Below are 57671 nucleotides of genomic sequence, written 5' to 3' on the forward strand. Positions count from 1 at the left end.
GTTCCGTGTCAGTGGTGGCGCATTATAGGGAGTTATTTCTGCCTGACAAGAGGAAATTTAAAATAATTTTCTGAGTGTCTCTTTTTTCATCAATGGCGTGCTTAACGTGCCATAAAATAAGCAAATTGCCGTTATTGCAACTGCAATCACACTTCCAGGTGGCATACTAATAACCAAACGAAAGAGAAAGGAAGAACATTCATGCCTTTAAGCGCACAACAATTAGCCGCACAGAAAAATCTATCCTATGTTCTGGCTGAAAAGCTGGCGCAGCGGATATTAAAGGGTGACTACGCCCCTGGTACGATTCTTCCCGGCGAAATAGAACTGGGCGAGCAGTACGGCGTAAGTCGAACGGCAGTTCGCGAAGCGGTGAAAACGTTGACGGCTAAAGGTATGGTGCTACCCCGTCCGCGCATTGGTACGCGGGTGATGCCGCAGGGAAACTGGAACTTTCTGGATCAAGAGCTGCTGACCTGGTGGATGACGGAAGAAAATTTTCATCAGGTGGTGGATCATTTTCTGGTGATGCGTATTAGCCTGGAGCCGCAAGCCTGCCTGCTGGCGGCGACTCTTGGCACACCGGAGCAGAAAGCGCGGCTTAATGCCTTAATGGAAGAGATGGTCGCGCTGAAAAAGCATTTTAAGCGTGAACGATGGATTGAAGTGGATATGGCGTGGCACGAGCATATCTACGAAATGAGCGCCAATCCCTTTCTAATCTCTTTTGCGACGCTATTTCATTCGGTTTATCACACTTACTTTACCTCAATCACCTATAACGAGGTGGTAAAGCTGGATTTGCACCAGGCCATTGTTGATGCCATCGCTGATGGCGACGGCGAACGCGCTTTCCAGGCCTGCCAGGCGTTGTTAATAGCGCCTAATGAGAGACCAGATAATTAACAGGATATTGAATGACCAGCAAAAAAGCGCGCAGTATGGCTGGCCTGCCGTGGATCGCGGCGATGGCCTTCTTTATGCAGGCGCTAGACGCCACCATTTTGAATACCGCTTTACCGGCTATTGCGCATAGTCTTAACCGTTCACCACTCGCCATGCAGTCCGCTATTATCAGTTATACCCTGACAGTAGCTATGTTAATTCCGGTAAGCGGCTGGTTGGCTGACCGCTTCGGTACGCGTCGCGTCTTTATGGTTGCCGTAAGTCTGTTTACGTTAGGCTCGCTGGCCTGCGCGCTCTCCAGTTCACTATCTGAATTGGTTATTTTTCGCGTCGTACAAGGCGTCGGCGGAGCGATGATGATGCCAGTGGCGCGGCTGGCGTTATTGCGAGCCTATCCGCGTAGTGAGCTGCTGCCCGTTCTTAACTTTGTCACTATGCCGGGCCTGGTAGGTCCGATTCTGGGGCCGGTATTAGGCGGCGTACTGGTGACCTGGGCAAGCTGGCACTGGATCTTCCTGATTAATATTCCCATTGGTGTTGCAGGCATTCTGTATGCCCGCAAATATATGCCCAACTTCACCACGCCGCGTCGTAAGTTTGACATGACCGGCTTCTTTCTTTTTGGGTTAAGTCTGGTTTTATTTTCCAGCGGAATGGAACTGTTTGGCGAAAAGATTGTGGCGACATGGATCGCATCCGCCATTATTTTTTGCAGTATCGTTCTACTATTGGCCTATATCCGCCACGCCCGCCGTCATCCGACACCGTTAATATCACTATCGCTGTTTAAGACACGCACATTTTCCGTCGGTATTGCCGGCAACCTCGCCACGCGTCTGGGGACAGGCTGCGTACCTTTTTTGATGCCGTTAATGCTACAGGTTGGTTTTGGCTACCCGGCTCTGATCGCCGGCTGCATGATGGCGCCGACAGCTTTGGGTTCTATTATCGCGAAATCGACCGTAACGCAGGTTTTACGACGTTTGGGATACCGGAAGACTCTGGTCGGCATTACGGTATTTATCGGTCTGATGATTGCCCAGTTTTCGTTTCAATCTCCCGCCATGCCGATCTGGATGCTCGTGCTGCCGCTATTCATTCTTGGAATGGCGATGTCCACTCAATTTACGGCAATGAATACGATTACTCTTGCGGATCTGACAGACGATAACGCCAGCAGCGGCAACAGCGTTCTGGCAGTTACGCAGCAATTGTCTATCAGTTTAGGCGTGGCGATCAGCGCGGCGGTGTTACGTATTTATGAAGGTTTTGCGGGCACCAGTACCGTAGAACAGTTCCACTATACCTTTATCACGATGGGGGCGATCACTATCATGTCCGCGCTGATGTTTATGCTGCTAAGAGCCAAAGACGGCAACAATCTGATTAAAGAACGGCATAAATCTAAACCGACCCACGCACCGTCAAAACCGGAGTAAGCTGAAGTCGCTGTTGTTGCAAGGCGGGCTGCGCCATCCGATGAATCAACACATCAATAGCCAGCTCGCCCAATTCATCTTTCGGCTGATGGATAGTCGTCAGCGGCGGCGTCATATAGCGCGCCAGCTCAATGTCATCATAGCCAATGACTGCCATATCCTGCGGAATACGAAGCCCCGCCTGATATAGCGCCTGATAGGCACCGACAGCCATCGCATCGTTTCCGGTAAAAACCGCTTGCGGTCGCTGTTGATGGGCGAGTAACGCCTGCATGGCGTCAAAGCCGCCGCCAAATTCAAAATCGCCGGTGATCTCATAGCCTTGTGGAATAGCCAGCCCTGCGCGTTTCATCGCCGCCCGATACCCTTCCAGCCGTAAACGCGCTGGCGTTTTGTCCAGCGGGCCGGTAATACAGGCTATTCGGGTAAATCCTTTATCGATAAGGTATTGGGTAGCAAGATCGCCGCCTAACAACGAATTATCCTGAATGAGATCGCTATCGCCCTCACCATCAAACGGCGACCAGTCCATCATGACGGTAGGAATAGACGGATAACGCTCCATGATTTCACGAGAAGGCTGATGCGTTTCGGTACACAGCAGCAGTAAACCGTCTACCCGTTTTTGCATCAGCGTCTCCAGGTTGCGGTTCATCCGTTGCTCGTCGCCTTCGGTATTGCACAGCACCAGACTATAGCCGCGCTCAAAACAGCTTCGCTCAACGCCGCGCACCAGTTCGGAATAAAAAGGGTTGGTACTGGCGGTAATTAGCATACCAATCGTGCGGGTCTGGTTTAACTTGAGGCTTCGCGCCAGCGCGGAAGGCGCATAGTTAAGTGATTTAATCGCCGCTTCAACTTTTTCGGTTATCGTCTCACTCACAAAGCGATCTTTGTTAATAACGTGAGAGACCGTCGATGTAGAGACTCCCGCCAGGCGGGCAACATCTTTCATAGTAGCCAAGCGTTACCCCTGCTGATGTAAAAACGCTTCTATCTCTTCGCGCCACGGAACGGAAGGTTGCGCGCCTTTACGCGTTACGGCAATCGCGGCGGCGGCATGGGCAAAGCGAATCGCTTCCGGCAACGGCGTCTCCTCCAGTATCGCGGTGATAAAGGCGCCGTTAAACGTATCTCCGGCGGCAATGGTATCGACAGCCTCAACGCTAAATCCAGGAACGCGGCGGCCCTCGCCGTCTACGCTGGCCCAGACGCCACGGCTTCCTAAGGTAATTAATACGGTTCGAATGCCTTTATCATGCAAAACCTGCGCAGCTTTCGCGGCATCGTCGTCATTTTCCACACGCACGCCCGTCAGCTTTTCAGCTTCCGTTTCATTTGGCGTGATGATGTCCACCAGCGCCAGCAGTTCATCCGGTAGCTCACGGGCAGGCGCCGGGTTCAGCGCAACAGTAGTATGATGTTGATGGGCGATTTTCGCCGCCGCCAGTACGCTGTCCAGCGGCGATTCCAGCTGCATCAGTAAAGCATCCGCCTGCGCGATACGTTCACGTTGCGCATCAACCAACGCCGGCGATAACGCGGCATTCGCTCCGGCATGAATACCGATGACGTTCTCGCCTTCGCCATTAACGAAAATCAGCGCCACCCCGGTAGACTCGCCTTTAATGACGCTAACTGGCGTGATATCAATACGATCGCTGACTAATTGTTTACGAATACTGTCGCCAATATCGTCATCGCCCGTGCAGGCGATAAACGCAATATTTGCCCCGCTACGTCCCGCAGCAACCGCCTGATTCGCGCCTTTCCCGCCAAACGCGACCTGATAATGGCTACCGGTTACCGTTTCACCCGGGGTAGGGAAGGACTCAAGATTAAGGATATGATCGGCATTAATGCTGCCAAGGACGATGAGATTACCTGCGGTTTTCATATTCGGGGTTCCACGTCAAAGTGCGCCACCGGTTAGGGTGGCGCGTGCCCTGCTTTTCTTTTTTTACGTTCACCTCAGCGGAGGCTCGCGTATTTCTGTCGCCATCAGGCCATAGTTGACCCGTGTCGTTTATTACTGCTTGATGACCAGTTTCAGGTCAACCGGATATTTGGCCTGAACTTTTTCGCCTTTCAGCACCTTATCCGCCACTTCAACGCCTTTGGCGCCGATTTGATCCGGTAACTGAGCGATAGTCGCTGCCAGTTTGCCATCTTTTACAGCCTTTTCGCCATCCGGCGTACCGTCAAATCCAACCACCATCACATCTGCTTTACCGGCAGTTTGCAGCGCGCGCAGTGCGCCCAGCGCCATTTCATCGTTCTGGGCGAAGACAGCCTGAACATCCGGATGCGCGGTCAGCAGGTTCTGCATGACGTTCAGACCCTTAGTACGGTCGAAATCGGCAGGCTGGCTGGCCAGGACATTAAATTTGTGGGCGGCTACCGCCTGCTGGAAACCTTCGCCACGCTCACGCGCCGCAGATGTTCCGGCAATGCCTTGCAACTCAATCACTTTGGCGCCTTCGCCAGCTTTTTTCGCGATATAGTCGCCAGCGATCTTACCGCCCAGCACGTTATCAGACGCGATATGGCTGACGACATCGCCTTTGGTTGCCTGGCGGTCAAGCGTGATAACCGGAATCTTCGCCTGGTTCGCCATCTTCACCGCGTTACCCACCGCATCGGAATCAGTCGGGTTGATCAGCAAAATTTTGGTCCCGCGAACGGTTAAATCCTGCACGTTCGCCAGCTCTTTGGCAGGGTTGTTCTGGGAGTCCAGCACCACCAGGTTATAACCCAGTTTATCCGCCTCTTTTTGCGCCCCGTCTTTTAACGACACGAAGAAGGGATTATTGAGGGTAGAGATCACCAGCGCAATGGTGTCTTTCGCCATTGCATTCGCGCTCACGGTGGCGCTCAGCGCAACAGCAGATACCAGGGTAGCCAGTTTTTTCATGTTCATATTTCAGATGTCCTGTAGTCGTTGTTACTGCTTTTTGTTGTCTACCAGTACCGCCAGCAAAATCACCACCGCTTTGACGATCATCTGGTAATAGGAGGAAACACCTAACAAATTCAAACCATTATTAAGGAAGCCGAGAATCAATGCGCCGATCAATGTCCCAACAATGCGCCCTTTACCACCTGCAAGGCTGGTGCCGCCCAGCACCACGGCGGCAATAGCATCCAGCTCATAGCCGGTACCCGCCGTCGGCTGCGCGGAAGAGAGGCGCGCCACTTCAATGATGCCCGCCAGCGACGCTGTCAGGCCGCAAAGTGAATAGACAATAATTTTCACTTTGCTCACGCTAATGCCAGACAGACGCGTCGCCGCTTCGTTACCGCCCAGCGCGTAGATATAGCGTCCCAGACGGGTGTGATGCAGCATATACCAGGCGGCGATAAAGACGATAGCCATGATCCAGACCGGCGTAGGAACGCCCAGCGGACGGCCAATACCGAACCAGCCAAACAGATCGGCGTTATCGGTAAAGCCGGTGTTGACCGGGCTACCGTCGGTGTAAACCATCGTTACACCGCGCAGTAGCAGCATCATCACCAGCGTAGCGATAAACGCCTGTACGCGGCCTTTCGCGACGATAACGCCAGTGACGGCGCCAATCGCAGCGCCCAGCGCCAGCGCGGCGGCAACCGCGACCAGCGCATTCACTTCAACGCCGACGATTGAAGCGGCAACCGCGCCGGTGAGCGCCAGCAGGGAACCGACGGACAGATCGATCCCCGATGTCAGAATCACCAACGTCATCCCCACCGCCATAATGGCGTTGACGGAGGTCTGTTGAAGAATATTGAACAGATTATTAACGGTAAAAAAGTTGGGGCTCAACGTCGAAACAATCGCGATCAACACCAGCAGGGCAATGAGCGACTTCTGCTCAAGAAGCCACGCTTTAGTGAAATAACGGCGACCAGAAACAGCCTGGGTTGTCATCTTTTTTACTCCTGATTCACGCGATTAAGCTTGCCCACTGCGGCAGCCATTAACACTTCCTGGGTGGCCTGCTCGCGAGTAAATTCACCGCTGAGATGCCCTTCATGCATGACGATGATGCGATCGCTCATGCCTAATACTTCTGGCATCTCAGATGAGACCAGAATGATGCTCAGGCCGTCGGCCTTAAACTGGTTGATAAGCTGGTAAATCTCTTTCTTGGCGCCGACGTCCACGCCGCGGGTCGGCTCGTCGAGAATGAGCACTTTCGGGCGCGTCATCAACCCGCGGGCAATCGCCACTTTTTGCTGATTACCACCGGAAAGCAGGCCTATCGCCTGTTCCATTGATGGCGTCTTGACGTTGAACAGACGGATAAAATCCCCCACCGCCTGCTGCTCATCTTTGTGTTTCAGGCTTCCGCCAGCGCGGCTGAAATAGTCCAGCGCCGTCAGCGACATATTCTCTTTAACTGACATGCCGAGCACCAGTCCATCGCGCTTACGGTCTTCAGAGATATAAACGATGCCATTGGCCAGTCCGTCCTGCGGAGAACGCGTCACCACTTCGTGTCCATCAAGCGTCACGTAACCGCTGGTTCGCGGCATCGCGCCGTACAATACTTTCATCAGCTCGGTGCGACCGGCGCCCATCAGGCCGGAAATGCCAAGAATCTCGCCTTTTCGCAGCACAAAAGAGACATCATTCACGCCCGGTCCGCACAGATTATCGACCTTGAGGCGAATCTCACCCGGCGCGTTATCCAGATGCGGGTACTGATCTTCCAGCTTACGTCCCACCATCATTTCGATAAGAGAATCTTCGGTCAACGTGGCCACTTCACGCTCGGCGATAAATTGCCCATCGCGGAAGACCGTCACGTCATCGCAAATTTCGAAAATCTCTTTCATACGGTGAGAGATATAGACAATGCCGCGCCCCTGCGATTTTAATTCGCGGATAACGCGGAACAGAGAGTCGGTTTCAGTGTCGGTCAGCGCATCGGTCGGTTCATCCATAATGATGACTTTGGATTCGAAGCTCAGCACTTTGGCGATTTCCACCATTTGCTGATCGCCGATAGAGAGTTCGCCCACCAGCTTATCGCTCTTAAAGCGCAGATTGAGTTTGGCTAAGAGGTGGTCGGCTTCGGCATACATCTTTTTCCAGTCGATTTTGCCAAAGCGATTCACAAACTCACGGCCCAGGAAGATGTTTTCCGCAATGGTCAACTGCGGGATCAGGTTCAGTTCCTGGTGAATAATGCCGATCCCGGCTTCCTGAGACGATTTAGGCCCATTAAAGGTGGTCTCTTTACCCAGCCATAACAACGATCCCGCATCTCGCGTATAGATGCCGGTTAATACTTTCATCATGGTGGATTTTCCGGCGCCGTTTTCCCCCACCAGCGCCATAACGCGGCCAGGATAAACGTTTAACGCGGCGCCGGAGAGAGCCTTCACGCCGGGGAACGCTTTATCGATCCCTTTGAGTTGCAGTAATGCGTCCATAGCGGCCTCAGAAAGTGACGCCAGCGCAAAGAATGACGTTCGCATACGGGGAACACTCCCCGCTGCGAATCACCGCCTGACTGTCTGCAGTCAATTTTTTGAATTGTTCATGTGTCGTATAACTAATTTTTATGGTGTTTCCCTGGTGTTGCTGCAGTTGCTCAAGGTGAGTGAGCAACGTTTCGTGGAGCTGCGGATTCTGTTGTTTGATTTCCGTTGCAAGAATAGCCGCCTCAACCTGCATTTCCCGAGTCACGACATCCACCACCTGCATAAAAGAAGGTACGCCCTGGGTTAGTGCCATATCGATACGCGCGGTGCTATTCGGGATGGGTAAACCCGCATCACAGACCACCAGAGTATCAGTATGCCCCAGACGGGAAATGACCGACGAGATTTCAGAGTTGAGTACGGTGCCTTTCTTCATTTTTCTGCTCCACTAGCGAAACGTTTCGCTGGCCGCAGTGTAACCCTGGATGTGTTCATAAAACCATCATGACGTAACAGAATTGTGATCGCCGTCGAAACGTTTCGCTAGCGGAAATCAGGTGAAGATAATCGCCCAATGGCGATTATCGTGTGGGAATCTACGGATTGGCCAAGCCGGGCAAGCCAACGCGGCCCCCGGCATGGTGATGGGAGGTTAAATCTCGACCTGAGTTCCTAACTCAATCACGCGGTTAGGCGGGATCTCGAACTGATCCGGCGCGCGCAGGGCGTTGCGTTGCAGCAACAAATACAGCTTGCCGCGCAGACGCAAATACCACGGGCGTTTGCCGACAATCAACGACTCGTGCGACATAAAGAACGACGTTTCCATCATCCGACAGCTAAGCCCTTCCAGACCGCAGCGGTGGAACACCTCTTCAACGTTTGGCGTTTCGCGCCAGCCGTAGCTGGCCACCACGCGCCAGAATGTCGGAGACAACTGCTCAATCTGCACCCGGCGAACGTTATGCACATAAGGCGCATCTTCCGTACGCAACGTCAGTAAGATTACGCGCTCATGCAACACTTTGTTGTGCTTCAGGTTATGCAATAAAGCAAAAGGGATCACACTGAGCGCGCGCGACATGTATACGGCAGTACCCGGCACCCGAACCGGCGGTGACTTCTCCAGTGAAGCAATCATCGCTTCCAGCGAATTACCGTGTTCATGCATACGACGCAACAGGCGGAAACGCTCGCTCTTCCAGGTGGTCATGATCGTGAACATGATCAGGCCCAGGCTCAGCGGCAGCCAACCACCGGACAACAATTTGTCGAGGTTAGCCGAGAACAGCGGGATATCCACGCACAGGAACGCGATGAGGATCAGCGCGACAAAATATTTGTTCCAGTGCCAGTTCTTACGCGCCACGGTCGTAGAAAGAATAGACGTCAGCACCATCGTGCCGGTCACGGCGATACCATAGGCCGCCGCCAGGTTGCTGGAGTGCTCAAAGCTAACAATAACAACCACGACCGCGAAATAAAGCAGCCAGTTAACGAAAGGGATATAGATCTGACCGGACTCCATCTCGGAGGTATGGATAATGCGCATTGGCGACAAATAGCCAAGACGCACGGCCTGACGCGTCAGCGAAAAGACGCCGGAAATGACCGCCTGGGAGGCGATCACCGTCGCCAGCGCGGCCAGAATCAGCAGCGGAATTAACGCCCAGTCCGGCGCCAACAGGAAGAAGGGATTTTTAATCGCTTCCGGATGCTTTAGTAGCAATGCGCCCTGACCAAAGTAGTTCAGTACTAACGACGGCAGTACCACGGTAAACCACGCCAGGCGAATCGGGAACTTACCGAAGTGTCCCATATCGGCGTACAACGCCTCTACGCCGGTAATCGACAGCACCACCGCGCCCAACGCAATAAATGATACGGTTTTATATTCAAGGAAAAAACGTACCGCCCAGACAGGATTCAGCGCATGTAACACTTCGGGATTGGCGATAATACTGCGCAGGCCAAGTACCGCCAGGATTAAAAACCAGGTCAGCATGATCGGCGCAAAGAGTTTCCCTACCATTCCCGTACCGTGCTTCTGAATCATAAACAACAGAGTCAGCACAATAATGGAGAGCGGGACAATCCAGGTATCCAGCTGCGGCGCGACAATCTCCAGGCCTTCAATCGCCGACATCACCGAAATCGCCGGCGTAATCACCACTTCGCCATAGAAGAAGCTGCCGCCTATCAGTCCCATGATAACTAACATGGATGTGGTGCGCGCCGAGGTATTACGCCCGGCAAGCGACATCAGCGTCAAAATTCCACCTTCACCCGCGTTATCGGCGCGCATCACGAAGGTGAGATATTTGATGGAAACCACAAAGATGAGTAGCCAGAAGATCAGCGACAGAAAACCAAACACGGCATCTCGTTCAACGCCAAAACCAAACTGACCGGACAAACATTCACGAAGCGTATAAAGCGGGCTGGTACCAATATCACCGTAGACAACCCCAATAGCTGCGAGGGTAATCGCAGGCAACGATTGCTTATTATCAGTGCTCATAGACTCATCTTTCGTTTATACACGTCACCCTTCACGCTACCTCCTTGTCGGCTGCATTCGCTTACCCCAGTCACACGTTGAATGTTAGTGCCAGGGGATTCACTCCTTTGCCGCCTTGATGTAGTTTGAATGAATGAGTGTATAGATATGAAATGTGTGCTTAGTCCCTTGGCCCACAAAAAAGCGCACAGTATGCACGATTAATCATAAAATCGTACCCCTAAATGAAGCCAGATTAACCTGGCTCAAAGAAAAATAAACAGCGCATCAGACGATTATAGCCCCGGTGGTGAAACGTCTATACTCGCAATTAGCATGATCCATTTGTCGAAAGGACGCCTCTTTATTATGGCTCACCCACATTTATTAGCGGAAAGAATTTCCCGTCTGAGCAGCGCCCTTGAGAAGGGGCTGTATGAACGTAGTCACGCCATACGCCTGTGCCTACTGGCGGCGTTAAGCGGTGAAAGCGTCTTTTTGTTGGGCCCGCCCGGTATCGCCAAGAGTCTGATTGCCCGCCGCCTGAAGTTTGCTTTCCAGCGCGCCCGCGCTTTTGAATATCTGATGACACGCTTTTCCACGCCGGAAGAGGTGTTTGGCCCGCTCTCTATTCAGGCGCTGAAAGATGAAGGTCGCTATGAACGCTTAACGACCGGCTATCTTCCCGAAGCCGAAATCGTTTTTCTGGATGAAATCTGGAAAGCCGGGCCCGCTATCCTGAACACATTGCTGACCGCCATTAACGAACGCCATTTCCGCAACGGCGCATTTGAGGAAAAAATTCCGATGCGGCTGCTGGTGGCGGCCTCCAACGAACTGCCCGAAGCGGACAGCAGCCTGGAAGCCTTGTACGACCGAATGTTGATTCGCCTGTGGCTGGATAAAGTTCAGGATAAAGCCAATTTCCGCTCCATGCTGATTAGTCAGCAGGATGAGAGTGATAACCCGGTCCCCGCCTCGTTACAGGTTAGCGACGAAGAATATCAACAGTGGCAAAAAGATATCGGCGCGATTTCACTGCCTGATCCGGTCTTTGAGCTGATATTTACTCTGCGCCAACAGCTGGATAATTTGCCGAATGCGCCTTATGTCTCCGACCGTCGCTGGAAGAAAGCCATCCGCCTGTTACAGGCCAGCGCCTTCTTTAGCGGACGCGACGCGGTTGCGCCGATTGACCTTATCCTGCTAAAAGATTGCTTGTGGTATGACGCGCAGAGTCTGAATCTCATGCAACAGCAACTGGAAATATTGATGACCGGACACGCCTGGCAGCAGCAGGCCATGCTGACTCGCCTCGGCGGTATTGTCCAGCGCCGCCTCCAGTTGCAGCAACAGCAAAGCGATAAAACCGCCTTCACCGTCATTAAAGAAGGCGGTATGTTCAGCCGCCGCCCGCATTACACTTTACCGCCGGAAGCCAGTGCGTCAACGTTGACGTTATTGCTACAAAAACCGCTAAAACTGCATGATATGGAAGTGATCCATATTACCTTTGACCGCAGCGCGCTGGAACTTTGGCTGACCAAAGGCGGCGAGATCCGCGGCAAACTGAACGGGATCGGCTTTGCCCAAACGTTGAATATGGAAGTCGATAACGCTCAACATCTGGTGGTGCGCGACATCAGTCTACAAGGTACCCGTCTGGCGTTACCGGGAGCGGCTGAAGACAGTATGCCTGCGGAGATCAAACAGCAGCTGGAAACGTTAGAAAACGACTGGCGCCAGCAGCATACCCGCTTCAGCGAGCAGCAACATTGCCTGTTTATTCACAGCGACTGGTTAGGGCGCATTGAGGCCAGCCTGCAGGATGTAGGAGAACAGATCCGCCAGGCGCAACAATGCTGACGCTGGATACGCTAAATACCATGCTGGCCGTCAGCGAAGAGGGAATGGTCGAAGAGATGATCCTCGCGCTACTGGCTTCCCCACAGCTGGTCATTTTCTTTGAAAAGTTTCCGCGTTTAAAAAACGCCGTGACCGCCGATCTCCCGCGCTGGCGGGAAGCGCTACGCAGCCGTCTTAAAGACGCACGCGTTCCGCCGGAACTCATGGAAGAGGTCATGTGTTATCAGCAAAGCCAACTTCTCTCTACCCCACAGTTCATCGTGCAACTGCCGCAAATACTGGCGTTGCTTCATCGCCTGCATTCACCGTATGCCGCGCAGGCGAAGCAGTTGACGGAGAGCAACAGTACCTTTACCCCTGCGCTACACACGCTTTTTTTGCAACGCTGGCGGTTAAGTCTGGTGGTGCAGGCCACCACGTTAAACCAGCAACTACTGGAAGAAGAGCGCGAGCAGTTGCTGAGTGACGTTCAGGAACGGATGACGTTGAGCGGGCAACTGGAACCGACGCTGGCGGAAAATGATAATGCCGCAGGCCGCCTGTGGGATATGAGCGCGGGACAGCTTAAACGTGGTGATTATCAACTGATCGTAAAATACGGCGAATTTCTCGCCGCCCAGCCGGAACTAATGCAACTGGCGGAACAACTGGGACGTTCGCGGGAAGCCAAATCAGTACCGAAAAAAGACGCGCCGATGGAAACCTTTCGTACACTGGTACGCGAACCCGCAACGGTGCCGGAGCAGGTTGACGGTATACAGCAAGGCGATGATATTCTGCGCCTGTTGCCGCCAGAGCTGGCGACGCTCGGCATCACCGAGCTGGAATATGAATTTTACCGCCGGTTAGTGGAAAAACAGCTCCTCACCTATCGCCTGCATGGCGAAGCGTGGCGTGAGAAAGTGACCGAACGGCCGGTAGTACACCAGGATGTCGACGAGCAGCCGCGCGGACCGTTTATTGTCTGCGTCGATACTTCAGGCTCGATGGGAGGATTTAACGAGCAGTGCGCAAAAGCGTTCTGCCTGGCGTTGATGCGCGTTGCGCTGGCGGATAACCGCCGCTGCTTTATTATGCTGTTTTCCACTGACGTTGTGCGTTATGAACTCTCCGGCCCGGAAGGTATTGAGCAGGCCATCCGCTTTTTAAGTCAACGTTTTCGCGGCGGCACGGATATCGCCAGCTGTTTTCGCGCCATTATTGAAAGAATGCAGGGACGGGAATGGTTTGATGCCGATGCGGTGGTCATTTCGGATTTTATCGCCCAGCGCTTGCCGGATGACGTGGTGAGCAAAGTGGGAGAGTTGCAGCGTCTTCATCAGCATCGATTCCATGCGGTGGCGATGTCGGCGCACGGCAAACCCGGCATCATGCGCATTTTCGATCATATCTGGCGCTTTGACACCGGGATGCGAAGCCGCCTGCTGAGACGCTGGCGGCGCTAACGGCTTATAAAATAGCAGGAATGCTTTCGCGAACCTGCGCGGGCCATACGCCGCACTGCACCTGACCAATATGCGGCAATTGCAGCAGCAACATCGTCAGACGCGACTGCCCAATCCCGCCGCCGATGGTCTGCGGCATTTCGCCGCGCAGCAGCGCCTGATGCCACTCCAGTTGCAGACGATCTTCATCACCGGTCAACGCCAGCTGGCGCATCAGCGTATCGGCATCTACGCGGATACCCATAGAGGAAAGCTCAAACGCATCTTCCAGCACCGGGTTCCACACCAGGATATCGCCGTTCAGACCGGCGTAGCCCAGCTCAGATGCGGAGCTCCAGTCATCATAATCCGGCGCACGTACATCATGGCGGTGGCCATCGCTCAGTTTACCGCCGATCCCCACCAGGAAAACGGCGCCAAGTTCTTTGGCGATCGCGCGTTCGCGCCCTTTCGCATCCAGATCCGGATAGCGAGACAACAGCTCCTGACTGTGAACAAAATGGATCTGATCCGGCAGGAACGGTGCCAGACCAAACTGTTTATGCACTTCCGCTTCCGTCGCCTTAATTCCTGCCCATATAGCCTCTACTGTGCTTTTCAGGGTGGAAAATTGGCGCTCGCCATCGCCCATGACACGCTCCCAGTCCCACTGATCCACATAGACCGAGTGGAGCGGAGAGAGTCGGTCTTCATCGGGGCGAAGGGCTTTCATGTGCGTGTACAGCCCTTCGCCCGCGCTGAAGTCATGCTGCCCCAGGGTTTGACGTTTCCACTTCGCCAGTGAATGCACCACTTCGAACTGGGCGTCAGGCAATGCTTTCACTTTTACCTGCACCGCTTTTTCACAGCCGGACAAATTATCCTGCGTACCATCTCCTACGCGACTCAGGATCGGCGCCTGGACCTCAATTAGACCCAGACGCTCCTCCAGCTGGCGAGAGAAATGTGATTTCACGAAGCTAATTTGACGTTGTTTGGCAATGTAAGCGGTTTTCATTTTTTTACTCCTGCGTCCTGTTGCCTATGATTAAGCAACAAAATGAGAGCACTATTCAATAATCAACAGATAAAAAGCCAACTTCGATTTTGATTCGTTAAAAATAATGGCTAAAATAGAGATAATCATTAATCTGCATAAGAAAAAGCGATGGAAAATTATCAGATCGACAATCTGGACCGCGGCATACTTGACGCCTTAATGGAAAATGCCCGCACTGCCTACGCCGAACTGGCCAAACAATTTGGCGTTAGCCCTGGAACCATTCACGTTCGCGTCGAGAAAATGAAGCAGGCCGGGATTATTACTGGCGCACGGATTGACGTCAGCCCCAAACAGCTGGGCTACGATGTGGGCTGCTTTATTGGCATCATTCTCAAAAGCGCCAAAGACTATCCCTCCGCACTGGCCCGGCTGGAAAGCCTGGATGAAGTGACGGAAGCGTATTACACCACCGGTCACTACAGCATCTTTATAAAAGTGATGTGCAAATCAATCGACGCGCTTCAGCACGTACTTATCAACAAGATCCAAACAATTGATGAAATTCAGTCCACTGAGACACTGATCGTCTTGCAGAACCCGATCATGCGCACCATCAAGCCATGATCGGCTTTTTTAATCCCACATTTTTCCACAGGTAGATCCCAGCTCGTTCACAGAGTACAATGCAGCCTCTTTACCTGAGCGAGCGATCAATGGCAGACATTACTCTTATCAGCGGCAGCACCCTGGGCGGCGCCGAATACGTCGCGGAACATCTGGCGGAAAAGCTGGAAACTGCCGGTTTTTCAACCGAAACGGTGCACGGTCCGTTATTAGAGGATCTGTCAACTTCCGGGATCTGGCTGATAATCAGCTCAACGCACGGCGCCGGAGACATTCCGGACAACCTGACCCCTTTCTATGAAGACCTTCAGACGCAGAAACCCGATCTTTCCGCGGTACGTTTCGGCGCAATTGGCATTGGCAGTCGAGAATACGACACGTTTTGCGGCGCGATTGAGAAAATAGAAGCGGAACTGAAAGGCGCTGGCGCAAAACAGGTTGGGGAAACACTGAAGATCAACATCCTTGAACATGAGATTCCGGAAGATCCAGCGGAGATTTGGCTCGGATCCTGGATTAATTTACTCAAATAAGTGTAAAGATCGTGCGATCCATTGTGGATAAATCTGGTGGAAAGCTTGGATCAACCGGTAGTTATCCAAAGAATAACCGTTGTTCACTTTTTGAGTTGTGTATAAGTACCCGTTTTGATCCCAGCTTATACGGGCCACGATCACCGTTCATTCACAGCTAGTGATCCTTACCAACGCATTGATCTTTATTACAGGATCCGGGTTATCCACAGCCTGGAGCGATCCTAATAAGAGATCACAATAGAACAGATCTCTAAATAAAAAGATCTTCTTTTTAATAGCCCGGATCCCGGGGCTTTCTCCATCGGCTAAAGTTGAGTAGAATCCACCGCCCGGGCTTCAATCCATTTTCACACCGCGTTATGCGAGGCAATTACCATGTTTTATCAGGATCCTTTTGACGTCATTATTATTGGCGGGGGTCATGCAGGCACTGAGGCCGCGATGGCCGCAGCGCGTATGGGTCAACAGACTCTGCTTTTGACACACAATATTGACACGTTGGGACAGATGAGCTGCAACCCGGCGATCGGCGGTATTGGAAAGGGACATCTGGTAAAAGAGGTGGATGCGCTCGGCGGTCTGATGGCGAAAGCGATCGATCAGGCAGGTATTCAGTTTAGGATACTAAACGCCAGCAAAGGTCCGGCCGTTCGCGCTACCCGGGCTCAGGCGGATCGAGTCTTATATCGCCAGGCGGTGCGTACCGCGCTGGAGAATCAGCCGAATCTGATGATCTTCCAGCAAGCTGTTGAAGATCTGATTGTCGAAAACGATCGCGTTGTCGGCGCTGTGACCCAAATGGGGCTCAAATTCCGCGCGAAAGCGGTGGTGCTGACCGTCGGGACCTTCCTGGACGGCAAAATTCATATTGGTCTGGATAACTACAGCGGCGGTCGTGCTGGCGATCCGCCATCCATCCCGCTGTCTCGCCGTCTGCGTGAGCTTCCGCTACGCGTCAGTCGCCTGAAAACCGGCACACCGCCGCGTATTGATGCGCGTACTATCGATTTTAGCGTGTTGGCTCAACAGCATGGCGATAACCCGATGCCGGTTTTCTCGTTTATGGGGAATGCTTCTCAGCATCCGCAACAGGTGCCGTGTTACATCACGCATACCAATGAGAAAACCCATGACGTGATTCGTAATAACCTCGATCGTAGCCCAATGTACGCTGGCGTGATCGAAGGGATCGGCCCACGCTACTGTCCTTCGATCGAAGACAAGGTGATGCGTTTTGCCGATCGTAACCAGCATCAGATCTTCCTTGAGCCGGAAGGACTGACCTCTAACGAGATTTACCCTAACGGTATCTCCACCAGCCTGCCGTTTGACGTGCAGATGCAGATTGTCCGTTCCATGCAGGGCATGGAGAACGCGAAGATCGTTCGCCCTGGTTACGCGATTGAGTACGATTTCTTCGACCCGCGCGATCTGAAACCGACACTGGAAAGTAAATTTATTCACGGCCTGTTCTTTGCTGGTCAAATCAACGGTACTACCGGCTATGAAGAGGCTGCGGCGCAGGGCTTGCTCGCTGGTCTGAATGCCGCGCGTCTTTCCGCCGACAAAGAGGGCTGGGCGCCTGCGCGTTCTCAGGCTTATCTCGGCGTGCTGGTGGACGATCTCTGTACGCTGGGCACCAAAGAGCCGTATCGCATGTTTACCTCCCGCGCCGAATATCGCCTGATGCTGCGTGAGGACAACGCCGATCTGCGTCTGACTGAAATGGGCCGCGAGCTGGGTCTGGTGGATGATGAACGCTGGGCGCGCTTCAACGAGAAGCTGGAAAATATCGAACGAGAACGTCAGCGGCTGAAATCGACATGGGTAACGCCGTCTGCGGAATCCGCCGATGAAGTGAATGCGCATTTGACCACGCCTCTCTCCCGTGAGGCCAGCGGCGAAGATCTGTTGCGTCGTCCGGAAATGACCTACGCGCAGCTCACTTCGCTTGCCGCATTCGCACCTGCGCTTGAAGATGAGCAAGCCGCTGAGCAGGTGGAAATCCAGGTCAAATACGAAGGCTATATCGCTCGCCAGCAGGATGAGATTGAAAAACAACTACGTAACGAGAATACGTTGCTGCCTGCCACGCTGGATTATCGTCAGGTTTCCGGTCTGTCGAACGAAGTTATCGCCAAGCTGAACGATCATAAACCGGCGTCTATCGGCCAGGCATCGCGTATCTCCGGTGTTACGCCAGCGGCAATCTCCATTCTGCTGGTATGGCTGAAAAAACAAGGTATGCTGCGTCGTAGCGCTTGATAACACTAATTTGGCGGGGGCGCTTCGCTTGCCCGCCCTACAAATTTGTAGGCCCGATAAGCGAAAGCGCATCGGGCATTTGATTATTAACAGGTAATGACCGTGCTCAACAAACTCTCTCGTCTGCTGGCTGATGCCGGTATTTCTCTTACCGATCACCAGAAAACGCTGCTGGTCGCCTACGTTGATATGCTGCACAAATGGAACAAAGCATACAACCTGACGTCAGTGCGGGATCCCAACGAAATGTTGGTACGCCATATTCTCGACAGCATAGTCGTTGCGCCGTATCTTCAGGGACAGCGTTTTATCGATGTAGGAACAGGACCGGGGCTGCCGGGCATCCCGCTGGCTATTGTTCTCCCTGACGCGCATTTCACCTTACTCGACAGCCTGGGCAAGCGGGTACGTTTTCTGCGTCAGGTCCAGCACGAACTGAAACTGGAAAACATCACGCCGGTTCAAAGCCGCGTTGAAGCCTATCCCTCCGAACCGCCGTTTGATGGCGTTATCAGCCGCGCTTTCGCATCGTTGAATGATATGGTGAGCTGGTGTCACCATCTGCCGGGAGAGAAAGGGCGTTTTTATGCCTTAAAAGGGCAATTGCCAGGGGATGAAATTGCCTCACTACCTAACAATTTTAGCGTCGAATCTGTTGAAAAATTACGCGTTCCGCAACTGGAAGGCGAGCGGCATCTGGTGATTATTAAGTCAAACAAAGTTTAATTTTTATCAAAAAAAATAGAAAAAAAACGACGCGGCTTGTGTTAAAAATCGACAGGTATAACGCATTTCAGCGTTGTTACATTTAACTCTGGATTTACGGTTTCGTTTCAACATGACAACGTCGCTTCTTTTGTTAAAACAGAGAGTAATCAACTTTGTAAATATCAGTCTGCTAAAAATCGAATCGAAAAATCACTTTTGCTTGTTAAATTTTTATTATAAATGTCAATGGGGCGTTTTTAAGGTGTAAGCTGGTATTTTTAAAACAGTACTTGGTTTTACGCTTAAATATCAAAAAGATGAAAAGGCATGAATTGACACGTAAATGAATTGCGTAAGCATGAATATGTTTAATGTGTGATCTGGTGCACGCTTTATCGCCAGTGTTTTCGTGCTATTTGCAGTTTTGTACGATCGTTCACACTTTGGCTAAAAGTTAAAAATGCGGGCCAGAGAAAAATATTTAAACATTTATTCACCTTTTGGCTACTTATTGTTTGAAATCACGGGTGCGCACCGTATAATTTGACCGCTTTTTGATGCTTGACTCTAAGTCTTAAAGAACGTTTTATACGACACGCGGCATACCTCGAAGTGAGCAGGAGTAAAAACGTGATGTCTGTGTCGCTCGTGAGTCGAAACGTTGCTCGTAAGCTTCTGTTCATTCAGTTTCTGGCGGTAATAGCAAGTGGATTGCTGTTTTGCCTCAAAGACCCCTTCTGGGGCATCTCCGCAGTATGTGGGGGATTGGCAGTGGCACTGCCTAATATGTTGTTTATGATATTTGCCTGGCGTCACCAGGCGCATACACCTGCTAAGGGCCGCGTGTCCTGGACTTTCGCCTTCGGTGAAGCCTTCAAGGTGTTAGCGATGCTGGTTTTACTGGTGGTGGCGTTGGCGGTTTTAAAGGCGGTGTTTTTGCCGCTGATCGTTACGTGGGTTTTGGTGCTGGTGGTTCAGATACTGGCGCCGGCTGTAATTAACAACAAAGGGTAAAAGGCATCATGGCTTCAGAAAATATGACGCCGCAGGAATACATAGGACACCATCTGAATAACCTTCAGCTGGACCTGCGTACTTTCTCGCTGGTGGATCCGCAGAACCCCCCAGCCACCTTCTGGACGCTCAATATTGACTCCATGTTCTTCTCGGTGGTGCTGGGTCTGTTGTTTCTGGTGATGTTCCGTAGCGTTGCTAAAAAAGCGACCAGCGGCGTGCCAGGCAAGTTTCAGACCGCGATTGAGCTGATAGTCGGCTTTGTGCATGGCAGCGTCAAAGACATGTACCATGGCAAAAGCAAGCTGATTGCGCCGCTGGCCCTGACGATTTTCGTCTGGGTATTCCTTATGAACCTGATGGACTTACTGCCTATCGACCTGCTGCCGTATATCGCTGAGCATTGGCTGGGTCTGCCGGCAACGCGCGTGGTGCCGTCTGCTGACGTCAACATCACCCTATCGATGGCGCTGGGCGTATTCATCCTTATTCTGTTCTACAGCATCAAAATGAAAGGCATCGGCGGCTTCGCTAAAGAGTTGACGCTGCAGCCGTTCAATCACTGGGCGTTCATTCCTGTCAACTTAATCCTTGAAGGGGTAAGTCTGCTGTCCAAACCGGTTTCTCTCGGTCTGCGACTGTTCGGCAACATGTATGCCGGTGAGCTGATTTTCATTCTGATTGCTGGTCTGTTGCCGTGGTGGTCACAGTGGATTCTGAATGTGCCGTGGGCCATTTTCCACATCCTGATTATTACGCTGCAAGCCTTCATTTTCATGGTTCTGACGATTGTCTATCTGTCGATGGCGTCCGAAGAGCATTAATTTACCAACACTACTACGTTTTAACTGAAACAAACTGGAGACTGTCATGGAAAACCTGAATATGGATCTGCTGTACATGGCTGCCGCTGTGATGATGGGTCTGGCGGCAATCGGTGCTGCGATCGGTATCGGCATCCTCGGGGGTAAATTCCTGGAAGGCGCGGCGCGTCAACCTGATCTGATTCCTCTGCTGCGTACTCAGTTCTTTATCGTTATGGGTCTGGTGGATGCTATCCCGATGATCGCTGTAGGTCTGGGTCTGTACGTGATGTTCGCTGTCGCGTAGTAAGCGTTGCTTGAATTAAGAGCAATATCAGAAGGTTAACTAGATAGAGGCATTGTGCTGTGAATCTTAACGCAACAATCCTCGGCCAGGCCATCGCGTTTATTCTCTTTGTCTGGTTCTGCATGAAGTACGTATGGCCGCCGTTAATGGCAGCCATCGAGAAACGTCAGAAAGAAATTGCTGACGGTCTCGCTTCTGCTGAACGAGCACATAAGGATCTTGACCTTGCAAAGGCCAGCGCGACCGACCAGCTGAAAAAAGCGAAAGCGGAAGCTCAGGTAATCATCGAGCAGGCAAACAAACGCCGCGCTCAGATCCTGGACGAAGCCAAAACTGAAGCAGAGCAGGAACGTACTAAAATCGTGGCGCAGGCGCAGGCGGAAATTGAAGCCGAGCGTAAACGTGCCCGTGAAGAGCTGCGTAAGCAAGTTGCTATCCTGGCTGTTGCTGGCGCCGAGAAGATCATCGAACGTTCCGTGGATGAAGCTGCTAACAGCGACATCGTGGATAAACTTGTCGCTGAACTGTAAGGAGGGAGGGGCTGATGTCTGAATTTGTTACGGTAGCTCGCCCCTACGCCAAAGCAGCTTTTGACTTTGCCGTTGAACACCAAAGTGTAGAGCGCTGGCAGGATATGCTGGCGTTTGCCGCCGAGGTAACCAAGAACGAACAAATGGCAGAGCTTCTCTCTGGCGCGCTGGCGCCGGAAACGCTCGCTGAGTCGTTTATCGCAGTCTGCGGTGAGCAGTTAGACGAAAACGGTCAGAACCTGATTCGGGTGATGGCTGAAAATAATCGTCTGAACGCGCTCCCGGATGTTCTGGAGCAGTTTATTCATCTGCGTGCCGCCAGTGAAGCTACCTCCGAGGTAGAAGTTACGTCGGCAACCGCATTGAGTGAAGAGCAGCTTTCGAAAATCAGCGCCGCGATGGAAAAACGTCTGTCACGCAAAGTGAAGCTGAATTGCAAAATCGATAAGTCTGTAATGGCAGGCGTTATCATCCGGGCGGGTGATATGGTCATTGATGGCAGCGTACGCGGCCGTCTTGAGCGCCTTGCAGACGTCTTGCAGTCTTAAGGGGACTGGAGCATGCAACTGAATTCCACCGAAATCAGCGAACTGATCAAGCAGCGCATTGCTCAGTTCAATGTGGTGAGCGAAGCTCACAACGAAGGTACTATTGTTTCTGTCAGTGACGGTGTTATCCGCATTCACGGCCTGGCCGATTGTATGCAGGGTGAAATGATCTCCCTGCCGGGTAACCGTTACGCTATCGCACTGAACCTGGAGCGCGACTCCGTGGGTGCGGTAGTCATGGGTCCATACGCTGACCTTGCCGAAGGCATGAAGGTTAAATGTACGGGTCGTATCCTGGAAGTTCCGGTTGGCCGCGGCCTGCTGGGACGTGTGGTAAACACCCTGGGTGCGCCAATCGACGGTAAAGGTCCGGTTGATAATGACGGCTTCTCTGCCGTTGAAGCGATTGCGCCGGGCGTTATCGATCGTCAGTCTGTCGATCAGCCGGTGCAGACCGGTTATAAAGCCGTTGACTCCATGATCCCAATCGGTCGTGGTCAGCGTGAACTGATCATCGGCGACCGTCAGACCGGTAAAACCGCGCTGGCTATCGACGCCATCATCAACCAGCGCGACTCCGGCATCAAATGTATCTATGTCGCTATCGGCCAGAAAGCGTCCACCATCTCTAACGTGGTGCGCAAACTGGAAGAACACGGCGCGCTGGCTAACACCATTGTTGTGGTGGCGACCGCGTCCGAATCCGCTGCGCTGCAATATCTGGCGCCGTATGCCGGTTGCGCAATGGGCGAATACTTCCGCGACCGCGGCGAAGATGCGCTGATCATTTACGATGACCTGTCTAAACAGGCTGTTGCTTACCGTCAGATCTCCCTGCTGCTCCGTCGTCCGCCAGGACGTGAAGCATTCCCGGGCGACGTATTCTACCTCCACTCTCGTCTGCTGGAGCGTGCTGCGCGTGTTAACGCCGACTACGTCGAAGCCTTCACCAAAGGTGAAGTGAAAGGGAAAACCGGCTCTCTGACCGCGCTGCCGATTATCGAAACGCAGGCAGGTGACGTTTCCGCGTTCGTTCCGACCAACGTAATTTCGATTACCGATGGTCAGATCTTCCTGGAATCTAACCTGTTTAACGCCGGTATTCGTCCTGCGGTTAACCCGGGTATCTCGGTATCCCGTGTAGGTGGCGCAGCCCAGACCAAGATCATGAAAAAACTGTCCGGTGGTATTCGTACCGCGCTGGCGCAGTATCGTGAACTGGCGGCGTTCTCTCAGTTTGCATCCGACCTTGACGATGCCACCCGTAAACAGCTTGACCACGGTCAGAAAGTGACCGAACTGCTGAAACAGAAACAGTATGCGCCGATGTCCGTCGCGCAGCAGTCTCTGGTTCTGTTCGCAGCAGAACGTGGTTATCTGGCGGATGTCGAACTGGCGAAAATCGGTAGCTTCGAAGCCGCACTGCTGGCTTACGTCGACCGTGATCACGCTCCGCTGATGCAAGAGATCAACCAGTCCGGTGGCTATAACGACGAAATCGAAGGCAAGCTGAAAGGCATCCTCGATTCCTTCAAAGCAACCCAGTCCTGGTAACGTCTGGCGGCTTGCCTTAGGGCAGGCCGTAAGGCATTGAGGAGAAGCTCATGGCCGGCGCAAAAGAGATACGTAGTAAGATCGCAAGCGTCCAGAACACGCAAAAGATCACTAAAGCGATGGAGATGGTCGCCGCTTCCAAAATGCGTAAATCGCAGGATCGCATGGCGGCCAGCCGTCCTTATGCAGAGACCATGCGCAAAGTGATTGGTCACCTTGCGAACGGTAATCTGGAATATAAGCACCCCTACCTGGAAGAGCGCGACGTTAAACGCGTGGGCTACCTGGTAGTGTCGACCGACCGTGGTTTGTGCGGTGGCTTGAACATTAACCTGTTCAAAAAGCTGCTGGCGGATATGAAGGCATGGTCTGATAAAGGCGTTCAGTGCGAACTCGCAATGATCGGCTCTAAGGGCGTGTCATTCTTTAATTCCGTAGGCGGCAACGTTGTCGCTCAGGTGACAGGTATGGGGGATAACCCTTCTCTGTCCGAACTGATCGGTCCGGTTAAAGTGATGTTGCAGGCCTACGACGAAGGCCGTCTGGACAAGCTTTACATTGTCAGCAACAAATTTATTAACACCATGTCTCAGGTGCCGACGATCACTCAACTGCTGCCGCTGCCGGCGTCAGAAGATGATGATCTGAAGCGTAAAGCCTGGGATTACCTGTATGAACCAGACCCGAAAGCGCTGCTGGATACTCTCCTGCGTCGTTATGTGGAGTCTCAGGTTTATCAGGGCGTGGTAGAAAACCTGGCCAGCGAGCAGGCCGCACGAATGGTGGCGATGAAAGCCGCAACCGATAATGGCGGCAGCCTGATTAAAGAGCTGCAGTTGGTATACAACAAAGCTCGTCAGGCCAGCATTACTCAGGAACTCACCGAGATCGTCTCGGGGGCCGCCGCGGTTTAACCAGGTTATTTCGTAGAGGATTTAAGATGGCTACTGGAAAGATTGTCCAGGTAATCGGCGCCGTGGTCGACGTCGAGTTCCCTCAGGATGCCGTACCACGCGTGTACGATGCTCTTGAGGTGCAGAATGGTAATGAGAAGCTGGTGCTGGAAGTTCAGCAGCAGCTTGGCGGCGGTATTGTGCGTACCATCGCGATGGGGTCTTCTGACGGTCTGCGTCGCGGTCTGGATGTAAAAGATCTCGAACACCCGATCGAAGTCCCGGTAGGTAAAGCCACGCTGGGTCGTATCATGAACGTCCTGGGCGAACCGGTCGACATGAAAGGCGAGATCGGCGAAGAAGAACGTTGGGCGATTCACCGCGCAGCGCCTTCCTACGAAGAGTTGTCAAACTCTCAGGAACTGCTGGAAACCGGTATCAAAGTTATCGACCTGATGTGTCCGTTCGCGAAGGGCGGTAAAGTCGGTCTGTTCGGTGGTGCGGGTGTAGGTAAAACCGTAAACATGATGGAGCTTATCCGTAACATCGCGATCGAGCACTCCGGTTACTCTGTGTTTGCGGGCGTAGGTGAACGTACTCGTGAGGGTAACGACTTCTACCACGAAATGACCGACTCCAACGTTATCGATAAAGTATCCCTGGTGTATGGCCAGATGAACGAGCCGCCGGGAAACCGTCTGCGCGTTGCACTGACCGGCCTGACCATGGCGGAGAAATTCCGTGACGAAGGTCGTGACGTACTGCTGTTCGTCGATAACATCTATCGTTACACCCTGGCCGGTACGGAAGTATCCGCACTGCTGGGCCGTATGCCTTCCGCAGTAGGTTATCAGCCGACTCTGGCGGAAGAGATGGGCGTTCTGCAGGAACGTATCACCTCCACCAAAACCGGTTCTATCACCTCCGTACAGGCGGTATACGTACCGGCGGATGACTTGACTGACCCGTCTCCAGCCACCACCTTTGCGCACTTAGATGCAACCGTGGTACTGAGCCGTCAGATCGCATCCCTGGGTATCTACCCGGCCGTTGACCCGCTGGACTCCACCAGCCGTCAGCTGGATCCGCTGGTTGTTGGTCAGGAACACTACGACACCGCGCGTGGCGTTCAGTCCATCCTGCAGCGTTATCAGGAACTGAAAGACATCATCGCCATCCTCGGTATGGATGAACTGTCTGAAGAAGATAAACTGGTGGTAGCACGCGCGCGTAAAATTCAGCGCTTCCTGTCCCAGCCGTTCTTCGTGGCGGAAGTATTTACCGGTTCTCCGGGCAAATACGTTTCCCTGAAAGACACCATCCGTGGCTTTAAAGGCATCATGGAAGGCGAATACGATCACCTGCCGGAGCAGGCGTTCTACATGGTCGGTTCCATCGACGAAGCCGTGGAAAAAGCCAAAAAACTTTAACGCCTTAATCGGAGGGTGATATGGCAATGACTTACCACCTGGATGTCGTCAGCGCGGAGCAACAAATGTTCTCCGGTCTGGTCGAGAAAATCCAGGTTACGGGTAGCGAAGGCGAACTGGGGATTTACCCGGGGCACGCGCCGCTGCTCACCGCCATTAAGCCTGGTATGATTCGCATCGTTAAGCAGCACGGTCATGAAGAGTTTATCTATCTGTCCGGCGGCATTCTGGAAGTGCAGCCTGGCAGCGTGACCGTTCTGGCGGATACCGCGATTCGCGGTCAGGATCTCGACGAAGCGCGAGCCCTGGAAGCGAAGCGTAAAGCCGAAGAGCACATTAAGAGCTCGCACGGTGACGTGGATTACGCTCAGGCGTCTGCGGAACTGGCCAAAGCGATCGCTAAACTGCGCGTTATCGAGTTGACCAAAAAAGCGATGTAACACCGGCTTGAAAGCATAAAACCAGTCTGATTGCGGACTGGTTTTTTTTTATCCTCTCAATTTTTATTCGATAAACTAGCAACGACAAAAACAAGCGGCTGAAGGCGACGCGTTTTCAGCGACAGCGCTGTTTTCATTAAATCCTTCTTTCTGTCATTGGCATCTGCACATTGTGCGAAGAAGGAAGGAATGGATGCGTTTTTATTGCATAAAATGAGGGATTATTACTATGTCATTTCAGCCATCCTTTGCGGGTCCACAACCCGACTCAAGGATTGATCGTACTACCTTTATTCGTCGCGCTTATCTTCATCTCGCCGTCGCCATCGTCGGTTTTATCGTATTGAGCGCGGCGTGGAGTTTTATAGGGGTCGGGGAGTATGCGCTTGATGTGCTGCTGGCTGGTGGAAGATATAGCTGGTTGGTTGTTCTCGGCGCTTTTATGCTGGTGGGAATGCTGGCGACCCGTCTGGCGGATAATGCGGGGACTAATCAAACGCAACTTATCGGGCTGGGGATTTATGTGTTGGCAGAATCCCTGATTTTTGCCCCCCTGTTAACGGTGGCGGCGTATATTAACCCGTCGAGCATTGGCGCGGCGGCAATAACGACCCTGTTGCTGGTTGGCGGTCTGACGTTTACCGCTTTTTCCATAAAAAAAGACTTTTCTTTTCTGCGCTCGTTTCTGACTATGGCTGGGTTCATTGCTTTTGGCGCGATTATTGCCAGCGTCATCTGCGGCTTCTCGCTGGGCGTCTGGTTTTCTGCGCTAATGGTACTGCTGTGCGCCGGGTTTATACTTTACGATACTTCTAACATTATTCACCATTACCCTACCGATCGCCCTGCTGGCGCGGCATTACATCTGTTTGCTTCTATCGCGACCATGTTCTGGTATATTTTGCGGATTTTTATGTCGCGTAATTAAGTAAAAAATACGCACAACGGAAAACCAGCGGCCTCTGTCGCTGGTTTTTGCTTTTCTGACTCCCCTGCGCTTTATTACGTTATCTTCTTTATTTATGGAGTAAAAAAACAGCAAAAACATCGGACTACGTTGCCAATACGCGGGTATTTTTACTTTTCAGGAGACAAGAGGCGCGGTAATGAACGAAAATGATTCATTAGCAGGCGGGGATTTTATCCCGGTGAGCGTTTTATCCTTCTTCCATTTTACGATGAAAAAAATGTAGTATTTTCAACGTGAAACAGTATAAATTCGTTCTCAAATTACAGTCAGGACGCGTATGTTAAATAGTGCTATGAGCGTAGTGATCCTTGCCGCAGGTAAAGGCACGCGCATGTATTCCGATATTCCTAAAGTGCTGCACACGCTGGCGGGTAAATCCATGGTGCAGCATGTCATTGATGCAGCTACTAAATTAGGGGCCGCACAGGTTCATCTGGTCTATGGCCACGGTGGCGAGTTGTTAAAACAGACCCTGAAAGATGACAAGCTGAACTGGGTGCTTCAGGCGGAACAGTTGGGAACAGGTCACGCAATGCAGCAGGCCGCGCCCTTCTTTAGCGACGATGAAGATATTTTAATGCTTTACGGCGACGTGCCGCTGATTTCGGTTGAAACCTTACAGCGCCTGCGCGATGCCAAACCGCAGGGTGGTATTGGGTTATTAACCGTGAAGCTGGACGATCCGAGCGGCTATGGCCGTATTACGCGTGAAAACGGTAAAGTGACCGGCATCGTTGAACATAAAGACGCCACTGATGAACAGCGTCAGATCCAGGAAATTAATACCGGTATTCTGATCGCCAACGGCGCGGACCTGAAACGCTGGTTGTCTAAGCTGACTAACAATAATGCGCAGGGTGAATATTACATCACAGATATCATTGCGCTGGCTTATCAGGAAGGACGGGAAATCGCCGCGGTGCATCCGGCTCGCATCAGCGAAACGGACGGCGTGAATAACCGTCTACAGCTTTCTCGTCTGGAGCGTATTTATCAGGCCGAACAGGCGGAGAAACTGCTGTTATCCGGCGTTATGTTGCGCGATCCGGCTCGTTTTGATCTGCGCGGTAATCTGGCTCACGGGCGTGATGTGGAAATTGACGCTAACGTTATCATCGAAGGTAACGTGACGCTCGGTCACCGCGTGAAGATCGGCGCGGGGTGCATTATTAAAAACAGCGTTATTGGCGATGACTGCGAAATTAGCCCATACAGCGTGGTGGAAGATGCGCATCTGGAAGCGGCCTGCACCATCGGTCCGTTTGCTCGCCTGCGTCCCGGCGCGGAGCTGTTAGCGGGCGCTCATGTCGGCAATTTCGTTGAAATGAAAAAAGCGCGTCTGGGTAAAGGTTCTAAAGCCGGTCATCTGACCTATCTGGGCGATGCGGAAATTGGCGACAACGTGAATATCGGCGCGGGGACCATCACCTGTAACTATGATGGCGCGAACAAATTCAAAACGGTTATTGGCGACGATGTGTTTGTCGGCTCCGATACCCAACTGGTGGCGCCGGTTACTGTTGGTAAAGGGGCTACCATCGCCGCAGGGACTACCGTCACTCGTAATGTAGCCGACAATGAACTGGTATTAAGCCGCGTGCCGCAGGTACATAAGCAAGGCTGGCAGCGTCCGGTGAAGAAAAAGTGATTTTGTAAGCCGGATAAGCGTCAGCGCCATCCGGCAGACCGGAGATGAGAGGATAAAATAATCCTCCGCTCCATGAGCAGTACTTATAAAAATAACCCCACTCTCTACAAGGCTCGGGGCGCCCGCAACGACGGGCATACAGGTCAGCGACAACGCATGGCGTAATGCCATAATCAGGAAATAAAACTATGTGTGGAATTGTTGGCGCTATCGCGCAGCGTGATGTAGCTGAAATCCTTCTCGAAGGTTTACGTCGTTTGGAATACCGCGGATATGACTCTGCCGGTCTGGCCGTTGTTGATGCAGAAGGTCATATGACCCGCCTGCGTCGCCTCGGTAAAGTCCAGATGCTGGCTCAGGCAGCGGAAGAACATCCTCTGCATGGCGGCACAGGTATTGCTCACACTCGCTGGGCGACGCACGGTGAACCTTCAGAAGCTAACGCGCATCCGCATGTTTCTGAACACATTGTGGTGGTGCATAACGGCATCATCGAAAACCATGAACCGCTGCGTGAAGCGTTAAAAGCGCGTGGCTATACCTTCGTTTCTGAAACCGACACCGAAGTGATTGCACACCTGGTAAACTGGGAACTGAAACAGGGGGGTACTCTGCGTGAGGCTGTTCTACGTGCTATCCCGCAACTGCGTGGTGCGTACGGTACAGTGATCATGGATACCCGTCACCCGGATACCCTACTGGCGGCACGTTCTGGTAGCCCGCTGGTGATTGGCCTGGGTATGGGCGAAAACTTTATCGCTTCTGACCAGCTGGCGCTGTTGCCAGTGACTCGTCGCTTTATCTTCCTTGAAGAGGGCGATATCGCTGAAATCACTCGCCGTTCGGTAAATATCTTCGATAACACCGGCGCGGAAGTAAAACGTCAGGATATCGAATCTAATCTGCAATATGACGCGGGCGATAAAGGTATTTACCGCCACTACATGCAGAAAGAAATCTACGAACAGCCGAACGCGATCAAAAACACCCTTACCGGGCGCATCAGCCACGGTGAGGTGGATTTAAGCGAGCTGGGACCGAACGCCGACGAACTGCTGTCGAAGGTTGAGCATATTCAGATCCTCGCCTGCGGTACGTCTTACAACTCCGGTATGGTTTCCCGTTACTGGTTTGAATCGCTGGCAGGTATTCCGTGCGACGTTGAAATCGCCTCTGAATTCCGCTATCGCAAATCTGCCGTGCGCCGTAACAGCCTGATGATTACCCTGTCACAGTCTGGCGAAACGGCAGATACCCTGGCTGGCCTGCGTCTGTCGAAAGAGCTGGGATATTTGGGCTCTCTGGCCATTTGTAACGTGCCGGGATCTTCGCTGGTGCGTGAATCCGATCTGGCGCTGATGACCAACGCGGGTACGGAAATTGGCGTAGCATCTACCAAAGCCTTTACCACCCAGTTAACCGTGTTGTTGATGCTGGTGGCTAAACTGGCGCGTCTGAAAGGTCTGGATGCGTCCATTGAGCATGATATCGTTCATGGCCTACAGGCGCTGCCGAGCCGTATTGAGCAGATGCTATCGCAGGACAAACGTATAGAAGCCCTGGCGGAAGATTTCTCTGACAAACACCATGCGCTGTTCCTGGGGCGTGGCGATCAATATCCGATTGCGCTCGAAGGCGCGCTGAAGCTGAAAGAGATCTCTTACATTCACGCGGAAGCTTACGCGGCAGGCGAGCTGAAACACGGGCCGTTGGCGCTGATTGACGCCGATATGCCGGTGATTGTGGTGGCGCCGAACAACGAACTGCTGGAGAAACTGAAATCCAATATCGAAGAAGTTCGCGCGCGTGGCGGTCAGTTGTACGTCTTCGCCGACCAGGATGCGGGTTTTGTGAGCAGTGACAACATGCACATCATCGAGATGCCGCATGTGGAAGAGGTCATTGCGCCTATCTTCTACACCGTTCCGCTGCAACTGCTGGCGTATCACGTGGCGCTGATTAAAGGCACCGACGTTGACCAGCCGCGTAACCTGGCGAAATCAGTGACGGTAGAGTAAGTCAAATGTAGTACCAGGCAGAAGGCCGTCGATAGACGGCCTTTTTTTGTGCGCCGTGACAGGTGCTGTTCTTTCTCTATGGTGGCTGAAGAGCGACTAAGAGGTGCTACGCCTGCCTGCGCTACGGGCACCCGGTCACATTCTCTTCTTTAAGGCCCGGGCTCAATCCAGGTGGATCGGAAATCAAACCACCCCAGGTTATTCAGGTGGATCCCCCTGGCCCGGTCGGGGCCTTTGAGTCGCATCCAGTGGTGAAAAAGCGGTTGTAGCCAGCCTGAACGGGTGGTTTCCCTGACCAGTTGTTCCGCGCTGATGGTTTCGGCATGCCACTGGGTTTCCCATTGGGCCAGCAGCGCATCATCCCCACCGCTGATGGCGTGGCGCAGTAAAGGGGAGCCCAGTAGCCATGTACCGACGTTCCACTCTTCGGGAATGGGGAAATTGACCGTCCCCAGCCAGAGATCCACATTGGCTTTGCCATTCGCCCAGTCATCATAATTCAGCTCAACGCCCTCAAGTAAAATGCCCTGCTGGCGCATGATCTCTTGCATGATATCCAGGAGCATTGGAAATTCAGGGTGCTGATCGTGATAGGCCAGACGCAGTTTTGCGTAGGGCGACGACGAGATAAAAGGTGAACAGGCCGGGCCCGCCTCAATAGTATGAAACCAGGAGGACAGCAGGCTGCCGCCCGGTACCCAGAAGGGGCGAATTGCCTCACTCAGATGCTGGAGTATGGCGTAAGGGCTGAGTGTTTCCCGTAGCCAGCGGCGATGTTCGGCGGTATGCCAGTGCGGGGAGCGGCTGTCGCATAATAAAAAATATCCTCCACGCTCAAGAAACATCTCGCGCAGGTTGTCAGAAGGTTTGCCTGATACCTGGCTAAGCCGTCCGGAAACGTAATCCTCATCGCTCAGGCTGGAGCTGAGCCAGGCTGCCGTGTCGTTATCCGACAGCGATTCCGCCAGGTTGTCTGTCTCCGTTAAATTCGGCCAGATAAAGACCTCCACTTCATCCAGCAGCCCGCGCAGACCGAAATAGTGGTCAAAGGCCTTCATTTGCAGATGAAAGCCATTGTTTTCCACCACCTCATAAGGGCCAGTCCCCACGGGATGTGCCGGGAAATCAGCGCGTTGTGTATGGTCAGGCGGTAGGATCATGGCATCAATATGGCTGAGCAGCAGCGGCAGTCGGTTATCCGGGTGCGCCAGCGTAATTTCAAGACTCAGCGGCCCGGTGGCCTGAATAGTCTGCAAGTGCGAGAACAACGGCAGCTTAGCGCTGCGGGTCAGTGAAGCGATAACCGCGTCGATCGTCAGCTCCTGACCATCATGCCAGAGGACGGCGGGGCGCAGATAAAAACGCCAGCGCAGTGGATCAATCTGCCGCCAGTGGTGGGCAAGATCGGCTTCGACTTCACCTTTTTCCTCATTTATGCGTGTCAGGCCGCTAAAAATCTGCCTGACCAGATGCTGTTCAGAGCGGCGCAACGGCGTGCCGGGGCACAGCGACGGCATTGTCCGGTAATAGGGGATGCACAGCCGCTGATAGTCTGCCCGCACGCTATAGCCCAGTTTTGAGCGCAGCAGTTGCGCCACCTGGTGCTTATTTTTACCCAGCAGTTGAATGGCCTGATCAACATGACCAGACTCCAGTAACTGCTCCGCCTTTTCGCTTAACAGCTGTTCTGGTTTATAGCGCAGGTGAAGCCGGGCGCGATGCCCACGTCCGGCCTGTGATTGCCAGATGAGCCACTTTGCCTCCTGCATCTGAAGCAACAGATTACGCATATGCCGCCGGGTGCAGAACAACACATCCGCCAGCTCCTGTAGCGTCACGCTAACGGGCTTGTCGCCATAGTGCTGGAGTAGCTTTAAGTATTTTTGTTCAGTGTGCCGGGTTGCCATAAAAGGTGAAATTTCCCGAACGGGAATGAGCAATTTTTAATATCCCCTTTTTAGCCGATGATTTTCTCTATCGCAACTTCTATGAGGATTCATCATGACAAAGCGCATTAATAAAGACACTCAGGTCTGCATGTCCCTGGCGGCACGCCCAAGTAACTTCGGTACACGCTTTCACAACTATCTGTACGAAGCGCTGGATCTCAATTATCTCTACAAAGCCTTTTCGCCGACCGATCTTACGCAGGCCATTAGCGGCGTGCGCGGTCTGGGGATCCGTGGGTGCGCGATCTCTATGCCGTTTAAAGAAGCCTGCATTCCGCTGGTGGATGAACTGGATGCTTCTGCTCAGGCCATTCACTCAGTTAATACCATTGTGAATACCAATGGCCATCTGAAGGCGTACAACACCGATTACATTGCAATAGCTCGCTTGCTGGCGAATTACAAGGTCTCTCCCGACCTGGTATTTGCTTTGCGTGGCAGCGGTGGTATGGCAAAGGCGGTGGCCTGCGCGCTGAAGGATGCGGGGTTTACCCGTGGTTATATTGTCGCGATTGATGAAGCGTCAGGTAAACAACTGGCCGAACTCTATGGCTATGAATGGCGCCCGGATACCGACGGTATTGAAGCCGATTTGTTAATTAACGCCACGCCTATCGGAATGGCTGGCGGTAATGATGCCGACAAACTCTCTTATTCCGAACAGGAAGTGGATAAGGCGAGCGTTATCTTTGATGTGGTGGCGCTACCGCCCGTCACGCCGCTGATCCGCTACGCCCGTGAACGCGGTAAAACCGTGATTACCGGTTCCGAAGTGTTTGCTATTCAGGCCGTGGAGCAATTTGTCCTTTATACCGGGATTCGCCCGGATGACGCGCTGTTCCAGAAAGCAGCGGCCTGGTCACGCCTGTAACATTTTTTCCCGCTTTTTCTTTAAATTAAAAGAACAGGGTACCCTACTATGACTAAAAAAATTGTTGCTGTGACGGCCTGTCCGACGGGCGTCGCCCATATCTTTATGGCTGCCGAAGCGCTGGAAATTGAAGCCCGCAAGCGTGGTGACTGGATCAAGGTTGAAACTCGCGGTTCCGTCGGGGCGAAGAACACGCTGACCGCGGAAGAGATAGCGCAAGCGGATGTGGTGATTATCGCGGCGGATATTGAGCTGGATCTGTCAGGCTTTGTTGGCAAAAGACTCTATCGCACCAGTACCGGCGCGGCGCTAAAAAAGAGTGCGCAGGAAATGGATAATGCTTTCAATAGCGCCGAGGTCTATCAGGGGAGTGCCGGGCGCTCTTCTTCAGCTGGTAAAACAGAGCTACCCGGCGTTTATAAGCATTTAATGACCGGCGTATCCCATATGCTTCCTTTGGTGGTGGCGGGAGGGTTATGTATCGCGCTCTCTTTTGTCTTCGGTATCCAGGCCTTCAATGAGCCGGGCACGCTGGCGGCTGCGTTATTTCAAATCGGTGGTAAGGCGGCCTTTGCGCTGATGGTGCCGGTACTGGCTGGGTTTATTGCCTTCTCAATTGCCGATCGTCCGGGTCTGGCCCCGGGGCTTATTGGCGGGATGTTGGCCAGCCTGTGCGGTGCTGGTTTCCTGGGAGGGATTGTGGCCGGTTTTCTGGCCGGTTACAGCGTACGGTTTCTGGCGCAAAATATTAAGCTGCCAGCGTCAATGGAAGCGCTTAAGCCTGTGCTGGTTCTGCCGCTACTGTCTACGCTGATTACCGGCCTAATCATGATTTACGTGGTGGGTGGCCCCGTTTCTGCGGTGATGGAAGGGCTGACGACGTTCCTGGGGAATATGACCTCTACGAATGCTATCTTGCTGGGAATGTTGCTGGGCGCAATGCAAGGTTTTGACCTTGGTGGGCCGGTGAATAAAGCTGCGTATACCTTCGGCGTCGGTTTACTGGCTTCTCATTCTTATATGCCAATGGCGGCCATTATGGCGGCAGGGATGGTACCGGCATTAGGAATGGGCGTCGCAACCTGGGCGGCCAGAGCGAAATTCAATGCCGCTGAGCATGAAGCGGGTAATGCATCTTTTATCCTGGGGCTGTGCTTTATCTCTGAAGGGGCGATTCCCTTCGCCGCGCGTGACCCGATGCGCGTCATCCCTTCCACGATGGTCGGTGGCGCAATCGCCGGGGGACTGTCCATGTATTTCGGTTGTACACTGATGGCGCCACACGGCGGCCTCTTTGTCCTGGCGATCCCGCATGCGGTGGAACATGTGATGCAGTACCTGCTCTCGATTGCCCTGGGCACGATTGTCTGCGGCCTGATGTACGCGCTGTTGAAACCGTCTGTGGTTGCGCAAACAGTTTAATTCATCTCCCCCTGCAGGCTGGTCTGGTGTCTCCCCGGGCCAGCTTTTTTATTTCCATTGTCATCAAACCGTCATAATCAAGACATATAACTGTCATCAATTTGTCCTATTTTGCTCATCGTAGCAACTCAAACAACGATTTACCGAAACCGTGCAGGAGACATTATGAAAGTTATGCGTACCACTGTCGCAACTGTTGTCGCCGCGACCTTATCGATGAGCGCGTTCTCTGCCTTTGCAGCAGCAAGCCTGACAGGTGCCGGTGCAACGTTTCCTGCGCCGGTGTATGCCAAATGGGCGGATACCTACCAGAAAGAAACCGGTAACAAAGTCAATTACCAGGGGATAGGCTCTTCCGGCGGCGTGAAACAAATCACCGCGAATACCGTTGATTTCGGCGCTTCCGATGCGCCGCTGTCTGACGAAAAACTGAATCAGGAAGGCCTGTTCCAGTTCCCGACGGTGATCGGCGGCGTGGTGCTGGCGGTGAATATTCCAGGCCTCAAATCCGGCGAACTGGTGCTGGATGGTAAAACGCTGGGTGACATCTACCTCGGTAAAATCAAGAAGTGGGATGATGAAGCCATCACCAAACTGAACCCAGGCGTGAAGCTGCCTTCTCAGAACATCGCTGTGGTGCGTCGCGCTGACGGTTCCGGTACTTCCTTCGTGTTCACCAGTTACCTGGCGAAAGTCAACGACGAGTGGAAATCGAAAGTGGGCGCGGGTTCTACCGTGAACTGGCCAACCGGCCTGGGCGGTAAAGGTAACGACGGCATCGCGGCATTTGTACAGCGTCTGCCAGGCGCTATCGGCTACGTTGAGTATGCGTATGCCAAGCAGAACAACCTGGCCTACACCAAACTGGTTTCTGCCGACGGCAAACCGGTAAGCCCGACGGAAGAGAGCTTCTCTAATGCGGCGAAAGGCGCAGACTGGAGCAAAACCTTCGCGCAGGATCTGACCAACCAGAAAGGTGACGATGTGTGGCCAATCACCTCCACCACGTTTATCCTGGTCCACAAAGCGCAGAAGAAACCTGAGCAGGGTGCTGAAGTGCTGAAGTTCTTCGACTGGGCCTACAAAAATGGCGCTAAGCAGGCGAATGATCTGGACTACGCCAGCCTGCCGGATAACGTTGTTGAGCAGGTTCGTACCGCCTGGAAGACCAGTATAAAAGACAGCAACGGTAAGGCGCTGTATTAATTAACGAATTGGCGGATGGCGCTACGCTTATCCGCCCTACGGTTTCGACCGCAGGCCCACGTTGTAGGCCGGATAAGCGTAGCGCCATCCGGCAGGGGCAACGTCGTAAAACGCGTTTAATGGAAAGAGTAATTTATGGCTGCAACCAAGCCTGCTTTTAACCCGCCGGGTAAAAAAGGCGACATGATTTTCAGCGCGCTGGTAAAACTGGCTGCGCTGATTGTGCTATTGATGTTGGGCGGTATTATCGTCTCATTGATCATCTCCTCCTGGCCAAGTATCCAGAAATTTGGTTTCTCATTTCTTTGGACTAAGGAATGGGACGCGCCAAACGATATCTACGGCGCACTGGTGCCTATTTACGGCACGCTGGTGACCTCCTTTATCGCACTGCTGATCGCCGTTCCGGTCAGTTTCGGCATTGCCCTGTTTTTAACCGAGCTGGCGCCAGGCTGGCTAAAGCGTCCGCTCGGCATCGCCATTGAGCTGCTGGCGGCAATTCCCAGTATCGTGTACGGCATGTGGGGGCTGTTTATCTTCGCGCCGCTGTTTGCGACGTACTTCCAGGAGCCGGTCGGCAATATTCTTTCCAACATTCCGTTTGTCGGCGCGCTGTTCTCCGGCCCGGCATTTGGTATCGGCATTCTGGCGGCGGGCGTCATCCTCGCCATCATGATCATCCCCTACATTGCGGCGGTTATGCGCGACGTCTTCGAGCAAACGCCGGTAATGATGAAAGAGTCCGCTTACGGTATCGGCTGCACTACCTGGGAAGTTATCTGGCGCATCGTGCTACCGTTCACCAAAAATGGCGTGATCGGCGGCATTATGCTGGGGCTGGGCCGTGCTCTGGGTGAAACGATGGCGGTCACTTTTATCATCGGCAATACCTACCAGCTCGACAGCGCGTCGCTGTATATGCCGGGCAACAGCATCACTTCCGCGCTGGCGAACGAATTCGCTGAGGCGGAATCGGGTCTGCACGTGGCAGCGTTGATGGAACTGGGGCTGATCCTGTTTGTGATCACCTTTATCGTCCTGGCGGCGTCTAAGTTCATGATTATGCGTCTGGCGAAGAACGAGGGAGCACGTTAATGGCTACGCTTGATATGCAGAACACCGCGCAGCTCGCGGAATCCCGTCGCAAGATGCAGGCGCGTCGCCGCATGAAGAACCGTATCGCACTAACGCTCTCAATGGCGACGATGGCATTTGGCCTGTTCTGGCTGATCTGGATTTTGATGTCCACCATCACGCGTGGTATCGACGGGATGTCGCTGGCGCTGTTTACCGAAATGACGCCGCCGCCGAACACGGCGGGCGGCGGGCTGGCGAACGCCCTGGCGGGGAGTGGATTGTTGATTCTCTGGGCTACCGTATTGGGTACGCCGCTGGGGATTATGGCCGGGATCTATCTGGCGGAATATGGCCGTAAATCCTGGCTGGCGGAAATCATTCGCTTTATTAACGACATTCTGCTTTCCGCGCCGTCAATTGTTGTGGGGCTGTTTGTTTACACCATCGTGGTGGCGCAGATGCAGCACTTCTCCGGTTGGGCAGGGGTGATTGCGCTGGCGCTGTTGCAGGTACCGATCGTTATCCGTACCACTGAAAACATGCTCAAATTGGTGCCGGATAGCCTGCGTGAAGCCGCTTATGCGCTGGGTACGCCGAAGTGGAAGATGATTTCCGCGATTACGCTGAAAGCCTCTATCTCCGGCATTATGACCGGTATTCTGCTGGCAATTGCCCGTATCGCCGGGGAAACGGCGCCATTGTTGTTTACCGCGCTCTCGAACCAGTTCTGGAGCACCGACATGATGCAGCCTATCGCCAACCTGCCGGTGACCATCTTTAAATTCGCGATGAGCCCGTTTGCCGAATGGCAACAATTAGCCTGGGCGGGTGTGCTGATTATTACCCTGTGCGTACTGCTGCTGAATATTCTGGCGCGTGTTGTTTTCGCGAAGAAAAAACACGGTTAAAGACATTGTAGGCCTGATAAGCGTAGCGCCATCAGGCATTATTTTACGGCGTGGCGGATGCGGCGCTGGATGAGGAAAAGAGTGAAATGAGTATGGTTGAAACTGCCCCGAGTAAGATTCAGGTTCGTGATTTGAACTTCTACTACGGCAAATTCCATGCCCTGAAGAACATTAATCTGGATATCGCGAAGAATCAGGTAACGGCATTTATCGGGCCATCCGGCTGCGGTAAATCAACGCTACTGCGTACCTTCAATAAAATGTATTCGCTTTATCCGGAGCAGCGCGCGGAAGGTGAAATTCTGCTGGATGGCGACAATATTCTCACCAACACCCAGGATATCGCGCTACTGCGCGCAAAAGTGGGTATGGTATTCCAGAAGCCGACGCCGTTCCCGATGTCCATCTATGACAATATCGCCTTTGGCGTGCGTCTGTTTGAGAAGCTGTCTCGCGCCGATATGGACGAGCGCGTGCAGTGGGCGTTGACCAAAGCCGCATTATGGAACGAAACCAAAGATAAATTGCACCAGAGCGGGTACTCTCTCTCCGGTGGTCAGCAGCAGCGCCTGTGCATTGCGCGCGGTATCGCCATTCGCCCGGAAGTGCTGCTGTTGGATGAGCCATGCTCAGCTCTGGACCCGATCTCTACCGGGCGTATTGAAGAGCTGATCACCGAGCTGAAACAGGATTACACCGTGGTGATCGTGACCCACAACATGCAGCAGGCGGCACGTTGCTCCGATCATACGGCGTTTATGTACCTGGGCGAGTTGATTGAGTTCAGCAACACGGACGATCTGTTCACCAAGCCCGCGAAGAAACAAACAGAAGACTATATCACCGGTCGTTACGGTTAATTCAGGAGTGCGTAATGGACAGTCTGAACCTTAATAAACATATTTCCGGCCAGTTCAACGCCGAACTGGAAAGCATCCGCACTCAGGTAATGACCATGGGCGGCATGGTGGAGCAACAGCTTTCTGACGCTATCACCGCCATGCACAACCAGGACAGCGAGCTGGCGAAGCGCGTGGTAGAAGGCGATCATCAGGTTAATATGATGGAAGTCGCCATCGATGAAGCCTGCGTGCGTATTATCGCCAAGCGCCAGCCGACGGCGAGCGATCTGCGTCTGGTAATGGCGATTATCAAAACCATCGCCGAACTGGAGCGCATTGGCGACGTGGCGGATAAAATCTGCCGTACCGCGCTGGAGAAATTCTCCCAGCAGCACCAGCCGCTGCTGGTCAGTCTGGAGTCACTGGGCCGCCACACCGTGCAGATGCTGCACGACGTGCTGGATGCGTTCGCGCGCATGGATCTCGACGAAGCGGTGCGTATCTACCGTGAAGACAAGAAAGTTGACCAGGAGTACGAAGGCATCGTGCGTCAGCTGATGACCTACATGATGGAAGACTCGCGCACGATTCCCAGCGTGCTGACCGCGTTATTCTGCGCGCGCTCTATCGAGCGTATCGGTGACCGTTGCCAGAATATCTGCGAATACATCTTCTACTTCGTGAAGGGGCAAGACTTCCGTCACGTCGGCGGCGATGAGCTGGATAAGCTGCTGGCGGGGAAAGATCCGAAAGAGTAAATCTCATTCTTTTGCCCGGTGGCGCTGCGCTTACCGGGCCTACAGGTACAGATGCTGTAGGCCGGATAAGCGTTAGCGCCATCCGGCATTTCAGTTAACGCGTAATCTCCCACCCGCGCGCTTTCCACAATCCCGGCAACTGCGCCAAATCGGTAAACGTCGTCACGTTAGGGTGATCGATCGGCTTGTTATGCGGATCGGCGCAGAAATAAAACACTTCCATTCCCGCTGCAATTCCTGACTGCGCGCCCGCGCTGGAATCATCCACCAGAATACACCTCTCAACATTGACCTTCATGGCGTTCGCCGCATGGAGCATCAGCGCCGGATCGGGCTTCCAGCGTTGAATATCGTAACCGCTAAACAGCAAATCGGGAAAATAATGCAACATGCCCAGTTTACCCAGCGAATGCTGCATCTTACTGACCGGTCCGTTGGATACCACGCACATGGGCGTCTTAATGCTCTCCAGCAGGGTATTTGCGCCCGCGATCGCTTCCAGTTCGGTATCGAACAGGCGCGCCACTTCCGCGCGATACACCGGCTCCAGCTCCGCCTTTGCCAGCGCAACGCCATGCTCTTTACTGATGGTATCGATAATTTCGTAGAGCTTTACGCCTTTAAAGCGTCTGAATACTTCCGTGAGCTCAAGCGTAATGCCGAACTGCCGGAACATAGTGACATAGGCGCGCGAGCAAATTACTTCACTGTCGACCAGCGTGCCGTCACAGTCAAAAAACACCGCTTCGATTTGGGACATGTCATTTCCATTTTAACAAGTTTAACGTTTACGTAATGCTGAATGAGGGGACGCAATCGTTGCCGTACTAACAAATTGAGTGAAAAAAATTACCACACAACTGCGCCAGGTGTCGCATTTTGGTATAGGATAACGGCGAATTTTCCCTCCTTTCTCCGGAAATTGATAATGAGTCAACAACACACCACCCAGGCTTCTGGTCAGGGTATGCTGGAACGCGTGTTTAAACTGCGCGAACATGGCACGACGGCACGAACCGAAGTGATCGCCGGTTTTACCACTTTCCTGACGATGGTTTATATCGTTTTTGTTAACCCGCAAATTCTGGGCGTAGCTGGCATGGACACCAGCGCCGTCTTTGTGACCACCTGTCTGATTGCGGCCTTTGGCAGTATTCTGATGGGTCTGTTCGCTAACCTGCCGGTGGCGCTGGCGCCCGCGATGGGGCTGAATGCGTTCTTTGCCTTCGTGGTTGTGCAGGCAATGGGACTGCCGTGGCAGGTAGGCATGGGCGCCATTTTCTGGGGCGCTGTTGGTCTTTTATTGCTGACTATCTTCCGCGTGCGTTACTGGATGATCGCCAACATTCCGGTCAGCCTGCGCGTGGGCATCACCAGCGGCATCGGCCTGTTTATCGGCATGATGGGGCTGAAAAACGCCGGCGTGATCGTCGCTAACCCGGAAACGCTGGTCAGCATCGGCAACCTGACCTCGCACAGCGTGCTGCTGGGGGTTCTCGGATTCTTTATTATTGCGATTCTCGCTTCGCGCAACATTCATGCGGCGGTGCTGGTGTCCATCATCGTCACGACGATGCTTGGCTGGATGATGGGCGATGTGCACTACAACGGCATTGTCTCCGCGCCGCCAAGCGTCACCAGCGTGGTAGGGCATGTCGATTTGGCAGGCTCGTTCAATCTTGGCCTGGCGGGGGTTATTTTCTCCTTCATGTTGGTAAACCTGTTTGACTCCTCCGGTACGCTGATTGGCGTGACCGATAAAGCCGGCCTGGCGGATGCGAAAGGCAAATTCCCGCGCATGAAGCAGGCGCTGTTTGTTGATAGTATCTCTTCCGTCACTGGCGCATTTGTCGGAACGTCTTCTGTGACCGCTTATATTGAATCCTCTTCTGGCGTTTCGGTGGGCGGTCGCACCGGTTTGACGGCAGTGGTGGTCGGTATTTTGTTCCTGCTGGTTATCTTCCTGTCGCCGCTGGCGGGCATGGTGCCGCCTTACGCGGCGGCGGGCGCGCTGATTTATGTCGGCGTGCTGATGACCTCCAGCCTGGCGCGGGTAAACTGGCAGGATTTAACCGAATCGGTCCCGGCGTTTATTACGGCGGTAATGATGCCGTTTAGCTTCTCGATCACCGAAGGTATCGCGCTGGGCTTTATCTCTTACTGCGTGATGAAAATCGGTACCGGTCGCCTGCGCGACCTTAGCCCGTGCGTAGTGATTGTCGCGCTGTTATTCGTGCTGAAGATTGTGTTTATTGACGCACACTGATGAAATGAACCCTCGCCCCATCGGGGTGAGGGTTTTTAACGAGCTTACGCTTTAACGCGCTGAATAAACTCACCAAATGCGGTCAGCTGACCGGTCAAATGATCTAACGTTCCCTGATCCACCACTTCTCCAGTCTGCGGGTCGACTTTATTCTGAATCACGCCGCCCATAAACTCCGGTTTATTCATCACCATCGCATCAAGGAACACCAGAATCTGGCGCAGATGATACTGGCAGCGCGCGCCGCCAATCGCCCCCATTGAACTGGTCTGGATAAGAACGGGCTTACCCGCCAGCGGCTGCTCAGGCAGACGGGATAGCCAGTCGATGGCATTCTTCAGGCCGCCGGGAACGGAATAGTTATATTCCGGCGTCACAATGACGACGCCGTCGGCGTTGCGAATCTGCTCAGCCAGCGCCTCTACGCTGGCTGGAAATCCCTCTTCCTGCTGGATATCGGCGTCATACAGCGGAATATCCCCGATCGAAGGCAGCGGCGATACCGTCATTCCTGCCGGCGCGACTTTAGGCAGCGTACGCGCCACCATCCCGTTAAAGGAACCTTTGCGTAAACTTCCCAGCAATGTAACCACATTCAGCGTTTCAGACATACGTGCCCCTTTTTTCATTATGAACGATTAAGCGTATACGATTTGGCGGCGGGGAGTTGGGCGAATCGCATCAGACGCCCGGTTGGTTCATTGGCACGCGTCTGGATATCGGGCAGGCTTTTCCAGCCCAGTTTGCCATCGAACTCCCACACTTTTAATTTTTCTATCGCTGGCGTAACGGTTACGGACCATACCAGCACATCTTCCGCATCGCACACGGCTTCAAGCTGCGTGACATGCGCGCACTTCAGGCGTCCGGCAACGGGTAAAAGTTGCAGCTCCCGCGGATCGTCATTCATGACATCGCCGGTGAGTTTTAACACGCTCTGGCGCAATGTAATGAGTTGCGCTCGCGCTTCGTTGGGATCGTTTTGATTGGCTACCCATAAGTTTTCATTACGGGAGAAAGGGTGGCGTTCGAGCGAATGTGAATGGTGAAAGCCGCGGGAGGTGCGCTGTAATTCCATATCCAGCCCGCACTCTCCTTCGGTGGTCAACGCCACGCCAACCATATTTCCGGCATAGGAGATAGAAAAGCCTGGCAGATTTTTGTCACGAAACGCGGGTTTACCTTTCGCCTGAATAATGATTTCCGGCAGCTCGCTAATTCCGTACAGCATAAACATCAGTTCGGCAAGAAGGCCTCTGGAGGCGAGAAAACGCGTTCGTCGGTGAGCAGGCAGGTTTCTGGCTTCAATATGGCAAGACGAAGAGAGACGAATTGAAACCAACTGTCCCTCCGTAAGTATCCCTCTGGCAAAGTGAGTCGCCATTTTTCGCTCCGTGATTAATGGGCCGTGATAATGACGAGAGTAACATTAACGTAAATTATGGACAGGTTTTACGCGCTAAAAATTCAATTTCAGAAGGTTCTTTAATCAGACGGTGACATTTCTGGTAAGAGGAAGGTTAATTTATCAACGCAGGTGGTCAGATAAGGCGACGGCAGAGCGTGTTGATAGCCTGTCGTAGCCACACAATCTTGGGATTATGACTATTACGTTTGTGCCATAATAGGGTAAACGGCACCATCAGCTTTTCCCGCTGTTGCGCATCAAAAGGCAGGGGGCGCGCCACTAATGGTAGCTGGTGGAGCTGATTGTAGTGCTGACAATAGCGCGGCGCGGTTGCTATCAGGGTGTGATCCGGCTGGGCGGCCATAAAGAGCGACTGCTCGAACCCCGGCAGGCTCAACGCGATATGGCGTTTGCGTCCCATTTCTTGCAGGACATCATCCAGCGCCCAGGTATCGCTTTGCTCCCAGCAAATACTGATATGCGGGTAGCGCAGAAATGTGTCCAGACTCCACTCTTCCTGCAATGCCGGATGATCTTCACGTAGCCAGACGCAAGGGAGATCGGAAAATAACACTTCATGGTCGATCGACAACGGCAGTAGGCTCAGCAGTTCTCGCGAGCGGGGATGGCTTTCGCGTCCGGTGAAGCCGATATCCACCTCGCCGCGAATAATCGCATCCAGCGAATCATAGTCCCAGTTGCGTATTTTGATCGTCGCCTGAGGATAACGCTGATAGATCTGCCGGGAGAGGGCGTTAAACATGATCATGACCAGCGGTGTTTCAGCCACCAGATCAAACTTCAACCCACGCGGAGCCTCATGGTGCGGCTTATCCAGCAATTGATTGCTCATCTGCATCCACTCTGCCAGATTCTGCTCCATACTGACCATTAACGGCGTCGGCGTAAGTCCCTGCGGGGTGTTTACAAACAACGGGTCGTCAAACCAGGTCCGCAGTTTCGACAGCGACTTACTCACCGCCGACGGCGTGACGTTCATCCGTTTGGCGGTTTTGGTAACGCTGCGTTCCTGCATCAATAGTTGCAGGCACAGCAACAAATTAAGATCGAGACTGCTGAGGGATTTCTTCATGAGTTGGCACGGACCGGTTAGGGGCAACAATGATAATCAGCATGATACTCACTATGCTACAGCCAATCAGAATCCCGATCAGCATATTCATCGCGCTGATACCGAGTATTGCCGCCAGCCAAATCCACAGTGATGAACCGCAAACCTGCGCGATACCCAGCGTGGAACTGGCCACTCCGGCGCGCAGCGAAAACGGCCCCAGCGCCTGGCTCATCGCGACACCAAAACCAACCGAGAATCCGGCGCAGATAAGCGTCAGGCCAAAGAGCGTGACGGTATTGGTATGAGCAAGGCTTAACGTCACGCCAGCCGTCAAAAACAGCCCCTGTGAGACGAGCATTAAGGTTCGCGGCTTAAATAACCCAAGCGCAAAAGGGGTAGAAAAAGAGACGACCATGCTGACGCCTGCGGTGAGCGCCATGGTAATGGCATAGTCGCCACGGCTAAATCCCATCACCTCCATCAGCAGCACTGGAGAGGCATTGACGAAGGTCAGGATCACCGACACGCTAAGGGTGGTGATCGTCAGTCGACTGACGAAAAAACGGTTAACCAGCGACTCGGCGGCGGGCGACGATCGTGATAAATCGCGTGGAGCCAGCCTTGCCGGGCGCGTCTCGCGCAGGATAAACAGTGATAACAGGCCCACAATAATGCCCATTGCGGACATCGTATAGAACAGACTTTGCCAGGGGAAACGAAGCATAATCAAATGCCCCACCACCGGGGCGAGTACCGGCACAATACAGGTAATCCCATTCAATAATGACAGCACTTTCGCCCGGCGATGCTCGTCGAGCGTATCGCGCAGAATGGCGAACGCCACCACATAGCAGCCGCCTGCGCCTACTCCCTGAAGAAAACGCCCACTCAGAAATAGCGAGCCTTCCGACGCCCGTGAACAAAGCAGTGAGGCCATCATAAAGACGAGCGCGCCGACGATCGCGACCGGCTTGCGGCCTGACTGGTCGGCTATCTTCCCGGCAAACAGCATGGCCGTCGCCATTCCGGCCAGGTAAACGGAGAAGGCGATATGCAACTGCGCCTCGCTGGCGTTCAGATCGGCGGCTATACGCGGTAAACCGACCAGATACATATCAATACCGGCAGGATAGAGTAAAACCAGGGCAAAACTACACAGTAGAAAACGTTTCATAGCGGCCTCACGAAAAGTGTGGCGCTAAGAATACGGGGCGACGTTGCGCGAGACGAGTTGCCATTTGGACAACAGTGATTTCCTCATGGGAAATCATTGCTGCCGGATGGCGGCATAAACGCCTTATCCGGCTTACGGGTTTTGTAGGCCCGGTAAGCATCGCGCCACCGGGCCACACAACGTTACTTACCAATACAGAAGCTGGAGAAAATCCGTCCCAGCAGGTCGTCGGAGGTAAACTCGCCAGTAATCTCGCTTAAGCTTTGCTGCGCCAGGCGCAACTCTTCCGCCAGCAGTTCCCCCGCCCATGCGCCTAATAGCTGCGCTTTGCCCTGCTCAAGATGTTCAGCGGCTTCCGCCAGCGCCTGTAGGTGACGGCGGCGGGCCAGGAAGCCGCCTTCCATATTGGTATCAAACCCCATGCTCTGCTTGAGGTGGTTACGCAACACGTCGACGCCTTCGCCGGTACGCGCCGAGAGGCGAACCAGTGAGTGACCATTTACTTCACTAATACCCAACGTTTCGCCGGTGATATCCGCCTTGTTACGTACCACGGTAATCGGTAGATTTTTGGGCAGACGGGCGATAAAGTCCGGCCAGATGTCGGCAGGGTCAACGGCGTCCGTCGTGGTGCCATCCACCATAAACAGCACGCGATCGGCCTGTTCAATCTCCTGCCAAGCGCGTTCAATGCCGATACGCTCAACTTCGTCGTTGGCGTCGCGCAGTCCGGCGGTATCGATGATATGCAGCGGCATCCCGTCGATGTGAATATGCTCGCGCAACACGTCGCGCGTGGTACCGGCGATATCGGTGACAATGGCCGCTTCACGGCCTGCCAGCGCATTCAGCAGGCTGGATTTCCCGGCATTCGGGCGTCCGGCAATCACTACCTTCATCCCTTCGCGCAGCAGGCTGCCCTGGCGCGCTTCGGTGCGCACGGCGTCAAGATCGGCGATGACGCCATTGAGCTGCGCTTCAATTTTGCCGTCAGAGAGAAAGTCGATCTCCTCATCCGGAAAATCAATAGCCGCTTCGACGTAGATTCGCAGGTGAGTAAGTGCTTCCACAAGGTGGTTAACGCGGGCGGAAAATGCCCCCTGTAACGAGTTTAGCGCCGAACGCGCCGCCTGTTCGGAACTGGCATCGATCAGGTCGGCAATGGCTTCCGCCTGGGCTAAATCGAGCTTATCGTTGAGGAACGCTCGCTCGGAGAACTCGCCCGGTCGGGCAATGCGCACGCCTGGAAGCGTCAGGATACGTTTTAACAGCAGGTCCAGGATCACCGGACCGCCGTGCCCTTGTAGCTCCAGCACATCTTCACCGGTGAAGGAGTTCGGGCCGGGGAACCACAGCGCAATACCCTGATCCAGCGCGCTGCCGTCAACGTCTTTAAACGGCAGGTAGTCGGCATAGCGCGGCTTCGGCAGCTTGCCCAGCACCTCTTGCGCAACGTCGCGCGCCTTCAGACCAGAGATACGCAGGATACCCACGCCACCGCGTCCCGGTGGGGTTGCCTGGGCGACGATAGTGTCGTTATGGCTCATGGTTAGTCTCAACTTTGTTGCAATAAAAAAAGGCGGTCATATGACCGCCTTTTGATTGTAGGCCTGATAAGCGTTAGCGCCATCAGGCTGACCGGCGCGCCTTGCCGGATGGCGGCTTCGCCTTATCCGGCCTACACCGAATCAGGATTTTTTCTTCTCGCGGCTATGCAGGCCACGCTTCTCCAGACCACGGTAAATCAGCTGCTGCTGAATGATGGTGACCAGGTTGCTGACGATATAGTACAGCACCAGACCTGACGGGAACCACAGGAAGAACACCGTAAAGATGACCGGCATAAAGGTCATGATCTTCTGCTGCATCGGGTCGGTCACGGTGGTCGGCGACATCTTCTGAATGAAGAACATCGTTACGCCCATCAGGATCGGCAGAATGTAGTACGGGTCCTGTGCGGACAGGTCATGAATCCACAGCGCGAACGGCGCATGACGCAGTTCAATGGAACCCATCAGCATGTAGTACAACGCCAGGAAGATAGGCATCTGGATGATCAGCGGGAAGCAGCCGCCCAGCGGGTTAACCTTCTCCGCTTTGTACAGGGCCATCATCTCCTGGCTTTGGCGCTGTTTATCATCGCCAAGACGTTCGCGCATCGCCTGAATTTTCGGCTGCAGCATACGCATCTTCGCCATTGACGTGTACTGCGCTTTGGTCAGCGGGTACATGATACCGCGAACGATAAAGGTAATGATGATAATGGAGAAGCCCCAGTTGCCCACAAAGCTGTGGATCCACTTCAGCAACTTGAACAGTGGCTGAGAGATGAACCACAACCAGCCGTAGTCCACGGTCAAATCCAGGTGCGGTGCAACAGCCGCCATTTTATCCTGAATTTCCGGGCCGACCCACAGGGTGCTGGTCATCGCGCCAGTCTGGCCTGGCTGTACCAGTACCGGCTGCGCTTTATAGCCGATAGCGACAATGCCGTTACCCAGATTGGCGGTGTAGAAATTGTTGGTGCCGTCGTTACGCGGAATCCATGCGGTAGCGAAATACTGCTGCAACATTGCCACCCAACCGCCTTTGGAGCTGACGTTGAGGTTTTCGTTATCGGCAATAGTGTCGAATTTGTATTTCTCATACTTCTCATCCGGCGTGGAGTACGCTGCGCCGCGGAACGTATGCAGCGCAAAGTTGCTGCTGCCGGTGTCGCGATGAGGAGGCAGGTTGACGGATTGTTTTAACTGACCAAAGGTGGAGACTTCCAGCGGTTTTTCGCCGGTGTTCTGCACGCTATAGTTCACGTTAACCGCATAATCGCCACGCTTAAAGACAAACGTTTTGGTAAACGTGTTGCCTGCGGCGTCAGTATAAGTCATCGGAACCTGCAGTTCGTTCTGACCGTCGGCCAGTACAAACGCATCTTTCTCGACGTTGTACAGCGGACGCGGGCCGTTCGCCGGGTTATCCGGGCCGTCGCGGCCTGTCAGGCCGCTTTGCGCCTGATAGATAAACTGCGGGGTGGTTTCCAGCAGCTGGAACGGTTCGTTGGAACCCAGTTCTTTCGGGTAAGCCGGGAGCAAGGCCTGCTCGACATCACCACCACGGGTGTTGATAGTCAAATCAAGCACATCGGTTTTCACCGTAATCATTTTCCCCTGGCCACTGGCTGGTACGCCCTGGTCGGCGGCGCTACCCGCTGCGGTGGTCGTTGTCTGCGTGGTCTGTTGAGTCTGAGGTTGCGGATTTTTATCCTGCTCCCAGGCTTGCCAGATCATGAAAGACACGAACAGCAAAGCGATGACTAAAAGATTGCGTTGCGAATCCATCGTTAGTGTTCTCTGGTATCAAATGGTCCGGGCGGGACGGGATCGTCACCACCAGGGTGTAAAGGGTGGCATTTTAATACGCGTTTCACCGTCAACCAACTGCCTTTTATCACTCCAAACCTGCGCAATGCCTCAATTCCGTAGCTTGAGCACGTTGGCGTGAAACGACAATGCGGCCCAAGCAGCGGACTGATCAGGCGTTGATAGACCCGAATAAGGGCTATCAGGACCCGCGAGCCAGGCGACAGTGGCGGCGCCATAATTTTTCCAACGCTTCCGAGAGAGCACGGTTATCGAGGTCGGCAACCCCTTTTTTCGCCACCACCACGAAATCCATTGCAGGAAGTTCATGCTGGCGCAGACGGAAGCTTTCACGCGTCAGACGTTTAATCCGGTTGCGTTCATGCGCACGTCGAACGTTTTTCTTGGCGACGGTAAGACCGATACGGGGATGCCCCAGCGAATTCAGGCGGCCGAGGATGGTGATTTGCGGCGTGCCAGCCCGTTGAGGTTGCTGGAAGACGAATGTGAAATGAGCGGGAGTTAACAAACGTAACTCCCTGGGAAATGCGAGCTTAACCACTCAGGGGTTAGCTTTATTACTTGGAAACGGTCAGACGAGCGCGGCCTTTAGCACGACGACGTGCCAGAACCTGACGACCATTTTTAGTAGCCATACGAGCACGGAAGCCGTGAGAACGGTTGCGCTTCAGTACAGACGGTTGAAAAGTGCGTTTCATGGCGATTTCTACCTAAACTTGAATAAATTCACTGACTTTTGCGTATACCCGAACAAACTTTGAACGACTTACGCCACAGTGTGGGTGATTAAAGAGGCCGGATTGTAATAATTGTACACTCCGGAGTCAATTCTCTTTCCTTATTTTCCCGCGATTTTCCACGCCTTTTTGTGCGGAAAATAAGCAGCGTTGACGCCATATGACGGGCATTGCGCGACGGGTGGAGAATTATACGGACTGCCAGGTAAAGCGCAAGGATCGCCTTGGATCTTTATGCGATCTTTTAGGCGTCTGCTCACCTTTACCTATTAATTTTTTCAATATGCGCGCGAAAGCGTACAGGAGTTCCCCTGGATCGATTACACTTATCCTTTCCTGGAAAGTCCTGTGGATAAATCGGGAAGAATCTGTGAGAAACAGAAGATCTCTTGCTCAGTTTAGGCTATGATCCGCGGTCCTGATCGTTTCAAACGATCCTGGTCAGGCATGAACACGAAATCTTTCAGACTGCGTGAAGTCGCGATCGTTTGAAAGATCCGTGAAAACCGCAGACAGCGGTTCGTGCGTCACCCTTCATGCAGGGTCTTATCGACGTGCGCCAACAATCATTAATGTATCAGCCTTTGTCATTTATCGACTTTTGTTCGAGTGGAGTCCGCCGTGTCACTTTCGCTTTGGCAGCAGTGTCTTGCCCGATTGCAGGATGAGTTACCAGCCACAGAATTCAGTATGTGGATACGCCCGTTGCAGGCGGAACTGAGCGATAACACGCTGGCTTTGTATGCGCCAAACCGTTTTGTGCTCGATTGGGTAAGAGATAAGTACCTCAACAATATCAATGGATTACTCAACACATTCTGCGGCGCGGATGCCCCACAACTGCGTTTTGAAGTGGGAACAAAGCCCGTTACGCAAACGCTAAAAACGCCTGTGCATAACGTTGTCGCGCCTGCGCAGACAACGACGGCGCAGCCGCAGCGCGTAGCGCCTGCGGCCCGTTCGGGCTGGGACAACGTACCAGCGCCGGCGGAGCCGACCTACCGCTCCAACGTCAATGTTAAACATACATTTGATAACTTCGTCGAAGGTAAATCCAACCAACTGGCGCGCGCGGCGGCACGTCAGGTGGCGGATAATCCTGGCGGCGCCTATAACCCGTTATTCCTCTATGGCGGCACCGGTCTGGGTAAAACTCACCTGCTGCACGCGGTGGGTAACGGCATTATGGCGCGCAAACCCAATGCGAAAGTCGTGTATATGCACTCCGAGCGCTTTGTGCAGGACATGGTAAAAGCCCTGCAAAATAACGCCATCGAAGAGTTTAAACGCTACTACCGTTCCGTTGACGCATTGCTGATCGACGATATTCAATTCTTCGCCAATAAAGAACGATCCCAGGAAGAGTTTTTCCATACCTTTAACGCTCTGCTGGAAGGCAATCAGCAGATCATTTTGACGTCGGATCGCTATCCGAAAGAGATCAACGGCGTTGAGGATCGTCTCAAGTCCCGCTTTGGTTGGGGGCTAACAGTGGCGATCGAACCGCCAGAACTGGAAACCCGCGTGGCGATACTGATGAAAAAAGCGGACGAAAATGATATTCGTCTGCCAGGCGAGGTCGCGTTCTTTATCGCCAAGCGTCTACGCTCTAACGTACGTGAACTGGAAGGCGCGCTGAACCGGGTGATCGCCAATGCCAACTTTACCGGCCGGGCGATCACTATCGACTTTGTGCGCGAAGCGCTGCGCGATTTACTGGCGTTGCAGGAAAAACTGGTCACCATCGACAATATTCAGAAGACGGTGGCGGAGTATTACAAAATCAAAATTGCGGATCTGCTTTCTAAGCGTCGATCTCGCTCGGTAGCACGTCCGCGCCAGATGGCTATGGCGCTGGCAAAAGAGCTCACCAACCACAGTCTGCCGGAAATCGGCGATGCGTTTGGCGGGCGCGACCACACTACCGTACTTCATGCCTGTCGTAAAATTGAGCAACTGCGTGAAGAAAGCCACGATATCAAAGAAGATTTTTCGAATTTAATCAGAACACTATCGTCGTGATCCTATGAAATTTACCGTTGAACGTGAACATTTATTAAAACCGCTTCAGCAGGTCAGCGGCCCGCTGGGCGGTCGTCCTACGCTGCCGATTCTCGGTAACCTGCTCCTCCAGGTAGCGGACGGTACGCTTTCTCTGACCGGCACCGATCTTGAAATGGAGATGGTCGCGCGCGTTACGCTTTCTCAGCCGCATGAGCCGGGTGCTACTACCGTGCCGGCGCGGAAATTCTTTGATATCTGCCGCGGCCTGCCGGAGGGCGCGGAGATTGCCGTTCAGTTGGAAGGCGATCGGATGCTGGTGCGTTCTGGCCGTAGCCGCTTCTCGCTGTCTACGCTGCCTGCCGCCGATTTCCCGAATCTTGACGACTGGCAAAGCGAAGTTGAATTTACGCTGCCGCAGGCCACGATGAAGCGCCTGATTGAAGCGACCCAGTTTTCGATGGCTCATCAGGATGTGCGCTACTACTTAAACGGTATGCTGTTTGAAACGGAAGGTAGCGAACTGCGCACTGTTGCGACCGACGGCCACCGTCTGGCGGTGTGCTCAATGCCGCTGGAGGCGTCTTTACCCAGCCACTCGGTGATTGTGCCGCGTAAAGGCGTGATTGAACTGATGCGTATGCTTGACGGTGGCGAAAACCCGCTGCGCGTGCAGATCGGCAGTAATAATATCCGCGCGCACGTCGGCGACTTTATCTTTACCTCGAAGCTGGTGGATGGTCGCTTCCCGGACTACCGTCGCGTTCTGCCAAAGAATCCGGATAAGCATCTGGAAGCGGGCTGCGATATCCTCAAGCAGGCGTTTGCCCGCGCGGCAATCCTCTCGAATGAGAAATTCCGCGGCGTGCGTCTGTACGTCAGTGAGAATCAGCTCAAAATCACCGCCAATAACCCGGAACAGGAAGAAGCGGAAGAGATTCTGGACGTGAGCTACGGCGGGACGGAGATGGAAATCGGCTTTAACGTCAGTTACGTGCTGGACGTGCTCAATGCGCTGAAGTGCGAAACCGTGCGCATTATGCTGACGGATTCCGTATCCAGCGTACAGATTGAGGATGCGGCGTCACAGTCGGCTGCTTATGTTGTTATGCCAATGCGCTTGTAAAGAATATCGGGCTATCTTACTTGTTATTCTGGCTCCGGGCAGTGCTCGCACAAAATACGAAGTATTTTGGACGTCTTATGGACGGCCCGAAGGGCGAGCGCAGCGAGCAATCCTCACGTACTCCAGTACGCTCCGGTTGCTGTGCGCTGGCCGTAACCAGACTAACTGCGCCGATAACGCCCTGGTTATGAGTTGATATGTCGCTATCCAGACTGCTAATCAAAGACTTCCGCAACATAGAAAATGCGGATCTCGCTTTATCCCCCGGCTTTAACTTCCTGGTTGGCGCCAACGGCAGCGGCAAAACCAGCGTGTTGGAAGCTATCTATACGCTTGGCCACGGTCGGGCGTTTCGCAGTTTGCAGCCTGGCCGCGTGATTCGTCATGAGCAGGAAGCGTTTGTTCTTCACGGGCGATTACAGGGCGAAGAGCGTGAGACATCGATTGGTTTAACCAAAGATAAGCAGGGCGACAGCAAAGTCCGTATCGATGGTACCGACGGTCACAAGATCGCGGAGCTGGCGCATTTAATGCCGATGCAGTTGATTACGCCGGAGGGGTTTACTTTACTCAACGGCGGCCCCAAATACAGAAGAGCGTTCCTTGACTGGGGATGCTTTCACAACGAAGCCGGATTCTTCACCGCCTGGAGCAACCTGAAACGATTGCTGAAACAGCGTAATGCCGCGCTGCGCCAGGTGAGTCGTTATGAGCAATTGCGCCCGTGGGATAAAGAGTTGATCCCGTTGGCGGAACAAATTAGTACCTGGCGGGCGGAGTACAGTAGCGCTATCGCACAGGACATAGCGGATACCTGTCAGCAGTTTTTACCTGAATTTTCCCTGACGTTCTCTTTCCAGCGCGGCTGGGAGAAAGAGACAGACTATGCGGACGTGCTGGAGCGAAGCTTTGAGCGTGACCGTATGTTGACCTACACCGCGCACGGGCCGCATAAAGCGGACTTTCGCATTCGCGCTGACGGCGCGCCGGTGGAAGATACCCTGTCGCGCGGGCAGCTAAAGTTATTGATGTGCGCCTTACGTCTGGCGCAGGGCGAGTTCCTCACCCGCGAAAGCGGGCGGCGCTGCCTGTACCTGATAGATGATTTTGCCTCTGAACTTGACGATGCGCGTCGCGGACTGCTGGCCAGCCGCTTAAAAGCCACGCAATCGCAGGTCTTTGTCAGCGCAATTAGCGCTGAACACGTTATAGACATGTCGGATGAAAATTCGAAGATGTTTACCGTGGAAAAGGGTAAAATAACGGATTAACCCAAGATTAAATGAGCGAGAAACGTTGATGTCGAATTCTTATGACTCCTCCAGTATCAAAGTCCTGAAAGGGCTGGATGCGGTGCGTAAGCGCCCGGGTATGTATATCGGCGACACGGATGACGGCACCGGTCTGCACCACATGGTATTCGAGGTGGTAGATAACGCTATCGACGAAGCGCTCGCAGGTCACTGTAAAGATATCGTCGTGACTATTCACGCCGATAACTCCGTGTCCGTAACGGATGATGGCCGTGGCATTCCTACCGGGATTCACCCGGAAGAAGGCGTTTCGGCGGCGGAAGTGATCATGACCGTTCTGCACGCGGGCGGTAAATTTGACGATAACTCCTATAAAGTCTCTGGTGGTCTGCACGGCGTGGGCGTCTCGGTAGTCAACGCTCTGTCGCAAAAACTGGAGCTGGTTATCCAGCGAGATGGCAAAATTCACCGTCAGATCTACGAGCACGGCGTGCCGCAGGCACCCCTGGCCGTCACTGGCGATACCGATAAAACCGGCACGATGGTACGTTTCTGGCCGAGCCACGAAACCTTCACCAACGTCACTGAATTTGAATATGAGATCCTGGCGAAACGCCTGCGTGAACTGTCATTCCTGAACTCAGGCGTCTCCATCCGTCTGCGCGACAAGCGCGATGGCAAAGAAGATCATTTCCACTACGAAGGCGGCATCAAGGCTTTCGTTGAGTACCTCAACAAGAACAAAACGCCGATCCACCCGAATATCTTCTACTTCTCCACCGAAAAAGACGGTATCGGCGTCGAAGTAGCGTTGCAGTGGAACGATGGTTTCCAGGAAAATATCTACTGCTTTACCAACAACATTCCGCAGCGCGACGGCGGTACTCACCTGGCAGGCTTCCGTGCGGCGATGACCCGTACGCTGAACGCCTACATGGACAAAGAAGGCTACAGCAAAAAAGCCAAAGTCAGCGCCACCGGCGATGATGCCCGTGAAGGTCTGATTGCGGTGGTTTCCGTAAAAGTACCGGACCCGAAATTCTCCTCACAGACCAAAGATAAGCTGGTCTCTTCCGAGGTGAAATCGGCGGTAGAACAGCAGATGAACGAACTGCTGAGCGAATACCTGCTGGAAAACCCATCTGACGCGAAAATCGTCGTCGGCAAAATTATCGACGCCGCGCGTGCGCGTGAAGCGGCGCGTCGCGCCCGTGAAATGACCCGTCGTAAAGGCGCGCTCGATTTAGCCGGTCTGCCGGGCAAACTGGCGGACTGTCAGGAACGCGACCCGGCGCTGTCCGAACTGTACCTGGTGGAAGGGGACTCCGCGGGCGGCTCTGCGAAGCAGGGGCGTAACCGTAAAAACCAGGCGATTCTGCCGCTGAAAGGTAAAATCCTCAACGTCGAGAAAGCGCGCTTCGACAAGATGCTCTCCTCTCAGGAAGTGGCGACGCTGATTACCGCGCTGGGCTGCGGTATCGGTCGCGACGAGTACAACCCGGACAAGCTGCGCTATCACAGCATCATCATCATGACCGATGCGGACGTCGACGGCTCGCACATCCGTACGCTGCTGTTGACCTTCTTCTATCGTCAGATGCCGGAAATCGTCGAGCGCGGCCACGTCTACATTGCGCAGCCGCCGCTGTACAAAGTCAAGAAAGGCAAGCAGGAACAGTACATTAAAGACGACGAAGCGATGGATCAGTACCAGATTTCCATCGCGCTTGACGGTGCGACTCTGCACGCGAACGCCCATGCGCCGGCGCTATCCGGCGAAGCGTTAGAAAAACTGGTCTCTGAATATAACGCCACGCAGAAAATGATTGGTCGTATGGAGCGTCGCTTCCCGAAAGCGCTGCTCAAAGAGCTGGTGTATCAGCCAACTCTGACCGAAGCCGATCTTTCTGATGAGCAGACTGTAACGCGCTGGGTGAATGCGCTGATTACCGAGCTGAACGAGAAAGAGCAGCACGGCAGTCAGTGGAAGTTCGATGTTCATACTAATACGGAACAGAATCTGTTCGAGCCGATCGTTCGCGTGCGTACGCATGGCGTGGATACCGATTATCCGTTGGATCACGAGTTTGTGACCGGCGCGGAATATCGTCGTATCTGCACGCTGGGCGAGAAGCTGCGCGGTCTGATTGAAGAGGACGCGTTTATCGAACGCGGCGAGCGTCGCCAGCCGGTAACCAGCTTCGAGCAGGCGCTGGAGTGGTTGGTGAAAGAATCACGTCGCGGTCTGGCTATCCAGCGTTATAAAGGTCTGGGTGAAATGAACCCGGATCAGCTGTGGGAAACCACCATGGACCCGGAAAGCCGCCGTATGCTGCGTGTGACCGTCAAAGATGCGATTGCTGCCGACCAGCTGTTCACCACGCTGATGGGTGATGCCGTTGAGCCGCGTCGTGCCTTTATTGAAGAGAACGCCCTGAAAGCAGCGAATATCGATATTTAACCTGCCTTAATCCCCGGCCTACCGCTGGTTGGCCGGGGCATCATGATGTTCATCGACATAGCTGAATAAAAAATCTCTAAAGCGCTGCGTGGCGGGCGTTTGTGCGCGCCACGCATGGAAATAAAGGTTCATATTGCGCCGCAGCGGAGGCGTGAGCGAACAGGTCGCTAATTGGTAGCTTTTGGCGTAATGGCGGGAAAAGGTTCCGGCGATCACCACGCCTTCACACTGCGCCGCCAGCGACATGGCGGTCGCCATATGTTCCACCGTCATTTTGGGCTTAATGCGCACGCCAGCGGTCGCGGAGATCATCGGAACGGATTCGTTGCCGACGGCGATCAGCTCTTCGCTTTGAATCTCTTCCCAGCGAACCGTTTTTTTATGCAGCCGATAGTCCGGATGGCAGTACAGGGCGATTTCCGTTGTGAACAGCGTTTGTTTGTCGATTTCCGGCTCCAGCGGCCGCTCCGGGCCGATACCAAAATCGGCTTCTCCCAACATAATGCTTTTTTGTAATTGCGACATGGGCTTATCAATAAGCTGTACGTGGGTATGCGGATGCTGCCGCTTAAAGGCATGGATGATTTGCGGCAGAAAAGCACAGGCGATCAGCGGCGCGCCAACAACCCGCACCAGGGATTTTTTGATCTCTTTCAGGTCGCGGGCATAATTTTCGGCCCGTTGAAACTCTTCAACAACCCGCATGGCGGCGGGTAAAAACTTTTCGCCGTCGGGCGATAGCTTCACCACGCGCGAAGTGCGGTCGAAAAGGGAAACCTCCATCTGGCTTTCCATTTCGTTGATTAAACCGCTAACAGCTCCCTGCGTGATGCACAGATATTTGCTGGCGGCGGTAAAGCTACGCAAATCCGCAACGGCCAGAAACGCGCGAAATTGCCGGATAGTTAAATTCATTTGCCAC

General features: G+C 53.5%; 52 protein-coding genes. 32 read left to right on the forward strand and 20 right to left on the reverse strand.

Going from position 1 to position 57671, the window contains the following annotated elements; translation table 11 throughout:
- Positions 1 to 201 precede the first annotated feature (201 nt).
- Together NAZ64_RS20785 and mdtD are read left to right on the forward strand one after the other, a co-directional pair.
- Complete coding sequence (locus NAZ64_RS20785) at positions 202 to 906, forward strand: FadR/GntR family transcriptional regulator (RefSeq protein WP_001131144.1); 705 nt, start codon at positions 202 to 204, stop codon at positions 904 to 906.
- Positions 907 to 917: 11 nt separating this feature from the next.
- Positions 918 to 2345 carry a multidrug transporter subunit MdtD gene (gene mdtD, locus NAZ64_RS20790; RefSeq protein WP_220569529.1) on the forward strand — a complete coding sequence of 476 codons (1428 nt, stop codon included), beginning with the start codon at positions 918 to 920 and terminating at the stop codon, positions 2343 to 2345.
- On the opposite strand, the gene rbsR is transcribed toward mdtD, so the two are convergent.
- From rbsR to kup, 7 genes are all read right to left on the reverse strand, one after another.
- Positions 2311 to 3309: a ribose operon transcriptional repressor RbsR gene (rbsR, locus tag NAZ64_RS20795; protein ID WP_000224491.1), complete on the reverse strand. Its 999-nt coding sequence runs from the start codon at positions 3307 to 3309 to the stop codon at positions 2311 to 2313. The genes mdtD and rbsR overlap by 35 nt on opposite strands.
- A gap of 3 nt (positions 3310 to 3312) precedes the next feature.
- On the reverse strand, positions 3313 to 4242 hold the full coding sequence (rbsK, locus tag NAZ64_RS20800; protein ID WP_023219903.1) for a ribokinase: 930 nt from the start codon (positions 4240 to 4242) through the stop codon (positions 3313 to 3315).
- A gap of 132 nt (positions 4243 to 4374) precedes the next feature.
- On the reverse strand, positions 4375 to 5265 hold the full coding sequence (gene rbsB / locus NAZ64_RS20805) for a ribose ABC transporter substrate-binding protein RbsB (protein ID WP_001056260.1): 891 nt from the start codon (positions 5263 to 5265) through the stop codon (positions 4375 to 4377).
- Positions 5266 to 5289: 24 nt separating this feature from the next.
- The gene (rbsC, locus tag NAZ64_RS20810) at positions 5290 to 6255 is read right to left on the reverse strand and encodes a ribose ABC transporter permease (RefSeq protein WP_000211345.1); all 966 of its coding nucleotides are present in this window, start codon (positions 6253 to 6255) and stop codon (positions 5290 to 5292) included.
- A gap of 5 nt (positions 6256 to 6260) precedes the next feature.
- Complete coding sequence (gene rbsA / locus NAZ64_RS20815; protein ID WP_000339359.1) at positions 6261 to 7766, reverse strand: ribose ABC transporter ATP-binding protein RbsA; 1506 nt, start codon at positions 7764 to 7766, stop codon at positions 6261 to 6263.
- 7 nt (positions 7767 to 7773) lie between these two features.
- Positions 7774 to 8193, reverse strand: a complete 420-nt coding sequence (gene rbsD / locus NAZ64_RS20820; RefSeq protein ID WP_000715944.1) for a D-ribose pyranase — start codon at positions 8191 to 8193, stop codon at positions 7774 to 7776.
- A 216-nt stretch (positions 8194 to 8409) separates the two neighbouring features.
- On the reverse strand, positions 8410 to 10278 hold the full coding sequence (gene kup, locus NAZ64_RS20825) for a low affinity potassium transporter Kup (protein WP_000102338.1): 1869 nt from the start codon (positions 10276 to 10278) through the stop codon (positions 8410 to 8412).
- A 348-nt stretch (positions 10279 to 10626) separates the two neighbouring features.
- On the opposite strand from kup, the gene ravA reads away from it, so the two are divergent.
- Complete coding sequence (ravA, locus tag NAZ64_RS20830) at positions 10627 to 12123, forward strand: ATPase RavA (protein WP_000940975.1); 1497 nt, start codon at positions 10627 to 10629, stop codon at positions 12121 to 12123.
- Entirely contained in the window at positions 12117 to 13568 is a 1452-nt protein-coding gene (gene viaA / locus NAZ64_RS20835; RefSeq protein WP_000956585.1) for an ATPase RavA stimulator ViaA, read from the forward strand. Before ravA ends, viaA begins: the two co-directional genes overlap by 7 nt.
- 4 nt (positions 13569 to 13572) lie before the next feature.
- Here viaA and asnA read toward each other — a convergent pair whose 3' ends face one another.
- Positions 13573 to 14565: an aspartate--ammonia ligase gene (asnA, locus tag NAZ64_RS20840; RefSeq protein ID WP_000845120.1), complete on the reverse strand. Its 993-nt coding sequence runs from the start codon at positions 14563 to 14565 to the stop codon at positions 13573 to 13575.
- Positions 14566 to 14715: 150 nt separating this feature from the next.
- On the opposite strand from asnA, the gene asnC reads away from it, so the two are divergent.
- The 16 genes from asnC to glmS all read left to right on the forward strand — a co-directional run bounded on the left by asnC (position 14716) and on the right by glmS (position 30838).
- Entirely contained in the window at positions 14716 to 15174 is a 459-nt protein-coding gene (gene asnC, locus NAZ64_RS20845; protein WP_000433016.1) for a transcriptional regulator AsnC, read from the forward strand.
- 89 nt (positions 15175 to 15263) lie between these two features.
- Positions 15264 to 15707, forward strand: a complete 444-nt coding sequence (mioC, locus tag NAZ64_RS20850; protein ID WP_024797538.1) for an FMN-binding protein MioC — start codon at positions 15264 to 15266, stop codon at positions 15705 to 15707.
- Positions 15708 to 16085: 378 nt separating this feature from the next.
- Complete coding sequence (gene mnmG, locus NAZ64_RS20855) at positions 16086 to 17975, forward strand: tRNA uridine-5-carboxymethylaminomethyl(34) synthesis enzyme MnmG (protein WP_000499872.1); 1890 nt, start codon at positions 16086 to 16088, stop codon at positions 17973 to 17975.
- A 102-nt stretch (positions 17976 to 18077) separates the two neighbouring features.
- Positions 18078 to 18701, forward strand: coding sequence for a 16S rRNA (guanine(527)-N(7))-methyltransferase RsmG (gene rsmG, locus NAZ64_RS20860; RefSeq protein ID WP_220569530.1), 624 nt, complete (start codon positions 18078 to 18080; stop codon positions 18699 to 18701).
- 615 nt (positions 18702 to 19316) lie between these two features.
- Complete coding sequence (atpI, locus tag NAZ64_RS20865; protein WP_000116685.1) at positions 19317 to 19697, forward strand: F0F1 ATP synthase subunit I; 381 nt, start codon at positions 19317 to 19319, stop codon at positions 19695 to 19697.
- A gap of 8 nt (positions 19698 to 19705) precedes the next feature.
- Positions 19706 to 20521, forward strand: a complete 816-nt coding sequence (gene atpB, locus NAZ64_RS20870; protein WP_000135632.1) for a F0F1 ATP synthase subunit A — start codon at positions 19706 to 19708, stop codon at positions 20519 to 20521.
- Between the two features lie 46 nt (positions 20522 to 20567).
- Positions 20568 to 20807, forward strand: a complete 240-nt coding sequence (gene atpE, locus NAZ64_RS20875) for a F0F1 ATP synthase subunit C (protein WP_000429386.1) — start codon at positions 20568 to 20570, stop codon at positions 20805 to 20807.
- A gap of 59 nt (positions 20808 to 20866) precedes the next feature.
- Positions 20867 to 21337 (forward strand): F0F1 ATP synthase subunit B, encoded by a 471-nt coding sequence (gene atpF / locus NAZ64_RS20880; RefSeq protein WP_001052212.1) that lies wholly within the window; start codon positions 20867 to 20869, stop codon positions 21335 to 21337.
- Positions 21338 to 21351: 14 nt separating this feature from the next.
- Positions 21352 to 21885, forward strand: coding sequence for a F0F1 ATP synthase subunit delta (atpH, locus tag NAZ64_RS20885; protein WP_001288957.1), 534 nt, complete (start codon positions 21352 to 21354; stop codon positions 21883 to 21885).
- A 12-nt stretch (positions 21886 to 21897) separates the two neighbouring features.
- A complete protein-coding gene (atpA, locus tag NAZ64_RS20890; RefSeq protein WP_001176751.1) occupies positions 21898 to 23439 on the forward strand; it encodes a F0F1 ATP synthase subunit alpha in 1542 nt (513 codons plus the stop codon).
- A gap of 50 nt (positions 23440 to 23489) precedes the next feature.
- Positions 23490 to 24353 (forward strand): F0F1 ATP synthase subunit gamma, encoded by an 864-nt coding sequence (gene atpG / locus NAZ64_RS20895; protein ID WP_000896506.1) that lies wholly within the window; start codon positions 23490 to 23492, stop codon positions 24351 to 24353.
- 26 nt (positions 24354 to 24379) lie between these two features.
- Positions 24380 to 25762, forward strand: a complete 1383-nt coding sequence (atpD, locus tag NAZ64_RS20900; RefSeq protein ID WP_000190499.1) for a F0F1 ATP synthase subunit beta — start codon at positions 24380 to 24382, stop codon at positions 25760 to 25762.
- 20 nt (positions 25763 to 25782) lie between these two features.
- Positions 25783 to 26202, forward strand: coding sequence for a F0F1 ATP synthase subunit epsilon (locus NAZ64_RS20905; RefSeq protein WP_001251971.1), 420 nt, complete (start codon positions 25783 to 25785; stop codon positions 26200 to 26202).
- A 229-nt stretch (positions 26203 to 26431) separates the two neighbouring features.
- Positions 26432 to 27130, forward strand: coding sequence for a Bax inhibitor-1/YccA family protein (locus tag NAZ64_RS20910; RefSeq protein WP_000009908.1), 699 nt, complete (start codon positions 26432 to 26434; stop codon positions 27128 to 27130).
- Between the two features lie 319 nt (positions 27131 to 27449).
- A complete protein-coding gene (gene glmU, locus NAZ64_RS20915; RefSeq protein WP_079944695.1) occupies positions 27450 to 28820 on the forward strand; it encodes a bifunctional UDP-N-acetylglucosamine diphosphorylase/glucosamine-1-phosphate N-acetyltransferase GlmU in 1371 nt (456 codons plus the stop codon).
- A 188-nt stretch (positions 28821 to 29008) separates the two neighbouring features.
- Positions 29009 to 30838 carry a glutamine--fructose-6-phosphate transaminase (isomerizing) gene (gene glmS, locus NAZ64_RS20920; protein ID WP_001631413.1) on the forward strand — a complete coding sequence of 610 codons (1830 nt, stop codon included), beginning with the start codon at positions 29009 to 29011 and terminating at the stop codon, positions 30836 to 30838.
- Between the two features lie 149 nt (positions 30839 to 30987).
- Here glmS and NAZ64_RS20925 read toward each other — a convergent pair whose 3' ends face one another.
- Positions 30988 to 32745: an SgrR family transcriptional regulator gene (locus tag NAZ64_RS20925; RefSeq protein WP_000235493.1), complete on the reverse strand. Its 1758-nt coding sequence runs from the start codon at positions 32743 to 32745 to the stop codon at positions 30988 to 30990.
- A 94-nt stretch (positions 32746 to 32839) separates the two neighbouring features.
- On the opposite strand from NAZ64_RS20925, the gene NAZ64_RS20930 reads away from it, so the two are divergent.
- The 7 genes from NAZ64_RS20930 (at position 32840) to phoU (ending at position 39871) form a co-directional block, all read left to right on the forward strand.
- The gene (locus tag NAZ64_RS20930; RefSeq protein ID WP_000166709.1) at positions 32840 to 33658 is read left to right on the forward strand and encodes a shikimate 5-dehydrogenase; all 819 of its coding nucleotides are present in this window, start codon (positions 32840 to 32842) and stop codon (positions 33656 to 33658) included.
- A 48-nt stretch (positions 33659 to 33706) separates the two neighbouring features.
- Positions 33707 to 35080: a fructose-specific PTS transporter subunit EIIC gene (locus tag NAZ64_RS20935; protein ID WP_483641026.1), complete on the forward strand. Its 1374-nt coding sequence runs from the start codon at positions 33707 to 33709 to the stop codon at positions 35078 to 35080.
- A gap of 165 nt (positions 35081 to 35245) precedes the next feature.
- Positions 35246 to 36286 carry a phosphate ABC transporter substrate-binding protein PstS gene (pstS, locus tag NAZ64_RS20940; protein ID WP_000867131.1) on the forward strand — a complete coding sequence of 347 codons (1041 nt, stop codon included), beginning with the start codon at positions 35246 to 35248 and terminating at the stop codon, positions 36284 to 36286.
- 135 nt (positions 36287 to 36421) lie between these two features.
- On the forward strand, positions 36422 to 37381 hold the full coding sequence (gene pstC / locus NAZ64_RS20945; RefSeq protein WP_000741630.1) for a phosphate ABC transporter permease PstC: 960 nt from the start codon (positions 36422 to 36424) through the stop codon (positions 37379 to 37381).
- Positions 37381 to 38271: a phosphate ABC transporter permease PstA gene (gene pstA, locus NAZ64_RS20950; RefSeq protein WP_000212197.1), complete on the forward strand. Its 891-nt coding sequence runs from the start codon at positions 37381 to 37383 to the stop codon at positions 38269 to 38271. The genes pstC and pstA overlap by 1 nt, the downstream gene beginning before the upstream one ends.
- 86 nt (positions 38272 to 38357) lie before the next feature.
- On the forward strand, positions 38358 to 39131 hold the full coding sequence (gene pstB, locus NAZ64_RS20955; RefSeq protein ID WP_000063118.1) for a phosphate ABC transporter ATP-binding protein PstB: 774 nt from the start codon (positions 38358 to 38360) through the stop codon (positions 39129 to 39131).
- Between the two features lie 14 nt (positions 39132 to 39145).
- Positions 39146 to 39871: a phosphate signaling complex protein PhoU gene (gene phoU / locus NAZ64_RS20960; RefSeq protein WP_000377800.1), complete on the forward strand. Its 726-nt coding sequence runs from the start codon at positions 39146 to 39148 to the stop codon at positions 39869 to 39871.
- A 94-nt stretch (positions 39872 to 39965) separates the two neighbouring features.
- On the opposite strand, the gene yieH is transcribed toward phoU, so the two are convergent.
- Positions 39966 to 40631 carry a 6-phosphogluconate phosphatase gene (yieH, locus tag NAZ64_RS20965; RefSeq protein ID WP_079944697.1) on the reverse strand — a complete coding sequence of 222 codons (666 nt, stop codon included), beginning with the start codon at positions 40629 to 40631 and terminating at the stop codon, positions 39966 to 39968.
- Positions 40632 to 40799: 168 nt separating this feature from the next.
- Here yieH and adeP point away from each other — a divergent pair, with 168 nt between their 5' ends.
- The gene (adeP, locus tag NAZ64_RS20970; protein WP_220569531.1) at positions 40800 to 42137 is read left to right on the forward strand and encodes an adenine permease AdeP; all 1338 of its coding nucleotides are present in this window, start codon (positions 40800 to 40802) and stop codon (positions 42135 to 42137) included.
- A 44-nt stretch (positions 42138 to 42181) separates the two neighbouring features.
- Here the strand turns inward: adeP and NAZ64_RS20975 are convergent, their stop codons facing one another.
- From NAZ64_RS20975 to rpmH, 9 genes are all read right to left on the reverse strand, one after another.
- On the reverse strand, positions 42182 to 42766 hold the full coding sequence (locus tag NAZ64_RS20975; protein ID WP_001527038.1) for an NADPH-dependent FMN reductase: 585 nt from the start codon (positions 42764 to 42766) through the stop codon (positions 42182 to 42184).
- Positions 42766 to 43521, reverse strand: coding sequence for a 4'-phosphopantetheinyl transferase family protein (locus NAZ64_RS20980; RefSeq protein ID WP_076935944.1), 756 nt, complete (start codon positions 43519 to 43521; stop codon positions 42766 to 42768). The genes NAZ64_RS20975 and NAZ64_RS20980 overlap by 1 nt, the downstream gene beginning before the upstream one ends.
- A 157-nt stretch (positions 43522 to 43678) precedes the next feature.
- A complete protein-coding gene (gene yidZ / locus NAZ64_RS20985) occupies positions 43679 to 44638 on the reverse strand; it encodes an HTH-type transcriptional regulator YidZ (protein WP_371062579.1) in 960 nt (319 codons plus the stop codon).
- On the reverse strand, positions 44607 to 45794 hold the full coding sequence (locus tag NAZ64_RS20990; protein WP_220569532.1) for an MFS transporter: 1188 nt from the start codon (positions 45792 to 45794) through the stop codon (positions 44607 to 44609). Before NAZ64_RS20990 ends, yidZ begins: the two co-directional genes overlap by 32 nt.
- 182 nt (positions 45795 to 45976) lie before the next feature.
- The gene (gene mnmE, locus NAZ64_RS20995) at positions 45977 to 47341 is read right to left on the reverse strand and encodes a tRNA uridine-5-carboxymethylaminomethyl(34) synthesis GTPase MnmE (RefSeq protein ID WP_023218439.1); all 1365 of its coding nucleotides are present in this window, start codon (positions 47339 to 47341) and stop codon (positions 45977 to 45979) included.
- A gap of 141 nt (positions 47342 to 47482) precedes the next feature.
- Entirely contained in the window at positions 47483 to 49129 is a 1647-nt protein-coding gene (yidC, locus tag NAZ64_RS21000) for a membrane protein insertase YidC (RefSeq protein ID WP_000378278.1), read from the reverse strand.
- Positions 49130 to 49131: 2 nt separating this feature from the next.
- Positions 49132 to 49389, reverse strand: coding sequence for a membrane protein insertion efficiency factor YidD (gene yidD / locus NAZ64_RS21005; RefSeq protein WP_001307474.1), 258 nt, complete (start codon positions 49387 to 49389; stop codon positions 49132 to 49134).
- Complete coding sequence (gene rnpA, locus NAZ64_RS21010) at positions 49353 to 49712, reverse strand: ribonuclease P protein component (RefSeq protein ID WP_000239725.1); 360 nt, start codon at positions 49710 to 49712, stop codon at positions 49353 to 49355. The genes yidD and rnpA overlap by 37 nt, the downstream gene beginning before the upstream one ends.
- Positions 49713 to 49728: 16 nt before the next feature.
- Positions 49729 to 49869 (reverse strand): 50S ribosomal protein L34, encoded by a 141-nt coding sequence (gene rpmH / locus NAZ64_RS21015; protein ID WP_000831330.1) that lies wholly within the window; start codon positions 49867 to 49869, stop codon positions 49729 to 49731.
- 660 nt (positions 49870 to 50529) lie between these two features.
- On the opposite strand from rpmH, the gene dnaA reads away from it, so the two are divergent.
- The 4 genes from dnaA to gyrB all read left to right on the forward strand — a co-directional run bounded on the left by dnaA (position 50530) and on the right by gyrB (position 56749).
- A complete protein-coding gene (gene dnaA, locus NAZ64_RS21020) occupies positions 50530 to 51930 on the forward strand; it encodes a chromosomal replication initiator protein DnaA (protein ID WP_000059093.1) in 1401 nt (466 codons plus the stop codon).
- Between the two features lie 4 nt (positions 51931 to 51934).
- Positions 51935 to 53035, forward strand: a complete 1101-nt coding sequence (gene dnaN / locus NAZ64_RS21025; protein ID WP_000673474.1) for a DNA polymerase III subunit beta — start codon at positions 51935 to 51937, stop codon at positions 53033 to 53035.
- A gap of 197 nt (positions 53036 to 53232) precedes the next feature.
- Positions 53233 to 54306: a DNA replication/repair protein RecF gene (gene recF / locus NAZ64_RS21030; protein WP_024797546.1), complete on the forward strand. Its 1074-nt coding sequence runs from the start codon at positions 53233 to 53235 to the stop codon at positions 54304 to 54306.
- Between the two features lie 28 nt (positions 54307 to 54334).
- Positions 54335 to 56749: a DNA topoisomerase (ATP-hydrolyzing) subunit B gene (gene gyrB, locus NAZ64_RS21035; RefSeq protein WP_000072047.1), complete on the forward strand. Its 2415-nt coding sequence runs from the start codon at positions 54335 to 54337 to the stop codon at positions 56747 to 56749.
- Between the two features lie 18 nt (positions 56750 to 56767).
- Here gyrB and NAZ64_RS21040 read toward each other — a convergent pair whose 3' ends face one another.
- On the reverse strand, positions 56768 to 57664 hold the full coding sequence (locus tag NAZ64_RS21040; RefSeq protein ID WP_001054599.1) for a LysR family transcriptional regulator: 897 nt from the start codon (positions 57662 to 57664) through the stop codon (positions 56768 to 56770).
- Positions 57665 to 57671 lie beyond the last annotated feature (7 nt).

The organism is Salmonella sp. A1325 (assembly GCF_056991255.1).

Excerpts from the sequence above, each read along its gene's own strand:
- NAZ64_RS20785 (WP_001131144.1), top strand. The coding sequence starts at position 202 with ATGCCTTTAAGCGCACAACAATTAGCCGCACAGAAAAATCTATCCTAT.
- mdtD (WP_220569529.1), top strand. The coding sequence starts at position 918 with ATGACCAGCAAAAAAGCGCGCAGTATGGCTGGCCTGCCGTGGATCGCG.
- rbsK (WP_023219903.1), bottom strand. The coding sequence starts at position 4,242 with ATGAAAACCGCAGGTAATCTCATCGTCCTTGGCAGCATTAATGCCGAT.
- rbsB (WP_001056260.1), bottom strand. The coding sequence starts at position 5,265 with ATGAACATGAAAAAACTGGCTACCCTGGTATCTGCTGTTGCGCTGAGC.
- rbsC (WP_000211345.1), bottom strand. The coding sequence starts at position 6,255 with ATGACAACCCAGGCTGTTTCTGGTCGCCGTTATTTCACTAAAGCGTGG.
- rbsA (WP_000339359.1), bottom strand. The coding sequence starts at position 7,766 with ATGGACGCATTACTGCAACTCAAAGGGATCGATAAAGCGTTCCCCGGC.
- rbsD (WP_000715944.1), bottom strand. The coding sequence starts at position 8,193 with ATGAAGAAAGGCACCGTACTCAACTCTGAAATCTCGTCGGTCATTTCC.
- kup (WP_000102338.1), bottom strand. The coding sequence starts at position 10,278 with ATGAGCACTGATAATAAGCAATCGTTGCCTGCGATTACCCTCGCAGCT.
- ravA (WP_000940975.1), top strand. The coding sequence starts at position 10,627 with ATGGCTCACCCACATTTATTAGCGGAAAGAATTTCCCGTCTGAGCAGC.
- viaA (WP_000956585.1), top strand. The coding sequence starts at position 12,117 with ATGCTGACGCTGGATACGCTAAATACCATGCTGGCCGTCAGCGAAGAG.
- asnA (WP_000845120.1), bottom strand. The coding sequence starts at position 14,565 with ATGAAAACCGCTTACATTGCCAAACAACGTCAAATTAGCTTCGTGAAA.
- asnC (WP_000433016.1), top strand. The coding sequence starts at position 14,716 with ATGGAAAATTATCAGATCGACAATCTGGACCGCGGCATACTTGACGCC.
- mioC (WP_024797538.1), top strand. The coding sequence starts at position 15,264 with ATGGCAGACATTACTCTTATCAGCGGCAGCACCCTGGGCGGCGCCGAA.
- mnmG (WP_000499872.1), top strand. The coding sequence starts at position 16,086 with ATGTTTTATCAGGATCCTTTTGACGTCATTATTATTGGCGGGGGTCAT.
- atpI (WP_000116685.1), top strand. The coding sequence starts at position 19,317 with ATGTCTGTGTCGCTCGTGAGTCGAAACGTTGCTCGTAAGCTTCTGTTC.
- atpB (WP_000135632.1), top strand. The coding sequence starts at position 19,706 with ATGGCTTCAGAAAATATGACGCCGCAGGAATACATAGGACACCATCTG.
- atpE (WP_000429386.1), top strand. The coding sequence starts at position 20,568 with ATGGAAAACCTGAATATGGATCTGCTGTACATGGCTGCCGCTGTGATG.
- atpH (WP_001288957.1), top strand. The coding sequence starts at position 21,352 with ATGTCTGAATTTGTTACGGTAGCTCGCCCCTACGCCAAAGCAGCTTTT.
- atpA (WP_001176751.1), top strand. The coding sequence starts at position 21,898 with ATGCAACTGAATTCCACCGAAATCAGCGAACTGATCAAGCAGCGCATT.
- atpG (WP_000896506.1), top strand. The coding sequence starts at position 23,490 with ATGGCCGGCGCAAAAGAGATACGTAGTAAGATCGCAAGCGTCCAGAAC.
- atpD (WP_000190499.1), top strand. The coding sequence starts at position 24,380 with ATGGCTACTGGAAAGATTGTCCAGGTAATCGGCGCCGTGGTCGACGTC.
- NAZ64_RS20905 (WP_001251971.1), top strand. The coding sequence starts at position 25,783 with ATGGCAATGACTTACCACCTGGATGTCGTCAGCGCGGAGCAACAAATG.
- NAZ64_RS20910 (WP_000009908.1), top strand. The coding sequence starts at position 26,432 with ATGTCATTTCAGCCATCCTTTGCGGGTCCACAACCCGACTCAAGGATT.
- glmU (WP_079944695.1), top strand. The coding sequence starts at position 27,450 with ATGTTAAATAGTGCTATGAGCGTAGTGATCCTTGCCGCAGGTAAAGGC.
- glmS (WP_001631413.1), top strand. The coding sequence starts at position 29,009 with ATGTGTGGAATTGTTGGCGCTATCGCGCAGCGTGATGTAGCTGAAATC.
- NAZ64_RS20925 (WP_000235493.1), bottom strand. The coding sequence starts at position 32,745 with ATGGCAACCCGGCACACTGAACAAAAATACTTAAAGCTACTCCAGCAC.
- NAZ64_RS20930 (WP_000166709.1), top strand. The coding sequence starts at position 32,840 with ATGACAAAGCGCATTAATAAAGACACTCAGGTCTGCATGTCCCTGGCG.
- NAZ64_RS20935 (WP_483641026.1), top strand. The coding sequence starts at position 33,707 with ATGACTAAAAAAATTGTTGCTGTGACGGCCTGTCCGACGGGCGTCGCC.
- pstS (WP_000867131.1), top strand. The coding sequence starts at position 35,246 with ATGAAAGTTATGCGTACCACTGTCGCAACTGTTGTCGCCGCGACCTTA.
- pstC (WP_000741630.1), top strand. The coding sequence starts at position 36,422 with ATGGCTGCAACCAAGCCTGCTTTTAACCCGCCGGGTAAAAAAGGCGAC.
- pstA (WP_000212197.1), top strand. The coding sequence starts at position 37,381 with ATGGCTACGCTTGATATGCAGAACACCGCGCAGCTCGCGGAATCCCGT.
- pstB (WP_000063118.1), top strand. The coding sequence starts at position 38,358 with ATGAGTATGGTTGAAACTGCCCCGAGTAAGATTCAGGTTCGTGATTTG.
- phoU (WP_000377800.1), top strand. The coding sequence starts at position 39,146 with ATGGACAGTCTGAACCTTAATAAACATATTTCCGGCCAGTTCAACGCC.
- yieH (WP_079944697.1), bottom strand. The coding sequence starts at position 40,631 with ATGTCCCAAATCGAAGCGGTGTTTTTTGACTGTGACGGCACGCTGGTC.
- adeP (WP_220569531.1), top strand. The coding sequence starts at position 40,800 with ATGAGTCAACAACACACCACCCAGGCTTCTGGTCAGGGTATGCTGGAA.
- NAZ64_RS20975 (WP_001527038.1), bottom strand. The coding sequence starts at position 42,766 with ATGAAAAAAGGGGCACGTATGTCTGAAACGCTGAATGTGGTTACATTG.
- NAZ64_RS20980 (WP_076935944.1), bottom strand. The coding sequence starts at position 43,521 with ATGGCGACTCACTTTGCCAGAGGGATACTTACGGAGGGACAGTTGGTT.
- yidZ (WP_371062579.1), bottom strand. The coding sequence starts at position 44,638 with ATGAAGAAATCCCTCAGCAGTCTCGATCTTAATTTGTTGCTGTGCCTG.
- NAZ64_RS20990 (WP_220569532.1), bottom strand. The coding sequence starts at position 45,794 with ATGAAACGTTTTCTACTGTGTAGTTTTGCCCTGGTTTTACTCTATCCT.
- mnmE (WP_023218439.1), bottom strand. The coding sequence starts at position 47,341 with ATGAGCCATAACGACACTATCGTCGCCCAGGCAACCCCACCGGGACGC.
- yidC (WP_000378278.1), bottom strand. The coding sequence starts at position 49,129 with ATGGATTCGCAACGCAATCTTTTAGTCATCGCTTTGCTGTTCGTGTCT.
- yidD (WP_001307474.1), bottom strand. The coding sequence starts at position 49,389 with ATGGCGCCGCCACTGTCGCCTGGCTCGCGGGTCCTGATAGCCCTTATT.
- rpmH (WP_000831330.1), bottom strand. The coding sequence starts at position 49,869 with ATGAAACGCACTTTTCAACCGTCTGTACTGAAGCGCAACCGTTCTCAC.
- dnaN (WP_000673474.1), top strand. The coding sequence starts at position 51,935 with ATGAAATTTACCGTTGAACGTGAACATTTATTAAAACCGCTTCAGCAG.
- recF (WP_024797546.1), top strand. The coding sequence starts at position 53,233 with ATGTCGCTATCCAGACTGCTAATCAAAGACTTCCGCAACATAGAAAAT.
- gyrB (WP_000072047.1), top strand. The coding sequence starts at position 54,335 with ATGTCGAATTCTTATGACTCCTCCAGTATCAAAGTCCTGAAAGGGCTG.
- NAZ64_RS21040 (WP_001054599.1), bottom strand. The coding sequence starts at position 57,664 with ATGAATTTAACTATCCGGCAATTTCGCGCGTTTCTGGCCGTTGCGGAT.